At 48.9% G+C, this 57671-nt stretch carries 55 protein-coding genes and 1 riboswitch (1 of these 56 running past the window's edge); of the genes, 37 read left to right on the plus strand and 18 right to left on the minus strand.

Going from position 1 to position 57671, the window contains the following annotated elements; genetic code table 11:
* The 8 genes from B5D35_RS05280 to thiH form a co-directional block, all read left to right on the plus strand.
* Positions 1-190, plus strand: a 190-nt coding sequence (locus B5D35_RS05280; protein WP_157828478.1) for a tyrosine-type recombinase/integrase, incomplete at its 5' end; no start/stop codon positions are given.
* 366 nt (positions 191-556) lie between these two features.
* Positions 557-940 carry a fluoride efflux transporter CrcB gene (gene crcB, locus B5D35_RS05285; protein WP_078751549.1) on the plus strand — a complete coding sequence of 128 codons (384 nt, stop codon included), beginning with the start codon at positions 557-559 and terminating at the stop codon, positions 938-940.
* Between the two features lie 50 nt (positions 941-990).
* Positions 991-1089: riboswitch (TPP riboswitch) on the plus strand.
* A gap of 95 nt (positions 1090-1184) precedes the next feature.
* Positions 1185-3113 (plus strand): phosphomethylpyrimidine synthase ThiC, encoded by a 1929-nt coding sequence (gene thiC, locus B5D35_RS05290; RefSeq protein WP_078751550.1) that lies wholly within the window; start codon positions 1185-1187, stop codon positions 3111-3113.
* A gap of 9 nt (positions 3114-3122) precedes the next feature.
* A complete protein-coding gene (thiE, locus tag B5D35_RS05295) occupies positions 3123-3803 on the plus strand; it encodes a thiamine phosphate synthase (protein ID WP_078751551.1) in 681 nt (226 codons plus the stop codon).
* Positions 3781-4572 (plus strand): HesA/MoeB/ThiF family protein, encoded by a 792-nt coding sequence (locus tag B5D35_RS05300; protein ID WP_078751552.1) that lies wholly within the window; start codon positions 3781-3783, stop codon positions 4570-4572. Before thiE ends, B5D35_RS05300 begins: the two co-directional genes overlap by 23 nt.
* Positions 4556-4756 (plus strand): sulfur carrier protein ThiS, encoded by a 201-nt coding sequence (gene thiS, locus B5D35_RS05305; protein WP_078751553.1) that lies wholly within the window; start codon positions 4556-4558, stop codon positions 4754-4756. The genes B5D35_RS05300 and thiS overlap by 17 nt, the downstream gene beginning before the upstream one ends.
* Before the next feature lie 2 nt (positions 4757-4758).
* Positions 4759-5529, plus strand: a complete 771-nt coding sequence (locus tag B5D35_RS05310; RefSeq protein ID WP_078751554.1) for a thiazole synthase — start codon at positions 4759-4761, stop codon at positions 5527-5529.
* A 14-nt stretch (positions 5530-5543) separates the two neighbouring features.
* On the plus strand, positions 5544-6656 hold the full coding sequence (gene thiH / locus B5D35_RS05315; protein ID WP_078751555.1) for a 2-iminoacetate synthase ThiH: 1113 nt from the start codon (positions 5544-5546) through the stop codon (positions 6654-6656).
* A 65-nt stretch (positions 6657-6721) separates the two neighbouring features.
* Here thiH and B5D35_RS05320 read toward each other — a convergent pair whose 3' ends face one another.
* Together B5D35_RS05320 and B5D35_RS05325 are read right to left on the minus strand one after the other, a co-directional pair.
* Positions 6722-8509, minus strand: a complete 1788-nt coding sequence (locus B5D35_RS05320; protein WP_078751556.1) for an aminopeptidase P family protein — start codon at positions 8507-8509, stop codon at positions 6722-6724.
* Positions 8510-8614: 105 nt separating this feature from the next.
* Positions 8615-9583, minus strand: a complete 969-nt coding sequence (locus B5D35_RS05325; RefSeq protein WP_078751557.1) for a LysR substrate-binding domain-containing protein — start codon at positions 9581-9583, stop codon at positions 8615-8617.
* 100 nt (positions 9584-9683) lie between these two features.
* Between B5D35_RS05325 and B5D35_RS05330 the strand changes: the two genes are divergently transcribed.
* Both B5D35_RS05330 and tsrA read left to right on the plus strand, forming a co-directional pair.
* Entirely contained in the window at positions 9684-10880 is a 1197-nt protein-coding gene (locus B5D35_RS05330) for a multidrug effflux MFS transporter (RefSeq protein WP_078751558.1), read from the plus strand.
* A gap of 186 nt (positions 10881-11066) precedes the next feature.
* Positions 11067-11357 carry an H-NS-like global regulator TsrA gene (gene tsrA / locus B5D35_RS05335; RefSeq protein WP_078751559.1) on the plus strand — a complete coding sequence of 97 codons (291 nt, stop codon included), beginning with the start codon at positions 11067-11069 and terminating at the stop codon, positions 11355-11357.
* Positions 11358-11368: 11 nt separating this feature from the next.
* On the opposite strand, the gene B5D35_RS05340 is transcribed toward tsrA, so the two are convergent.
* Positions 11369-12247, minus strand: a complete 879-nt coding sequence (locus B5D35_RS05340) for a DMT family transporter (protein WP_078751560.1) — start codon at positions 12245-12247, stop codon at positions 11369-11371.
* A gap of 137 nt (positions 12248-12384) precedes the next feature.
* On the opposite strand from B5D35_RS05340, the gene rmuC reads away from it, so the two are divergent.
* The 9 genes from rmuC (at position 12385) to hemB (ending at position 20569) form a co-directional block, all read left to right on the plus strand.
* Positions 12385-13905 carry a DNA recombination protein RmuC gene (gene rmuC / locus B5D35_RS05345; protein ID WP_078751561.1) on the plus strand — a complete coding sequence of 507 codons (1521 nt, stop codon included), beginning with the start codon at positions 12385-12387 and terminating at the stop codon, positions 13903-13905.
* A 183-nt stretch (positions 13906-14088) separates the two neighbouring features.
* Positions 14089-14868 (plus strand): bifunctional demethylmenaquinone methyltransferase/2-methoxy-6-polyprenyl-1,4-benzoquinol methylase UbiE, encoded by a 780-nt coding sequence (gene ubiE / locus B5D35_RS05350; protein ID WP_078751562.1) that lies wholly within the window; start codon positions 14089-14091, stop codon positions 14866-14868.
* Positions 14869-14877: 9 nt separating this feature from the next.
* Positions 14878-15522, plus strand: coding sequence for a ubiquinone biosynthesis accessory factor UbiJ (locus B5D35_RS05355; protein WP_078751563.1), 645 nt, complete (start codon positions 14878-14880; stop codon positions 15520-15522).
* Positions 15519-17153: a ubiquinone biosynthesis regulatory protein kinase UbiB gene (gene ubiB / locus B5D35_RS05360; protein ID WP_078751564.1), complete on the plus strand. Its 1635-nt coding sequence runs from the start codon at positions 15519-15521 to the stop codon at positions 17151-17153. The genes B5D35_RS05355 and ubiB overlap by 4 nt, the downstream gene beginning before the upstream one ends.
* Positions 17154-17236: 83 nt before the next feature.
* Positions 17237-17467, plus strand: a complete 231-nt coding sequence (gene tatA, locus B5D35_RS05365; protein ID WP_078751565.1) for a Sec-independent protein translocase subunit TatA — start codon at positions 17237-17239, stop codon at positions 17465-17467.
* 3 nt (positions 17468-17470) lie between these two features.
* Positions 17471-17824, plus strand: coding sequence for a Sec-independent protein translocase protein TatB (tatB, locus tag B5D35_RS05370; protein WP_078751566.1), 354 nt, complete (start codon positions 17471-17473; stop codon positions 17822-17824).
* Between the two features lie 39 nt (positions 17825-17863).
* Positions 17864-18622: a Sec-independent protein translocase subunit TatC gene (tatC, locus tag B5D35_RS05375; protein ID WP_078751567.1), complete on the plus strand. Its 759-nt coding sequence runs from the start codon at positions 17864-17866 to the stop codon at positions 18620-18622.
* Between the two features lie 69 nt (positions 18623-18691).
* Positions 18692-19471, plus strand: coding sequence for a 3'-5' ssDNA/RNA exonuclease TatD (tatD, locus tag B5D35_RS05380; protein WP_078751568.1), 780 nt, complete (start codon positions 18692-18694; stop codon positions 19469-19471).
* A gap of 42 nt (positions 19472-19513) precedes the next feature.
* Complete coding sequence (hemB, locus tag B5D35_RS05385) at positions 19514-20569, plus strand: porphobilinogen synthase (protein WP_078751569.1); 1056 nt, start codon at positions 19514-19516, stop codon at positions 20567-20569.
* 66 nt (positions 20570-20635) lie between these two features.
* On the opposite strand, the gene asnC is transcribed toward hemB, so the two are convergent.
* Positions 20636-21097: a transcriptional regulator AsnC gene (asnC, locus tag B5D35_RS05390; RefSeq protein WP_078751570.1), complete on the minus strand. Its 462-nt coding sequence runs from the start codon at positions 21095-21097 to the stop codon at positions 20636-20638.
* 119 nt (positions 21098-21216) lie between these two features.
* Here asnC and B5D35_RS05395 point away from each other — a divergent pair, with 119 nt between their 5' ends.
* Positions 21217-24381, plus strand: a complete 3165-nt coding sequence (locus tag B5D35_RS05395; RefSeq protein WP_078751571.1) for an ABC transporter substrate binding protein — start codon at positions 21217-21219, stop codon at positions 24379-24381.
* A 108-nt stretch (positions 24382-24489) separates the two neighbouring features.
* Positions 24490-25260 carry a class I SAM-dependent methyltransferase gene (locus B5D35_RS05400; protein WP_078751572.1) on the plus strand — a complete coding sequence of 257 codons (771 nt, stop codon included), beginning with the start codon at positions 24490-24492 and terminating at the stop codon, positions 25258-25260.
* Between the two features lie 539 nt (positions 25261-25799).
* Here the strand turns inward: B5D35_RS05400 and B5D35_RS05405 are convergent.
* Genes B5D35_RS05405 through hemC form a run of 4 tightly spaced genes read right to left on the minus strand, consistent with a single transcriptional unit; the run spans position 25800 to position 29908 of the window.
* On the minus strand, positions 25800-26987 hold the full coding sequence (locus B5D35_RS05405; protein WP_078751573.1) for a heme biosynthesis protein HemY: 1188 nt from the start codon (positions 26985-26987) through the stop codon (positions 25800-25802).
* Positions 26984-28219: a uroporphyrinogen-III C-methyltransferase gene (locus tag B5D35_RS05410; protein ID WP_078751574.1), complete on the minus strand. Its 1236-nt coding sequence runs from the start codon at positions 28217-28219 to the stop codon at positions 26984-26986. Before B5D35_RS05410 ends, B5D35_RS05405 begins: the two co-directional genes overlap by 4 nt.
* A gap of 4 nt (positions 28220-28223) precedes the next feature.
* A complete protein-coding gene (locus B5D35_RS05415) occupies positions 28224-28976 on the minus strand; it encodes a uroporphyrinogen-III synthase (RefSeq protein ID WP_078751575.1) in 753 nt (250 codons plus the stop codon).
* A complete protein-coding gene (gene hemC, locus B5D35_RS05420) occupies positions 28973-29908 on the minus strand; it encodes a hydroxymethylbilane synthase (protein ID WP_078751638.1) in 936 nt (311 codons plus the stop codon). Before hemC ends, B5D35_RS05415 begins: the two co-directional genes overlap by 4 nt.
* Positions 29909-30295: 387 nt before the next feature.
* Between hemC and B5D35_RS05425 the strand changes: the two genes are divergently transcribed.
* Positions 30296-32851, plus strand: coding sequence for a class I adenylate cyclase (locus tag B5D35_RS05425; RefSeq protein WP_483189023.1), 2556 nt, complete (start codon positions 30296-30298; stop codon positions 32849-32851).
* 35 nt (positions 32852-32886) lie between these two features.
* On the opposite strand, the gene cyaY is transcribed toward B5D35_RS05425, so the two are convergent.
* Positions 32887-33198: an iron donor protein CyaY gene (gene cyaY, locus B5D35_RS05430; RefSeq protein ID WP_078751577.1), complete on the minus strand. Its 312-nt coding sequence runs from the start codon at positions 33196-33198 to the stop codon at positions 32887-32889.
* A 169-nt stretch (positions 33199-33367) separates the two neighbouring features.
* On the opposite strand from cyaY, the gene lptM reads away from it, so the two are divergent.
* Genes lptM through B5D35_RS05460 form a run of 6 tightly spaced genes read left to right on the plus strand, consistent with a single transcriptional unit; the run spans position 33368 to position 37970 of the window.
* Complete coding sequence (gene lptM / locus B5D35_RS05435; RefSeq protein ID WP_078751578.1) at positions 33368-33535, plus strand: LPS translocon maturation chaperone LptM; 168 nt, start codon at positions 33368-33370, stop codon at positions 33533-33535.
* A gap of 24 nt (positions 33536-33559) precedes the next feature.
* Positions 33560-34813 carry a diaminopimelate decarboxylase gene (lysA, locus tag B5D35_RS05440; RefSeq protein ID WP_078751579.1) on the plus strand — a complete coding sequence of 418 codons (1254 nt, stop codon included), beginning with the start codon at positions 33560-33562 and terminating at the stop codon, positions 34811-34813.
* Positions 34814-34822: 9 nt separating this feature from the next.
* On the plus strand, positions 34823-35653 hold the full coding sequence (gene dapF / locus B5D35_RS05445) for a diaminopimelate epimerase (RefSeq protein WP_078751580.1): 831 nt from the start codon (positions 34823-34825) through the stop codon (positions 35651-35653).
* Positions 35650-36321, plus strand: coding sequence for a DUF484 family protein (locus B5D35_RS05450; protein WP_078751581.1), 672 nt, complete (start codon positions 35650-35652; stop codon positions 36319-36321). The genes dapF and B5D35_RS05450 overlap by 4 nt, the downstream gene beginning before the upstream one ends.
* Positions 36321-37235 carry a tyrosine recombinase XerC gene (xerC, locus tag B5D35_RS05455; RefSeq protein WP_078751582.1) on the plus strand — a complete coding sequence of 305 codons (915 nt, stop codon included), beginning with the start codon at positions 36321-36323 and terminating at the stop codon, positions 37233-37235. The genes B5D35_RS05450 and xerC overlap by 1 nt, the downstream gene beginning before the upstream one ends.
* A 9-nt stretch (positions 37236-37244) precedes the next feature.
* Entirely contained in the window at positions 37245-37970 is a 726-nt protein-coding gene (locus tag B5D35_RS05460; RefSeq protein WP_078751583.1) for an HAD-IA family hydrolase, read from the plus strand.
* Here B5D35_RS05460 and B5D35_RS05465 read toward each other — a convergent pair.
* The 4 genes from B5D35_RS05465 to B5D35_RS05480 are packed head-to-tail and all read right to left on the minus strand — an operon-like array spanning position 37954 to position 40303.
* Complete coding sequence (locus B5D35_RS05465) at positions 37954-38391, minus strand: DoxX family protein (RefSeq protein WP_078751584.1); 438 nt, start codon at positions 38389-38391, stop codon at positions 37954-37956. The genes B5D35_RS05460 and B5D35_RS05465 overlap by 17 nt on opposite strands.
* 17 nt (positions 38392-38408) lie before the next feature.
* The gene (locus B5D35_RS05470) at positions 38409-39164 is read right to left on the minus strand and encodes an HvfC/BufC N-terminal domain-containing protein (RefSeq protein WP_078751585.1); all 756 of its coding nucleotides are present in this window, start codon (positions 39162-39164) and stop codon (positions 38409-38411) included.
* The gene (gene bufB / locus B5D35_RS05475) at positions 39161-40018 is read right to left on the minus strand and encodes an MNIO family bufferin maturase (RefSeq protein WP_078751586.1); all 858 of its coding nucleotides are present in this window, start codon (positions 40016-40018) and stop codon (positions 39161-39163) included. The genes B5D35_RS05470 and bufB overlap by 4 nt, the downstream gene beginning before the upstream one ends.
* A gap of 24 nt (positions 40019-40042) precedes the next feature.
* Entirely contained in the window at positions 40043-40303 is a 261-nt protein-coding gene (locus B5D35_RS05480) for a BufA1 family periplasmic bufferin-type metallophore (protein ID WP_078751587.1), read from the minus strand.
* 388 nt (positions 40304-40691) lie between these two features.
* Here B5D35_RS05480 and uvrD point away from each other — a divergent pair, with 388 nt between their 5' ends.
* A complete protein-coding gene (gene uvrD, locus B5D35_RS05485) occupies positions 40692-42872 on the plus strand; it encodes a DNA helicase II (RefSeq protein ID WP_170915125.1) in 2181 nt (726 codons plus the stop codon).
* Positions 42873-42944: 72 nt separating this feature from the next.
* Here the strand turns inward: uvrD and B5D35_RS05490 are convergent, their stop codons facing one another.
* From B5D35_RS05490 to rarD, 3 genes are all read right to left on the minus strand, one after another.
* Positions 42945-43451: a DUF2780 domain-containing protein gene (locus B5D35_RS05490; protein WP_078751589.1), complete on the minus strand. Its 507-nt coding sequence runs from the start codon at positions 43449-43451 to the stop codon at positions 42945-42947.
* A gap of 42 nt (positions 43452-43493) precedes the next feature.
* Positions 43494-45233, minus strand: coding sequence for a gamma-glutamyltransferase (ggt, locus tag B5D35_RS05495; protein WP_425291231.1), 1740 nt, complete (start codon positions 45231-45233; stop codon positions 43494-43496).
* A gap of 202 nt (positions 45234-45435) precedes the next feature.
* Positions 45436-46341, minus strand: a complete 906-nt coding sequence (gene rarD / locus B5D35_RS05500) for an EamA family transporter RarD (RefSeq protein WP_078751591.1) — start codon at positions 46339-46341, stop codon at positions 45436-45438.
* A 281-nt stretch (positions 46342-46622) separates the two neighbouring features.
* Here rarD and recQ point away from each other — a divergent pair, with 281 nt between their 5' ends.
* From recQ to B5D35_RS05520, 4 genes are all read left to right on the plus strand, one after another.
* Positions 46623-48464, plus strand: a complete 1842-nt coding sequence (gene recQ, locus B5D35_RS05505; RefSeq protein WP_139367725.1) for an ATP-dependent DNA helicase RecQ — start codon at positions 46623-46625, stop codon at positions 48462-48464.
* The gene (locus tag B5D35_RS05510) at positions 48457-48768 is read left to right on the plus strand and encodes a DUF3630 family protein (RefSeq protein ID WP_078751592.1); all 312 of its coding nucleotides are present in this window, start codon (positions 48457-48459) and stop codon (positions 48766-48768) included. Before recQ ends, B5D35_RS05510 begins: the two co-directional genes overlap by 8 nt.
* A gap of 128 nt (positions 48769-48896) precedes the next feature.
* A complete protein-coding gene (locus B5D35_RS05515) occupies positions 48897-49562 on the plus strand; it encodes a 7-cyano-7-deazaguanine/7-aminomethyl-7-deazaguanine transporter (protein WP_078751593.1) in 666 nt (221 codons plus the stop codon).
* Between the two features lie 152 nt (positions 49563-49714).
* The gene (locus B5D35_RS05520; protein ID WP_078751594.1) at positions 49715-50155 is read left to right on the plus strand and encodes a GNAT family N-acetyltransferase; all 441 of its coding nucleotides are present in this window, start codon (positions 49715-49717) and stop codon (positions 50153-50155) included.
* Positions 50156-50370: 215 nt separating this feature from the next.
* Here B5D35_RS05520 and elbB read toward each other — a convergent pair whose 3' ends face one another.
* Positions 50371-51021, minus strand: coding sequence for an isoprenoid biosynthesis glyoxalase ElbB (gene elbB, locus B5D35_RS05525; protein ID WP_078751595.1), 651 nt, complete (start codon positions 51019-51021; stop codon positions 50371-50373).
* A gap of 525 nt (positions 51022-51546) precedes the next feature.
* Between elbB and polA the strand changes: the two genes are divergently transcribed.
* Positions 51547-54339, plus strand: coding sequence for a DNA polymerase I (gene polA, locus B5D35_RS05530; RefSeq protein WP_078751596.1), 2793 nt, complete (start codon positions 51547-51549; stop codon positions 54337-54339).
* 200 nt (positions 54340-54539) lie between these two features.
* On the plus strand, positions 54540-54587 hold the full coding sequence (spfP, locus tag B5D35_RS25600) for a small protein SpfP (RefSeq protein ID WP_438356882.1): 48 nt from the start codon (positions 54540-54542) through the stop codon (positions 54585-54587).
* A 620-nt stretch (positions 54588-55207) separates the two neighbouring features.
* Here the strand turns inward: spfP and yihA are convergent.
* The gene (yihA, locus tag B5D35_RS05535; protein WP_078751597.1) at positions 55208-55873 is read right to left on the minus strand and encodes a ribosome biogenesis GTP-binding protein YihA/YsxC; all 666 of its coding nucleotides are present in this window, start codon (positions 55871-55873) and stop codon (positions 55208-55210) included.
* A gap of 149 nt (positions 55874-56022) precedes the next feature.
* On the opposite strand from yihA, the gene B5D35_RS05540 reads away from it, so the two are divergent.
* Positions 56023-56640, plus strand: a complete 618-nt coding sequence (locus tag B5D35_RS05540; protein ID WP_078751598.1) for a c-type cytochrome — start codon at positions 56023-56025, stop codon at positions 56638-56640.
* Positions 56641-57299: 659 nt separating this feature from the next.
* Positions 57300-57671: the 5' portion of a class I SAM-dependent methyltransferase gene (locus B5D35_RS05545; protein WP_078751599.1), read on the plus strand. Its footprint extends 276 nt past the window's final position; only the first 372 of its 648 coding nucleotides appear in the window; its start codon is at positions 57300-57302; the stop codon falls past the right edge of the window.

A 57671-nucleotide genomic window follows, 5' to 3' on the forward strand; every position in this document is an offset into this window, starting at 1 on the left:
TAAAGGGCAAATGACGCATGTTTTGCGCCATACCTTTGCAAGTCACTATGTCATGAATGGCGGTAACATTGTCAAGCTACGGGACGTGTTAGGCCATAGCGAAATCACGACAACGATGCGCTATGCCCATCTTGCCCCCGACCATCTTGAAGACACGCTTAGACTCAATCCACTTAATCAGCATATGTGAATATATATCAACCAAACAAAAGCCCTTACGATACCGTGAGGGCTTTATTTTTCGGTTCTTATCCGCTTGATTTTAATGAAAAGAAATAAAATACAATGAAAAACGTTTTTAGCCATTTTTAAGTGGTTGTTTAATCTAGTGGTAATGTAGAATTCCAAATCCGCGTGTTGGGAGTTCGAATCTCTCCACCCCTGCCACATTTAAGGCCTCAGCAGAAATGCTGGGGCTTTTTCATATCTGTCATATACTACGTCAACCGCTCTTCTCATTTCTGCGCAAAACTTATTATTCCATTTATCGATTTAGCACTCGTTGTTTTAAGGGCGTATGATATGCCTAATTAAAAATCCATCACGGTTACCGCTAATGAATCAAGCCATATTGCTTCTCTATATTGGACTTGGCGGCGCATTCGGCGCTTGCTCTCGCTATTTGATCTCCGAACTCTGCGTTATGTTGTTGGGCCGAGGATTCCCATATGGAACATTGACAGTGAATGTGGTTGGCTCATTTATCATGGGACTCCTCGTTGCGGGCTTGGAGCAGGAGACGTTTGGGCCTGGGCCTTGGAGGCACCTGATCGGGTTAGGCTTCCTTGGTGCGCTGACGACTTTCTCTACGTTCTCTATGGATAACGTTTTGCTTTTGCAGCAAGGTGAGTGGTTCAAGATGGGATTAAACATCGTGCTCAATGTATTCGTATGTATCTTTGCTGCATGGGCCGGCTTTCAGCTACTTATGCGCGGTTAGTCACGTTTACAGATGTTGAGATGAGATAGCGCATTTCTTATACTGGATTTTGATACTTGTCGGAGTGCCATTTGGCTGAGACTGCGAAAGCGGGATCCGTTGAACCTGATCAGGCTAATACCTGCGAAGGGAACAAGAGAAAATAGATAGTGAACGCGTAGCCAAAATCTATCTATTTATCGTTCTACCTCTTGCTCAGCAAATCCGGCAAGCATTTATTCCCAATAAATACTGGAGTAATGCTATGTCGAATCGTAAACAAGCCCGTACTGAAGCAAAAGCTTTCATTGATAACCTCTCAGTACAACCTTTCCCGAATTCTCAAAAAATCCATGTAGAAGGCTCTCGCCCTGATATTCGTGTAGGAATGCGAGAGATTTCTTTGTCTCCTAGCTTAGTTGGCGGCACCAAATATAATCCTCAGTTAGAGCCTAACGAACCGATCCGAGTGTATGACACATCGGGTATTTATACTGACCCGAGCTATGAAATTGATATCTATTCAGGTCTGCCAAAGCTTCGTGAACGTTGGATTGAAGAGCGCAGTGACACTGAATTTCTTGATACTGTGTCTTCTGAGTTCGCTCAACTGAGACTGGATGACGAAACGTTAGATGAATTGCGCTTTGGAAACTTGCCGACCATACGTCGCGCAAAAAAAGGCAGTTGCGTGACGCAGTTGCATTATGCGCGTCAAGGCATCATAACTCCTGAAATGGAATACATCGCCATTCGTGAAAATATGGGCCGCCAGAAGTATGCGGATGAGCAACTAAATCACCAACATCCGGGTCAGAGCTTTGGGGCGAATCTGCCAAAAGAAATCACACCAGAATTTGTGCGTAAAGAAGTCGCAGAAGGCCGCGCGATTATTCCATCGAACATCAACCACCCTGAGTCTGAGCCGATGATCATTGGCCGTAACTTCTTGGTAAAAGTGAATGCGAACATCGGTAACTCTTCGGTGACCTCATCAATTGAAGAAGAAACCGAAAAACTGGTGTGGTCGACCCGCTGGGGCGCAGATACCGTGATGGACTTGTCTACGGGGCGAAACATTCACGAAACTCGTGAATGGATCCTGCGAAACAGCCCTGTGCCAATCGGTACGGTGCCGATGTATCAGGCGCTTGAGAAGGTAAATGGCATTGCGGAAAACCTGACTTGGGAAGTGATGCGTGACACCTTGATTGAGCAGGCTGAGCAAGGCGTGGATTACTTCACTATTCACGCAGGCGTGCTGCTGCGATATGTGCCCATGACCGCAAAACGCGTGACTGGCATTGTGTCTCGTGGTGGCTCAATTATCGCGAAGTGGTGTTTAGCGCATCATACCGAGAGCTTCCTTTACACCAACTTCCGTGAAATTTGTGAAATCTGTGCGAAGTACGACGTTGCCCTGTCATTGGGTGATGGCCTGCGTCCTGGATCTGTGGCGGATGCCAATGACGAAGCGCAATTTGCAGAGCTTCGAACCTTGGGCGAACTGACCAAAATCGCATGGGAATACGATGTGCAGGTGATCATTGAAGGTCCTGGACACGTGCCGATGCACCTTATCAAAGAAAACATGGAAGAGCAGCTTGAGCACTGCCATGAAGCCCCTTTTTATACGCTTGGCCCACTGACAACCGATATTGCACCAGGTTACGACCACATCACCTCCGGTATTGGTGCGGCGCTGATTGGATGGTATGGCTGTGCGATGCTTTGCTACGTAACGCCAAAAGAACACTTGGGTCTACCAAATAAGGACGACGTAAAAACGGGCCTTATCACTTATAAACTTTGCGCGCATGCTGCAGATTTGGCAAAAGGTCACCCCGGCTCGCAGGTGCGCGATAACGCCTTGTCTAAAGCACGCTTTGAATTTCGCTGGGAAGATCAGTTCAATCTGGCTCTGGACCCTGATACTGCTCGCGCTTACCACGATGAAACCCTACCGCAGGAATCAGGTAAAGTGGCACATTTTTGTTCGATGTGTGGACCGAAGTTCTGTTCGATGAAGATCAGCCAGGAAGTTCGTGAGTATGCGAAAGAATTGGAATCGAACAACCTAGAGCTGGGCGAAACGATAGAAGTTCAGATGCTAGAAGACCCGCTTGAAGGAATGAAACAAAAATCGGCAGAGTTTCTCGCTAAAGGTAGCGAGCTTTACCACACCAAAGCATAAGGAGGAGGCATGAACCCTTCTCTTTGTATTGAGCGTTCGGTTTTTCCTCGTATGGAAGGGGGCATAGGCCCTTTGTATCCGGTCGTCGATGATGTTGCCTTGTTAAAGCGTCTTTTGGCATTGGGTGTTAGAACAGTGCAACTTAGGGTGAAAGATCCTGAGCGTCCGGATCTTGATGCCATGATCCAAGAAGTGGTGAGGTGTGGACGGCTTTGCAGTGCACAGGTATTTATTAACGATCATTGGCAAAAAGCGCTAGCGGCAGGTGCGTATGGCATTCACTTGGGGCAGGACGATCTGAAAACCGCAGATCTTGATGCTATCGCTAATGCAGGGATTCGTCTTGGTGTTTCAACGCGTACTGCGGACGAGTTGGATTTAGCACTGTCTATCCATCCAAGCTATGTCGCCATTGGCCATATTTTCCCAACTCCGACCAAGCAGATGCCAACGCCGCCGCAAGGTGTGCTGCAGCTCAGCAAGCACCTGAAAACGGTTAATGGTCGTGTACCGACAGTGGCCATTGGCGGTATTGATTTATCCGTGGCGTCAGAGGTGTGGAAAAGCGGTGTCAATGCAATCGCTGTCGTGCGTGCCGTCACACAGTCTTGCGACTTGGCGGCAACACTGCAATCATTCTCTGAAATCTTGAATGAGGAAGCGCGCCATGGCGAAGCAACCACTCTCTGATTTGGCGTTTCAGCGTTACAGTCGACAAATCATGCTGTCCGAATGGGGGGAAGATAATCAAAATGCCTTGGCTAACGCCAAGGTGTTGATTGTTGGTTGTGGCGGTCTCGGTACGGCAGCTGGCTTGTACCTGTCTGGTGCGGGTGTGGGTCAGCTTGTATTGGCGGATGATGACAGTTTAGAACTATCGAACTTTTCTCGGCAGGTGGCTTATCGCGAAAGTGACTTAGGCTGCAACAAGGCGTCAGCACTCGCTGGGCAGTTAACTGCACTGAATAGCGAGAGTCTTTGCCGTGTTGTGAAAAGACGCTTAGATGGCATGTCACTGTCTTTGGAAGTGTCGCTAGCCGATGTGGTACTCGATTGCAGTGATAACATGGAGACGCGGCAAGCCGTAAACCTAGCGTGTGCTGAGAACGATACGCCGCTCGTTGCTGGAGCGGCCATTGGTTGGCAAGGTCAGCTAATGGTGTTTGATTTTTCACGTCAGCCTTCACCGTGTTATCACTGTCTGTTTCCCATCGATGAAGAGGCCACACCACGAAACTGTCAAAGTGCGGGTGTAGTAGGCCCTATCGTCGGTGCCATTGGTACCTTTCAGGCATTGGAAGCTGTGAAGTTGTTGATGAACCAAAGCCAGTCACCGTCTTCTTTTTATCAGTTAGATGGCAAAACGCTAAGTTTGCGCTCGATGAAGGTACCTTGCGATCCAACTTGCAGCGTCTGTCAGCGTGTTAACACGGAGGTACCAAATGCAGATTTGGCTTAATGAAAAGGCATATTCGCCGTCTGCTGCCAGCAACATTTTGGCTCTGGTGGCGGAGCTAGAATTACCAGAAAAGGCCGTTGCCATTGCGATAGATGGTGACATTATTCCCCGTAGCCAGTGGCAGGAAACCACACTGACCGACGGAATTCAGGTTGCAGTGTTCCAGGCGATTGCCGGAGGTTAGTCATGTTAAAGATTGCCGATAAAACCTTTTCTTCTCGCTTGTTTACGGGAACGGGAAAATTCTCAGGCACCCAGATGATGGCAGACAGCCTGATCGCGAGTGGCTCTGAATTGGTGACCATGGCACTAAAGCGCGTGGATATCCAAAATCGTGACGATGATATTCTCGCACCACTGATTGCTTCTGGGGTAAATCTACTGCCAAACACCTCTGGCGCGAAAACTGCCAAGGAAGCAATTTTTGCCGCGCGTTTGGCACGCGAAGCTCTTGGAACAAACTGGCTGAAGTTGGAAATTCACCCCGATCCGAAATATTTGATGCCCGATCCGATTGAAACCCTCAAAGCCGCGGAGGCTTTGGTAAAAGAAGGTTTTGTGGTACTGCCTTATTGCCATGCCGATCCCGTGTTGTGCAAGCATCTTGAGGAAGTGGGGTGTGCCGCTGTTATGCCGCTTGGTGCACCGATAGGGAGCAATAAAGGCCTTGTCTCACGCGACTTTCTCGACATCATTATTGATCAGGCGAAGGTGCCTGTGGTGGTGGATGCGGGGATTGGAGCACCTTCCCATGCGGCCGAAGCGATGGAGAAAGGGGCGGATGCGGTCTTGGTTAATACAGCTATCGCCGCCGCCGCCAACCCAGTTGCCATGGCACAGGCGTTTAAGATAGCGGTAGAAGCGGGTCGTATGGCGTATGAAGCAGGACTTGCAGGTCAAGTCAGGCATGCGGTAGCGTCCAGCCCATTGACCTCTTTCCTTGATAAATTGGCGTAAAGGTGGAAACAAGGATGAGTTTTTCAACTTATTGGGAAACGCAGGATTGGGATGATATCCGTCTGTCCATTGGCGCAAAGACAGAGGCAGATGTGCTTCGCGCGCTTGCTAAACCGAAGCGCGATTTGGAGGACTTCAAAGCTTTGATTTCTCCGGCGGCAGACGCTCACTTAGAAAACATGGCACAGCAAGCGGCGGCACTGACCCGTCGACGCTTTGGCTATACGGTGAACTTCTATGTACCACTGTATCTGTCGAACCTGTGTGCAAACGCCTGTACGTATTGTGGCTTTTCGATGGAAAACCGCATCAAGCGCCGTACTCTGTCGGCTGATGAGATCGAGCGTGAATGCCATGCCATCAAAGGCATGAATTTTGACAGCATTTTGCTGGTGACCGGCGAACACCAAACCAAAGTTGGGATGGCGTATTTTCGTGAGGCATTACCTGCGATTAAACGTCATTTCAGCTATTTGGCGATGGAAGTGCAGCCGCTTGAAGAAGCGGAATATGCGGAGCTTAAAGGCCTAGGTTTGGATGCGGTCATGGTGTATCAGGAAACCTATAACCGAGCGACTTACGGTGAGCATCACCTTCGGGGAAACAAGACCGACTTTGCTTATCGACTCGATACAGCGGACAGGTTAGCTCGTGCGGGTATCGACAAGATAGGCATCGGTGCTCTGATAGGTCTTGATGATTGGCGTACGGACAGTTTTTTTGTTGCCAGCCACCTAGATTATTTGGAGCGGACCTATTGGCGTAGTCGCTATTCGATTTCGTTCCCACGTCTTCGTCCTTGTGAAGGCGCTGTTCAACCGAAATCCGTGATGAATGACAGGCAACTGGTGCAACTTATCTGTGCGTACCGTCTGTTAAATCAGGAAGTTGAACTTTCGTTGTCTACTCGCGAATCCCCCGCGTTTCGCGACAAAGTGCTACCTCTTGGGATCACGACCATGTCGGCAGCATCCAAGACCCAACCGGGCGGCTATGCTGACGATGAGCCAGAGCTTGAGCAGTTTGCCGTGTCGGATGAGCGCAGTGCGGCAGCGGTTGCACAGGCGGTGAAAGCGGCAGGATTTGACGTGGTCTGGAAAGATTGGGACCCGTCGTATTCTGGCTAGCCATCGGAAAGGACAAAGAAAATAAAAAGAGCACCCTGCGGTGCTCTTTTCTTTTGAAGCAGTGCTTATCGAGACAGCGTCGCCGTTGCCTGCTCAAGCCATGCCAGATCCGTACCGACCAGAGACGGACTGACGTCCAGCCACACTTTTTGGTGATAATCATTCCACCAAGCGATTTCACTGTCAGTTAGAAGCGATACGTCCACTAATCGGCGATCGATAGGCGCGCGGGTTAGCGATTCGAAGCCAAGAACTGTCATGTCGCCTGATGTTGGTACTTCCACGACCAATTCGAGGTTCTCGATACGGATACCGAACGCATCCGCGCGATAGTAACCTGGCTCGTTCGACAGCACCATGCCCGGCAGCAATGCCACGGTATTTGGTGCTTTGGCAATACGCTGAGGGCCTTCGTGAACACTCAGGAAGTGACCGACGCCATGGCCTGTACCGTGGTCATAATCAAAGCCGTGAGCCCACAAGTGTTGGCGTGCCAATGCATCCAGTTGGCTGCCAGCGGTGCCTTTCGGGAAGCGTGCGGTTGCCAGCGCAATGTGGCCTTTTAGCACCAAGGTGAATGCGGTTTTTACATCGTTGTCGCATTCGCCAATCGCTATAGTGCGGGTAATATCAGTGGTGCCGTCTGGGTACTGGCCGCCTGAGTCCACCAGATACACATTGTTCAGCTCAAGGTTGCTTGGGGCTGGTTGGTTCAGGTGGTTGTAGTGACACATGGCCGCGTTGCCGCCCGCTGCTGAAATGGTGTCAAAGCTTAAATCGGCTAAGGTTTGATCCTGCTCACGGAAGCTGTACAGCTTGTCAGAAAGCTCGGCTTCGTCCGCTAGATTGCCTGCAGCAACGTCGCTATCCAACCAAGCTAGAAAGCGGCTTACTGCTACACCATCGCGGATATGACTGGCTTTCATACCGGCTATTTCCGTCGCATTCTTCGCCGCTTTGGGCAGCATGCACGGGTCTGTGGCGTGTTTGATGTTTGCGCCATGTTGGCTCAGTACTTGGCTTGCCCACGCATTGCTGGTCATCGGATCAACCAGAACGGTTTGACCGCCAAATGCTGCGAGTGCAGATTCCATCGCGTCTGGAGAGGCTACAGTCACCCCTTCGCCAACATGTTCGTCAAAGTCATCAGGAAGACGACTTGGATCGATAAACAGGGTGACATCGCCATTGGATGAGACGATAGCACTGGATAACAACACGGGCAGTCGAGATACATCGCCACCGCGAATGTTTAGTAGCCAGCAAACGCTGTCCAATTGACTCAAAAGTGCGGCGTTTGCGCCGGCTATCGCTATAACTTCGCCAATTTGTGCGCGTTTATCTGCACTGCCTTGGCCAACGAAATCATTGCTCATCAGGCGAGCTTGCGTCAGCAGAGGTTTTGGACGGTCATGCCAAAGCGTATCGATGGGGTTGTTATCGATGTGTGCCAGTGTCAGTTTGCCAGCCACGGCCTGCTCGGCATTCATAAGCCAGTTGGCACTGTGAAGGCGGGTATCTACAGCCACTTTGCTTCCTGGTGCCAGATTGTCTTGCAGCCATTGTAGGGCGGGCTCTTCTATCAGGTGGCGGTATTCAAAAATTTCTCCCGGCACTTGTTTGCGAACCTGAACCGTATAACGACCATCAACAAAGACAGCCGCGCTTTCACGGGTGATCACCGCTGCACCCGCAGAGCCGGTAAAACCGGTAATCCAATGGAGGCGTTCGTTGTGCGCGGGAATATACTCTCCAAGAAATTCGTCTTCGTGCGGAATAATCAGAGCGTCCAGTGCCTGATCGTTCAACCAGCGTCGTAATGCATCGACGCGTTCAGCAATAATGGCGTGCATTTTGTCGTCCTATTGGTAATACCGACTTCCCGTTACGCCAATGATATGACCATTGTCGTGGGCATGGGGGCTAACTAAAAATACGTACGTTCTTGATAGCATAAGCTATCTGTTTTCCTCTGCCGCTGCAATTTCCGTCATCTGCCGACAACGAGAAATAATCAACTGCCGTAGCCATTGATGGCCAGGGTCATTTTGCTGGCTTTGGTGCCAGAACAAGGTATAGGCCATCGGGGGGAGTGGCGTTGGCAACGGAAGTACTTGCAAATCTAATTGTTTAGCAACGGCATTCGCAAAGTGAGACGGGGAGGTAAACACCAAATCGGTGTGGGTACAAAGACTGGCAGCACTGTTAAAGTCTGGTACGTACATCGCAATATCCCGGTCTAAACCTTTTTCTGCGAGCTTATAATCGAGCAACCAACGATCGCTACCATCGCAGCGAACCTGAACGTGTCGTTGTCTGAGATATAATTCCAGATTCCATGGGTGTGCTAATACGAGGTGCCCTTTGCGTACGATGACACGCTGGTGGTCCTGATATAACTCTTCATAAACAATGCCTTTTGGCGGCATCATTGTCAGCATAGCATCCGCCGGATTCAGGTCTTTTCCTGTAATACCAAAATCCACCTCGCCGCGTGCCATGGCATCAAAGGTATGCCTTCCCCACGCTTCGGTATAGAGCGTGATAGAAGGCGCCGCATCAAGGATCTCTCCCAAAAAGCGAGGCATGAGCAGAGGGTACGCACTTTCTACCAAGGAGAGATGAAAACGTCGATCGCTGGTGGCCGAGTCGAATTCGTCCGAAATCGTTAGCCCTTCTACATGTTGTAGCAGGTTTTTGAGCCCAGGCTTGAGCGAGAGAGCTTTTGGCGTTGGGTGAAGACCACGCGATGTGCGATTAAAGAGCGGGTCATCAAACTGCTCACGTAATTTGCTTAGGCTCTTGCTGACCGCAGATTGGCTTAAGTGCAGTCGCTGAGAAGCTCGTGTCACGTTGCATTCTTCCAGCAGCACATGCAAACAAATGAGGAGGCTGAGATCGTAACGCAGGAGTTGGTTCAGGTTCATGAAGTGTTATTCCTATTTGGAATGTCAGACCTGAATATATACCATTTTTATTCATATCAAAATCTCACTACACTGCACGGCAAATTATCAGGAGTACAGTATGTCTACCCCTTCTTCAAAACCTGATAGCCGCCTAGTTGCGTTAATGGTGTTGCTGGTTCTATTCAGCCCACTGGCTATTGATATTTACCTTCCTGCGATGCCGTTGATGGCTCAGGAACTAGGGGTTTCCGCAACCCGCATGCAGGACACCATTTCCTGGTTTCTGGTGACAATGGGTTTGGGACAACTGTTGGCTGGCCCACTAGCTGACCGTTTTGGTCGTCGTCCTGTTGCCATGACGGGTATCGTGATTTATGCAGCGAGTGCTGGATTAGCATGGATTGCGTCGTCGATGGATGCCTTATTGGTAGCGCGTTTGCTACAAGGCGCGGGCGCGTGTGCAACTGCTGTCTGTGCATTTGCAGCTGTTCGCGATACGTTCAGCGGTAAGCGTTGCGGGCAGATGATCAGCTATTTGAACGGGGCGATCTGTTTTATCCCTGCGTTGGCTCCGCTTCTTGGCAGTTGGTTAACCGCACAGTTTGGCTGGCGTTCAAACTTCTCTTTTATGATGGGGTTTGCATTGGTGGCGTTTGTACTAGTGTTTACTCTATTTCGAGAAACCCGCCCGGCAGATACTGACACCAGTGGCCCGCTGTTGAGCCCGTCCCGTTATTGGTCAGTACTGAAAGAACCCGTGTTTATTTATCATGCGGTGCTTTGCTTGTTGGCAATGTCAGTGATCTTGTCGTATGTCACGTCCGCTCCCGTGCGATTGATCAACATCTTGGGGTTGAGCATGGATGAGTTCACGGTTTGGTTTGGTATTAATGCGGTGTTCAATATTTTCGCATCAATGACTGCGCCCAAAGTGATGGATAAGATTGGCAGTCGCAAGACATTGAATGGTGGTCTTATCATCTTGGTTGTTGGTGGCGTGCTCATGCTGTTGCTTAGCCATATTCACGAGCCTTGGGCCTTTATGGTACCCGTATTTATTTCATCATTTGGTTTTGCGTGGGTGCTGGGTTCCGCAGCGGGCAAAGCGTTGGAACCTTTTGGTCAGCGTGCAGGCACGGCAGCGGCGCTGCTGGGCTTGTTCCAAATGAGTGGTTCTGGTGTTTTGGTTAGCCTAAGTCAACGTGTTGGGTTTTCAGAGCCTGAGCTGCTGGCTTTTCATATGTTCTTGATGATCCCGGCTTTATTGCTGCTGTGGTCTGCAAAAGGTAAACGCTGGCACGTAGCTGAATGCTAATTTTGATGAATTAATTTTAAAATAAGACGCGGAAAGCGCACGGTCTCGACAACCGACATACCCATTGATTTGCCCGCCAATTAAAATTGTGCGGGTTTTTTTTGTTGTTTAATCACGAAAGGGAGTATATTTAATGTGCGAAAACTCCAAATCTTTTTAAATTCAAATTACAGGCAGTAAATAAATATGTCGATGTCGATGCTTGAATTAGCTCGTCATCTGGAGATGCTTGATGAATCTCCAGAGAAAATGATGTTTGGTAAATTGCTTACTGAATTAAGTGGTATGAGTGAAGAGCGTGTGCAACGCGCTGCGCGTCAGGTACCTATCAGTAGCTTGCGCGAATTGGTACATCAATTTAATAAAGTGATTCACGATCGCCGTGGCGAGCGTGTGCAAGAATTGGCACAGGAAATGGCCAATGAAGGGATCTCCGCAGAAGAACTGCGCGAGTATCTCGCGCAGCGTAATGGGTAATCGCGTTTAATTTACGCTCTGCTTTTTCGCTGCTGAATTACCAATCCAATTACTATCATCACCAACCCGATCAAGGTCGTTGGATGGATTTGTTCGCCTATTATAGTGGCGAGCAATATCAGTGAAATAAACGGCGAAATAAAGATAAGGTTGCTGACTTTAGCTGCGTTGCTTGCAAGTTTGACGGCATTTAACCAAAGGACAAAGGTGATGCCCATTTCAAACAAACCAACGTAGCTGACGGCGAGCCAACCCTGCCAAGGAATGCCATGCCAATCAGTGGCATAAAGGCTAAGCCCGATGGAAAATGGGAGCGAAAGCAAAAAGCCAAGTAAGAGCCCAATCACAGGGTCTGCTTGGTTTTTGGCGTTTAAAATCCAATACCCTGCCCAAAGTAGGGTTGATAGCAGTGCCAGCCCTACCCCTAGCGGGCTATCAAACTGAAGACTGAAAATATCCCCTTTGGTGGCGATGACCACCACGCCAGCGTAACCCAACGCTGCGGCTATCCAATCTTGTTTACGAATCTTTTGCCCCAGAAATATGGCTGCCATTAATGTCAGGGTGATTGCCCATGAATAATTTAAAGGTTGTGCTAACGAGGCTGGTAGCAAGTCATAGGCCTTGAATAAAACAAGGTAATAAATAAACGGATTAATCAACCCGAGCATCAAGTAATACAGTGGGCGCTTGGCAAAAGTGGAGGAGAGCTGATTGAGTTTCCCCTGCCAGCCCGCAACGGCAAATAAAGAAAGGGTGGACACCACGCTGGCGGCAGCGAGCATCTGGATGGGGTCCATATAAGTCAGGGTGATTTTAAAAGCCGTCGCAACGGTAGACCAAAGCAATACGGCTGCCAGTCCGTAGCTGATCGCAAGGCGGTCGTTCATGTCATGCACTTATTTCTGAGTAAGATGAGAATCCCGCAGTCTAGTGCAAATAACCATCACTGGAAAAGCTGGACATTTATCCAGTGTCTGATTAGCCTTCATGACGGGATATCACGTGAAATGAAAAGGTTATCAGCATGCAGATCGCAACTCTGTTTTCCGACGGTGCAGTGTGGATAGCGGCAGGTTTGAGCGCTGTCGCCGTGGCGACGCTTGGCGGTGTTTATCATCGACTAGCGATGCGTAACTTACGCGCACTGATTGAGCAGCAACAGTTGGCGGATGAAAAAATCAGCCAAGCGGCACTGGCGCACCTTACCGCTGAGAATCAATCCTTAAAAGATGAACTGGATGGGCTCGACTTAGAGCGAGATCGATTAACCGCAGAGCTGCGCATCCAATACGCAAAGCTTGCCGCTGCGGCGGAGAAATTGCGTCAAATGGAGCTGTTGCGCGCGGAGAAAGCGCAGCTAACGGATACGCTTGATAACCTGCGCGATAATAAATCGGCACTTGAATTAACCCTTCGTGAGCAGCAGACCCGCACGGAAGAGCAGCTAGAAGCCGCCGAAGCAAAAATTCGATTGCTAGAAAGTGCAGAAGAACGCCTTCGCGTACAATTTGAAAGCCTTGCAAATAAAGTTTTCGATCACAAAACGCGAACTGTTGATGAGCAGAATCGCCAAAGTCTTGAGTCTCTGCTCGGGCCTTTAAAATCCCAACTTGAAGGGTTTAGAAAGCAAGTGACGGACAGCTTTGGTGAGCAAGCCAAAGAGCGTCACACTCTGGTTCATGAAATTAAAAACCTGCAACAACTCCATGAAGATATGACCCGTGAAGCAGTAGCTTTAACGCAGGCACTGAAAGGGGATAACAAGCAGCAGGGCAACTGGGGAGAAGTGGTTCTTGCACGTGTGTTAGAGGAGTCTGGACTTCGTGAAGGCTATGAATATCAAACGCAGGTAAGTCTCGAAAACGAAGACGGCAAACGCTATCAACCCGACGTGATTGTCCGGTTGCCGCAGGAGAAAGATGTGGTGGTTGATGCCAAGATGGCGTTGGTGGCATATGAGCGTTATTTCCACGCAGAAACCTTAGCGGAGAAAGATGCCGCGTTGCGTGAACACGTGGCGTCGATTCGCGGACATATCCGAGGGCTTGGGCGTAAAGATTATCATCAGCTTCACGGCATTCAGAGTCTTGACTATGTGCTGATGTTTATTCCAATCGAGCCCGCTTTCCAAATTGCCATTGAGGCAGAGCCGTCCTTGATCCGAGAGGCTCTCGATCACAACATCATGTTGGTCAGCCCAACAACATTGCTGGTGGCCTTGCGCACGATTAACAACCTTTGGCGCTACGAACATCAAAATCAGAATGCGCGCCTCATTGCAGACAAAGCCGCAAAGCTTTACGACAAACTCCGTTTATTTGTCACAGATATAGAGGTAATGGGGGCGGCACTTGATAAAGCCACAGACAGTTACCAGCAAGCGGTGAGCAAACTTTCCAGTGGCCGTGGCAATATTCTCCGTCAGGCGGAAAGCTTTAAAGCGTTGGGTGTTGAGGTGAAGCGAGACATCAGCCCTGCGATGCTGAAACGAGATACGTCAGACGACAGTGACGAAATAGCGACACTTGGTGTTTCACCGGAATGAGCTGACAACGCGTTGGCGCGCTTGGCTCTTTGAACAGACACTGCGCGCATGCTCAAATAACCTCAAGTTGCCAGTGTCAGTCTGAATCGCTCTTCTTGTGATTGATTGAGTATGTAAAGTACACTAAGCGGCAAAAATATCGGGTATCTCTGTTTCCAGCCCGGTGTTACTCAGGGGTTTACAATGACAGATACAACACAGGGCGTGAAGCAAGACGCGGATCAGAATACCACTCACTTTGGTTTTCAGACCGTCGCCACAGAAGACAAGGTTGGCATGGTTGCTAACGTCTTTCATAACGTAGCCGCAAAGTACGACATCATGAACGACGTGATGTCCATGGGTATCCACCGAATTTGGAAGCGTTTTACCATTGATTGCAGTGGTGTTCGCCCTGGACACCGAGTACTGGATCTTGCTGGTGGTACTGGCGATCTGACAGCAAAGTTTTCTCGCATTGTCGGAGATAAAGGTCAGGTGGTGCTGGCAGATATCAACAATTCGATGTTGAACGTTGGCCGTGACAAGCTGCGAGATTTGGGCATTATTGGTAACGTGAATTACGTACAAGCCAATGCCGAAGAGTTACCGTTCCCTGATGATTACTTTGATTGCATCACCATTGGCTTTGGTTTGCGTAACGTGACTGACAAAGATAAAGCGTTGCGTTCTATGTACCGCGTATTGAAGCCGGGCGGTCGTCTGTTGGTGCTGGAATTCTCCAAACCCGTCGTTGAGCCACTGTCGAAAGTTTACGATGCGTATTCGTTCCATCTACTTCCGAAAATGGGTGAGCTTATTGCGAACGACGCGGAAAGCTATCGCTATCTAGCGGAGTCTATTCGCATGCATCCAGATCAAGAGACCTTGAAGGGCATGATGGAAGAGGCCGGCTTCGAGCAAGCCAAATATTTCAATCTGACCGGTGGTATTGTCGCATTGCACCGCGGTTATAAGTTCTAAGGGATTATTATGCCTCTAGACCCATTGGTAACTGCCGCTCTTGAAACTGGTTTAAATACCCTCATTCGTCAAGATGGGGAAAGCCAGCGTCGCCTTGCCAAACTTAAAGGCAAAGTGCTACGCGTGCGACTCACCGACATAAACAAGCAGCTTATTTTCGTATTTAGCCAGCAGGTAGATGTACTGGGCGCATTTGAAGGTGATGCTGATTGTGAGTTGGCTTTAGCCATTTCAGTTGCGCCACAACTGAAAGAAAAGGCCAATCTGACCAAACTTATTAAGCAGGACAAGCTGCATTTAGATGGCGACATTGATGTTGCCCAGCAATTTTCCAACCTACTCAATGGCATTAATCCTGACATCGCAGAGTGGCTGTCGCACTACACGGGCGATGTCGTTGCGCACACTCTGGTGCGTGGGGCACAGCAGGGTCTTGCCTTCCTAAAGCAAATGACTGAACGTAATCAGCGTTATGTGGGAGAGTTGGTCGTCGAAGAGTGGCGTTTGGCTCCTGGCGCTCTGGAGGTCGCTTATTTTGCAGATCAAGTGGATGACGTGCAAAGCCATGCATCTCGTTTAGCCGCACGTGTTGATGCGTTGGAAAAACGCTTGGTCTCTTCTACACTCGCTTCTTCAAAGACGGAGCGCGCATGACACCCAGTGAAATCCGTCGTCTCTACAAAATCACCAAGGTTCAGCTCAGTTATGGGCTGGATGAGCTTTTGCCAAAACAGCCCATCACAAGGGGTCCGCACTTGATGCGAAAAATGCTGTTTTGGATGAAGAATACTCATCAAGATAAACAGCTTGGCCAACGTTTACGTCTGGCATTGCAAGAACTGGGACCAGTGTGGATCAAGTTTGGTCAGATGATGTCGACCCGTCGCGATCTTTTCCCGCCAGCTATCGCTGATCAGCTGGCGATGTTGCAAGATCAGGTTGAACCGTTTGACGGTAAGCTGGCCAAAGCGCAGATGGAAGAGGCGCTTGGCGGTCCATTGGAAAACTGGTTTGATGATTTTAATGAAGCGCCACTCGCATCTGCGTCCATCGCTCAAGTACATACCGCGACACTGAAGGAAAATGGCCGTGAAGTGGTACTCAAGGTGATTCGCCCTGACATCCTTCCTGTGATACAGGCCGACATCAAACTGATGTACCGAATGGCCCGCATTGTCGCCCGCTTTTTGCCTGAAGCGCGTCGTTTAAAGCCGGTTGAAGTGGTGAGAGAGTACGAGAAAACGCTGCTGGCCGAGCTTGATTTAATGCGAGAAGCCGCGAACGCCATTCAGCTTCGTCGTAACTTTGAAAATGACCATATTCTCTACGTACCAGAAGTGTTTAGCGATTATTGCCGAACCTCACTGATGGTGTCTGAGCGTATTTATGGCATTCAGGTGTCTGATATTGAAGGTCTCAAAGCCAACGGTACCGATCTTAAACTGCTGGCAGAACGTGGCGTTCAGGTGTTTTTCACGCAGGTGTTTCGCGACAGCTTTTTTCACGCGGATATGCACCCTGGCAATGTGTTTGTTTCCTATGACCATCCCGAAGACCCGCAATGGATTGGGCTTGATTGTGGTATTGTCGGCACACTAAATCGCGAAGACAAGCGTTATCTGGCGGAAAACTTCCTGGCGTTTTTTAATCGAGATTACCGCAAAGTTGCCGAGCTGCATGTCGATTCTGGCTGGGTGCCACACGATACCAATGTCGATGAGTTCGAATTTGCGATTCGGACAGTGTGTGAACCCATTTTTGAAAAGCCACTGTGTGAAATTTCTTTTGGGCATGTACTGTTAAATTTGTTTAACACTGCCCGTCGCTTCAACATGGAAGTACAACCACAATTGGTGCTGCTGCAAAAGACCCTTTTGTATGTTGAAGGTCTGGGGCGACAGCTCTATCCGCAATTGGATTTGTGGGACACCGCCAAACCCTTTTTAGAAGATTGGATGGGACGTCAGGTAGGGCCGCAAGCGGTGTGGAACGCGATTAAAGAAAAAGCGCCTTTTTGGGCAGAAAAACTGCCTGAATTACCGGAGCTTGTTTACGATAGCCTACGACAAGGCCGACAGGTTAATCAGCGTATGGATGTCATGTATCAAGAGTTTATGGCGGCAAGAAAACGCCAAAATAAGGCGAAATTCTTGTTAGGTGTCGGGGCAACGATGTTGGTGACATCTGCCATACTCTATAGTAATCAGATCGAAATACTTCCCCAAGTGGCTGGGGGAGTTGCACTCTTCAGTTGGACGCTTGCGTGGCGGGCGTTCAATAAATGAGATTTATCAATTAAGTTGTAACAGTATCCGAGTAGACTCCGGTTACTTTTTTATTCACCACATAACGTAGAGGTAGCACTAGCATGGGTGGTATTAGTATTTGGCAACTGTTGATCGTTGCCGTTATCGTTATCCTTCTTTTCGGCACCAAGAAGCTGCGCAACATCGGTGGCGACTTGGGCTCAGCGGTCAAGGGGTTTAAGAAAGCGATGTCAGATGACGAGAAAAAGGACGCTGATTTCGGCCAGGAAAAACTGGAAGAGAAAAACAGCACAGCCCAAAAAAGCGAAGCGAAAGACAAAGAGCAGGTTTAATCCGTGTTTGATATCGGTTTTTGGGAGCTGATCCTAATCGCTGTTGTTGGCTTGGTGGTTCTCGGTCCTGAGCGGTTGCCGGTAGCTATTCGTAACGTGTCGCGCTGGATTGGAGCGGCTCGTCGAATGGCGGGTTCTGTGAGGGATGAGCTTGAACAAGAGCTCAAAATTCAAGAGCTGCAGGATAACCTGAAAAAAGCCGAGCAGATGGGCATGAAAAACCTGTCACCGGAATTACAGCAATCAGTTGATGAGCTCAAAAAAGCAGCCGAAGACGTGCAACGCCCTTACTCACCTAAGAGCGATAGCCCGGACGCTGCTAGCGCATCTAGCCCTACAAAGGACAAGACCGAATAACGGTTGTCTGAGTAGGGCCCAGTTTTTTGTCGAGAATCTATGTCATCTGTTGAAGATACCCAACCGCTCATCAGTCATCTGGTAGAGCTAAGAGATCGCCTATTGCGCGCCTTGCTGGCGGTGCTGGTGGTGTTTCTTTGTTTGGTTTATTTTGCCAACGATATCTATACCTTTGTTTCTGCGCCTTTAGTTGATCGTCTTCCGGAAGGAACAAGCATGATCGCGACTGACGTCGCGTCGCCATTTTTCACCCCTATCAAGTTAACCTTGGTCGTGTCAGTGTTCTTGGCGGTACCTATGATCTTGTACCAGATGTGGGCATTTGTGGCGCCGGGCTTGTATAAACACGAAAAACGCTTGGTGATGCCGCTTCTGGCATCCAGTTCACTGCTGTTCTATTGTGGTGTGGCATTTGCGTATTTCGTTGTGTTTCCGCTGGTTTTTGGCTTTTTTACCTCCATAGCCCCGGAAAATATTGAGATAGCGACGGACATTGCGAGTTATCTGGATTTTATTCTCGCACTGTTTATGGCATTCGGTATTGCGTTTGAAATTCCGGTTGCCATCATTTTGTTGGTATGGACGGGCGCAGTCGATCCTGATGACCTTCGCCAAAAACGTCCTTACATTATCGTGGCAGCGTTCGTCGTGGGTATGTTGCTAACGCCGCCAGACATCATTTCGCAGACATTGCTTGCGATACCTATGTGTTTGCTGTTTGAAGTGGGCTTATTCTTCTCGCGCTTTTACAAGCCGCGTGACGCAAACAATGAAAACGAAGAACAAAGCGAAGGCTAAAGCCTGTCAAACTTCGAAAAGCCAGTGTTACACTGGCTTTTTTTATGCCTTCAAATTGGTGGGAATCGAGTGATAGATATAGGTGTTAATCTTACTAGCAGCCGGTTTGACAAAGATCGCGACGATGTTGTGGCACGCGCGAAGGAAGCTGGGATCAGTGCCATGGTTCTGACAGGCACTGACTTGGTGTCTAGCCCTGCAGCAGCGGCGTTAGCATCCCAATACTCAGGCTTTTGCTATTCAACCGCTGGGGTGCATCCCCACGACGCGAAAATGGTGGAAGATTTATCCTTGCCGTCTATTCGTACTTTGGCCGAGCTTCCACAGGTGGTGGCAATCGGAGAGTGCGGTCTGGATTTCAACCGAGACTTCTCACCAAGGCCACAACAAGAAGCTGTGTTTGAAGCGCAACTTAAACTGGCTGCTGCGTTGAACATGCCCGTGTTTTTGCATTGTCGTGACGCCCATGCTCGTTTTATGGCAATACTGACGCCTTGGCTCGACAAAATTCCCGCTGCAGTTTTGCATTGTTTTACAGGCTCAGAAGACGAGCTGAAAGAATGTTTGGATGCCGGATTGTATATCGGCATCACGGGGTGGGTGTGCGATGAACGTCGTGGAGAGGCGCTCCGCGAGATAGTGCCATTAATCCCTGATGACAAAATCCTCATTGAAACCGATGCGCCGTATTTGTTGCCTCGTGATTTGAAGCCGAAGCCTAAATCCAGCCGAAACGAGCCACGTTATTTACCTCATATTGCTAAAGAGATCGCGTTGTTACGTCAACAGGATGCTGAGCAGTTGATCACACACAGCATCAACAACAGCCGTCGATTCTTTGGTTTGTAAGCGCTATGATGCATTCAAAGTACTTGGATTAAGGAGGATACCGTGACCGTATCTATTCAGGGCACGTTTCCTGCCCGCCGTATGCGTCGTCTACGCAAGCATGACTTTAGCCGTCGATTGATGACTGAGAGTCAACTTTCAGCAAGCGATCTGATTTACCCAATGTTTGTTTTAATGGGTAAAAACCGCCGTGAAAGTATCGACTCCATGCCGGGCATCGAGCGTCTGTCCATTGATTTAATGCTGTACGAAGCAGAGTATCTGGCAAAGCTAGGTGTTCCAGCAATCGCACTTTTCCCTGTCGTGCCGCAAGAGTTTAAGTCTGCTACGGCAGATGAAGCACATAACCCCGAGGGCTTGGTTCAGCGCGCGGTTCGTTTGTTGAAAGAACACGTGCCACAAATGGGCGTGATCACAGATGTGGCGCTTGACCCATACACCTTGTCGGGTCAGGACGGCTTGACCGATGAAGAAGGGTACGTACTGAACGACGAGACCACGGATGTGTTGATCAAGCAGGCGTTATCTCATGCTGAAGCGGGTGCGGATATTGTGGCACCGTCTGACATGATGGATGGCCGTATCGGGGCAATTCGCGAAGCGCTGGAAGACGCTGGTTTTATCCATACTCAAATTCTGGCGTATTCAGCAAAGTATGCGTCTGCATACTACGGTCCGTTTCGCGATGCGGTAGGTTCGTCGGCGAACTTGAAAGGTGGCGATAAGAAGACCTATCAAATGGATCCTGCCAACAGCGATGAAGCCCTGCATGAAGTGGCCATGGACATCAATGAAGGTGCAGATATGGTCATGGTGAAGCCGGGTATGCCGTACCTGGATGTGGTTCGCCGTGTGAAAACGGAACTGAAAGTACCGACCTTTGCTTATCAGGTATCAGGTGAATATGCGATGCACAAAGCAGCGGCCTTGAATGGCTGGCTGGATGAGCGTAAGACCGTGATGGAATCGCTGCTTTGCTTTAAGCGTGCCGGCGCTGATGGCATTCTCACCTACTTTGCCAAAGACGTAGCGCGTTGGTTGGCAGAAGAGCAGCAAATGGAGTTACCTGAACTGCCAAATCAAGTCAGCGCGGAATAGCGCGTTCGCATATTAAAAAGCCAGTGAAAACTGGCTTTTTTCGTTTTGGCGCTGTCGCAAAAATGTTTACGGCGAAACGTTGCGTTTAATGGGGTTTTGTAAGGAAATCAGCGTTTCGGTGGACTGTACTTCGTCAATGGCTTGAAGTTTGTCTATCAGAACATACTGTAGCTCTTCAATCGAGCGACACATTAGTTTGACGAAAATATTGTAGGCACCGGTCGTGTAATAAGCTTCAACCACCTCATCGAGCTGTTGCAGCTTTTCGATTGCGGAGTGGTAATCACGTGCTGCGTAGAGGTTAATGCCGATAAAGCAACACACGTCATAACCGAGCGCTTTGGTGTTCACCAGTACCTCAGTACCAGTGATAATACCCGCCGTTTTCATTTTTTCGACCCGTACATGCACTGTGGCGGGACTGACGGAAAAACGTTTTCCCATTTCTGCGTACGGGACCTTAGCGTCGGCCATTAAGGTGTGCAGGATTTGGCGGTCCAGATCATCTAATTTTGCAATTTCATTCATTTAATTTCACTAAACTCCATGTTAACCGCATTTTCCGTGCATGAAACTTGACCAAATTACGACTTAGACAATACGGTGTGACGTATTCTGTTTGAAAAGACCTCTAAAATTAGATTCTTATGCGTCAGGTCACTAAGTGGTTAGTCTTTCTTTTTATAACACTGAAATGCGGCGCAGTTATAGCGTCGAGTCAGGTTCTTGCTATTCACTCCTACCATCCTGATTTTTTTTGGACCCAATCTCTTGTTCAGGGCATCGAGTCTGGTACACAAGGGTATGACATTAACGTTGAACATACCTATCTGGATACAAAGCGTGTTCAATCAGACGGTTATCTTGACGGTCTCAAAGCTCTATATCAAACGCGCCTGGCTAATCATCAATATGATGCCATTTTAACAACCGATAACGCGGCGATGTGGCTTGTGAGCCAATTGGCGCATGATATTGGCAACACGCCTGTTATTTTCTCTGGCTTGAATACTTCTACCTCCGCCCTTTCATACTCGATACCTAATGTAACGGGGGTGAATGAGGCCATTGATATCTCAGACAACATTGCTTTGATTAAAAATGTACATCCTGACGTGAAGCGAGTTTGGATAGTATTGGATGACAGCTTTTCCAGTCGGCAGTACTGGACGTCTATTCAAACCCAACTGGCGGATGGAAAAGATGAACATGTAGAGGTAAAACGGCTTCATGGTTTGATGTTTGACGAACTGATTGATCAGGTTTCGAAACGGGAGCCGGGAGACGTCATCCTGTTTGTCTCTTATTTCAAAGATGCCAGTGGCACATTTATGGATCACGGCAAGCTTCTGACGGCGTTAACCAGCCGAGCCACGGTACCCATATACGGTGCCAGCAGCTTTATGCTGCCTTATGGCGTTGTGGGCGGCGTTATGGTCGATGGTGAACATAACGGCAGTGTACAAGCGAGATTGCTGAGAGATGCCCTCACAGCCGAGATGCCGCCGGTGGTCATGAATGCCAATCGCACGATGTTCGGCTATGATGCGGCCAAAAAGTGGGGCGTTAATCTTGCCTCCTATCCCAATGCCGTTATCACGGATATGCCACCGTCTTTTTGGTTGGCGAACCGAACCGCTGTAAACAGCAGCTTGGCTATTTTAGTGGTCAGTGTGTTTATTATCGCGGTGTTGGCCAAGCACCTGACTAAGCAAAAACAAAGTGAACGTGCATTGGCGCAAAGTCGAGCGCTGTTTAAAGGCGTATTTGATCAAAGCCATCAATATATTGCTCTGTTGGATTACCACGGCCGGGTTGTGTCGGCAAACGGGGCTTTTCAGCGGCTATTCCCCGATGCAATGGCGAAATCCGCTTTGCCGCTATGGCGATGGTCTGACTGGCTCAGCGCGGACAGAATAAAATTACATGTTGAATCTTTGATTGAAGGGCAAACGAGCCGCTTTGAAGCCTGCTTACTGTCAGAGCAACAAAGAGAAGTCATTCTGGATGTGGCGATCAAAGCCTTACCAGAACACAGCCATGCAGACGCACAAATACTGTTTGAAGCGCGCGATATTAGTCAGCGTAAAGTGGCTGAACAGAAGCTGCAGCGTAGCGAAGTGGAATACCGCATGCTCTACGAACAGCAGCCCGTTATGCTGCTAACCATCGATCAGCAGTCGCGTATTCAGTCTGTTAACCAATGTGCCTCCGAACTTCTTGGGTTTTCTAAACGGCATATTCTGGGGCACAAGGTGACAGACTTTTATGCCGATAACAGCCCGCCACCAAGAAGCTTGCTTGCCAGTAAGAAAAAAGACAGTACCAACATCTTACGCCGAGAAATTCGCTATCGTACCAGCGATGGACAAGAGCGTTGGATTCGCGAAAGCGTGCGTTCTACGCAGGTGCAATCCCAATTGCTCTTGGTGGGCGAAGACATCACGGAAAACCGCCGAATGGAGCAACAGCTGCGCTACCAGGCTCAGCATGACTTCTTAACAGGGCTTCGTAACCGAAACTACTTCGAAATGTGCTTGGCGGATGCATTGCGTGAAACCAAAGAGATGGGGCTGGTGCACGCCATGTTCTATATCGATTTGGATCAGTTCCGTGTCATCAATGATACCGTGGGGCACGAGGCTGGTGATGAGGCGTTAAAACAAACGGCACAGGTACTAAAAACCTTGTTGCCGAAAGGTGCGTCATTGGCGCGTCTAGGTGGTGACGAATTTGCGGTCATTTGCTACAACTGCAATGAACAAGCGGCATTGAAACAAGGCTACCAAATCCTTGAGGCATTGAGCGGTTTGGACTTTTACTGGGAAAATGCGCGACTGGCTTTGGGGTGCTCTGTTGGGGTACGCATGCTTGACCATACCGCAGGCTCACCACAGCAAGTCCATGCTCAGGCCGATACTGCCTGCTTTGCGGCCAAACATGATGGTCGAAGCCGCGTGCATTTCTATCGTCCTGAAGATCAGGAGTTGCGACGCCATGAGCGCGAGATGGCATTCGTAAACAAAATTCATCAGGCGCTCGCGGAAGATAGAATCGAAGTCTATGCACAGTCGATTGTAAAAGTCTCGCCGACGCGCAATGAAAAGTTGTATTTCGAAGTGTTGGTAAGAATGCGTGAGCGGACCGGCGAGTATGTTGCACCGGGACAATTTATCTCTGCGGCTGAACGTTACAACATGGCGCACCTGATTGATAAACGTGTCATTGAAAAAACGTTAGGCTGGTTCGCCGCCAACCCGAAATACGTGGACGATATCGCCATGGTTTCGGTAAACCTATCTGGCCGTTCAATGAGTGATCAGGGATTTATTCAGTTCCTGATTGACGCATTACGCTTAAGCATTGTTCCGAGCGATCGCATCTGCCTAGAAATCACTGAAACGGCCGCGATCGGTAACCTGACCGATGCCATTGACCTCTTTACCCAGCTGAAAAAACTCGGTTGCACCATTGCCTTGGATGACTTTGGTTCTGGCCTGTCCTCATTTGGTTATCTCAAACGTTTGCCTGTCGACATTATCAAAATTGATGGGCAATTTGTGCGTGACATAGCCGAGGATGAAACTGACTTTGTGATGGTGCGGGCTATCCATGAATTAGCCACTCAAATGGGTAAAAAGACAGTGGCGGAGTTTGTGGAAAATGATGCCATTCTCCAAAGGTTAAAAACCCTAGGTGTGGATTATGCGCAAGGGTACCACTTCAGTATGCCAAAACCGATGGATCAGTTAATCATCGAAACCTCCATTCACACTGTTTCTGAACCGTCAGGGACTGCACGCTCGTTGTAGTGCTGTCATAACGGGAAGCGTTTTTTAGTTCGGTTGGTCTTGCCGAAATCTGCACCTTCAGCGTATTTGGAGGTATACTCGGCGAGATTATCGTTCTGGAGAACTCAGGTGCAGATTGCTTTAACCTGCGAAGCGCCGTCGCGCGCTGACACCCTTACTGACATAGCCGCCCGCTGGGGTATTACCCATGATGACAATGCAAACTTTGCATTGGTACTGACGGACACTCGCCTTGAGTTGCGTAAACGTGATGAGCCTAAGCTTGGTGCAGTTTATGTGGATCTCGTTGGGGGAACCGTGGGCCATCGCCGCAAGTTTGGTGGTGGTAAAGGCCAATCTATCGCGAAAGCCGTCGGGCTAAATAAAGGTGCGACGCCGACAGTGTTAGACGCAACCGCTGGCCTTGGACGAGACGCCTTTGTACTGGCATCGTTGGGGTGTTATGTGCAAATGGTGGAGCGTAATCCTGTGGTTGCCGCGTTACTGGATGACGGTTTGGAAAGAGCAAAAGCTGATCCTGAAATAGGTCACTGGGTCAGTGAGCGGATGTCAATGGTGCATGCTTCAAGCCATGATGCGTTGGCAAAACTTGTCGAAGACGGTGAGGTGACGCGCCCTGATGTGGTGTATCTGGACCCCATGTACCCACACAAAAAAAAATCGGCTTTGGTTAAAAAAGAAATGCGGGTGTTCCAGTCGCTCGTGGGTGCTGACCATGACGCGGATGGCTTGTTTGAACCTGCGTATGCGCTTGCCAGTAAACGCGTAGTCGTGAAGCGTCCAGATTATGCGGAGTTCCTAGCGAACAAAACGCCATCTACTCAAATCGAAACCAAGAAAAATCGTTTTGATGTGTATGTCAAAGCGGCTATGCGTTAAACGGTTTAACGGCGGAGGTGTTTCTGTTTGGCTAAGACGCTGTGTGATTGGAAAAGCAAAGAGATAGAAAGCAGGCTTGATGACCTATTCAAGCTGGTGAAAAAGCCTGAATTCGTGTGCCGAAAGTGCGCACGCGTTGCAAATACTTCGAAGGTATTGTGCAAGCCCATCCTTTTAAAAGACTAACGCTTTGAATCAAAAACGCCTCCATACGGAGGCGTAAGGGTAAGGTGTTGGATTACTCCATACCTTTAACCAGCAGAACTGTCAGTAGACCGGTAACTACCGATACCAACAGACCTGACACGATGATCCAAGGTAACATATCCATGATAGAGCGGGCTCACTTATAAAAGGTGCTAAAAATTATTTTTTGTTACGTGCCTATTTGATAACAGCTACTTTGTCTTAACAACCACCTGTAAATAGCAGTTAATCATTATTAACAGGTTGAAACATATTGCTTTGTATATGGACACTCTGTCTGTGAACGCGTACAAAAAAACGCCCAGAAGGGCGTTTTATGATCAAGGAATGTTTTAGTCTTTGTGAGGCAGTGCAAGCTTCAATGCTTCGCGTGAAAGGCTGTTCGCTGTTCCTGAATCGTTAAGTTTTTCCAGTGTATCGACTAGCCATGCATAGTCGGTAACATCGGCCCTCACATCCAGTGCCTTTTCAAAGTGTTGGCGGGCTTCATCCCACTTACCTTCGCGGAAATAAAGCTGCCCTAATGCGCTGTGCGTCACCGGGTTATTTTCATTGTATCGCAGTAAATCCTGCAACTTTACAATCGCTGGGTGGTAATCCGGTAGGTTGAGCTCGGGAAGTAAGGCAATGAGGTGCTCGTCAGGGTTCTTTTTTAGATTCTCACGCAAAATGACGTAAGCCTCAGAATCGGCTTGCCTAGAAATCAGCTGTTTAACCAAACAGGCTATCAATGGCGTTTGCTGACGCGCGGCGCGCGACAAACTGTTCCAGTGCGCTAAAAGGCCATCGCTACCTTTTTGAGACGCAATGTGTGCCATTAGGCCACATTCCGCTTTTTGTTCTAATTTAGCCGCTTCTACGTCGCTGATTGCCTTGACGCGCTTCAGTGATGGCAACAGGCGGAGTAATGCTTGCCAGTCTTGAAGTTGTAGAAAGGTATCTTTCAGCAAAATGAGCAGAACGGCATTTCGTGGGTTGGCGTCAACCAATCCCTGTAGGCTTGCCAGAGCTTCTTCATATTGCCCTTGGCGATATTGCAACTTCGCACGGGTCAATGCGGTTGCTAGGCTGTCGGCGCCAATGTCGTTCGCGTGTTGCAAATATTTGTCGCGGCTGTCGACATCGCCACGGCTTTGCGCGGCTTCAGCTGCTGCTAAGTAATTTAGCAGCGGTGAATCACTGTTTGATGCACCTTTGACGACCAGTTTCTCGGCTTGTTTCCAGTCACCTTCCAGCAGTTTCAACATGCCGTCATTCGTGAGCGCGCGTGCCTTTTTGTTCTTTCTGCTGGAAAACCAGCCTCGGGTTGAACTTGAAAGCGAAAACAGCTTACGAATAATGGCTTCCAGCAAGAAAAATGCACCGAATGCAACCACGACCAAAATGATCAGTGTCGTCAGGCTCATCTCAATGGTTTGATTTGCCGCTGAGATAAGTACGTATCCTTGGTTGCCCGCCAATTCCGGCCCTACGACGATACCCGCGATCAGCGCAAGAACCAGTAGAAGAATCTTGATCATTGGCTCGCCCCCTCTGTTGGTAGCGGAGCCAGATCACGACGTAACCTTTCTGCCAGCATATCGCTGACCAATTGCTGGCTGTTCAGCGCATCTGGGTAGCTGACATCAATCGTCTGTTGGCTCAAGTAGTTCAGCGTATCAATGAAGCTTTCCGTAATTTTGGCATCTTGATTATAAAAACGCTCTGCCCACGCGGTCGCTGTTTTCAGTGATTCTGCGTAAAGGCGTCCGTTATCGCGGTAAACCGCAGTCATTGCCTGATCCAGCTTTGCTTTCAGGTTTTCTTGCAAATAGAAGGTTTGGGCTGGAGTCAGCAAAGGGATCACATTGCCATCACGCTTACGATAAGTAATGAACTGGCCGACAAAGTCATTCAAGGACGCTTTCAGATTTTGTTGCCAATCATCCACATTGGTTGACACGGTTTCAGGCGTGAATTCCTGTGCGTCAGGCATGATGGCGTTTGCCAGAGGAAGCTTATCAACTTCTTGTTGCAAGCTGGTCAGACGCAGGACAATGCCATCGACATCAATACGTTTGATGGCTTTAAGCTGTTGGATATCTTTGGCCATGGCCTGACGAATTGGCGTTAAAGACGGGTCATTCAATTCAGCAATACGCTGATCTGCCGTTTCCATTAAGGTTGTCGCGGTCAGCACGTCACGCTCAAGCCATAATTGGCGGCCTGCCTGATTGACCAGATATTCTGCTTCTGCGAGCAGCCAATCGTTAGGACGACGCCCTTTCATGTCAGCCAGGGCTTTTTGCAAGCTGTTAATGGTTTTGTCTTGCTGAGCAATCAGCACATGGGTGTCTTGCGTGGCCTTTTTAACTGCCGCTTCCGCGTTGTCTGCACTGCTTGCGAGCGCTTGCTTCAAATCGGAAATCTGACTGTTCATGGCAGCAAGCTGTGCATGCGTTTGCAAGGCTTGTTGGTGGCCGTGATAGTAGAGGCCAGCACCGAGCGCAATCACCAAGACAATCGCGACGGTCGCCAGTTTATTCCCGCCTTTTTTCTTTTCGGCAGGTTTAGCGTCCGTGGTTGGTGCTTGCTTTGTATTTTCGGCGGACGCAGCGGCATTTGCCGAGGCTGTCTTGTCAGTGGATGCGTTTGCATTGTTTGTAGGGGAATTGCTGGCTTTTTTGGCAGAAGCTGGCTTTTCCTTGCCGGTAGAGGATGCTGGCACTGAAGCGTTTTTGTCTGTGCCCGAAGTCTTATTGTTGTCTGTCATCCGATTATCCCGAGTTGTTCATCTCGCATAACGCGTGAAGCAGCGTCGTATTTGACGGGCTGCTTACGCAACTAATGGCGTTGAAACCAAGCTCAATTGCTTGATTGTAAATCCGTTTGCTAGGCACCAGTATATGGCATTCTCGCAACCATTGCTGGTCATGGGATGAGAATGATTGATACATCAGTGCAAGCTGTTCGCCGCTGGTGAATACGACGGTATCGACGCTTGCCTTGTGCCATTGCTCTATTTGGGATGATAAGTGCTTGTCATCCCAGTGTCGTTGATAGGCCTCAAAATAGCGTACTTGCGCACCATTTTTTGCTAAGGTATTACCGAGTAGCGCGCGTCCGCCATTTCCTCTTAGGATCAAGACACTCAGCCCTTTGGCATTACCGAATAAAGGCAGCGTCAACATGCCTTCACTGTCCTCTGTGGGGGGCTGTATCGCTTCTATATTCGTGAGTGACTTCCAGACGGAGGCAGTTTTTGCGCCGACAGCGACATAATGCAGATCGTCTCGCCATGACTGGTTATTCGTCGCCAATGCGCCCGCAGCGTATTCGATAGATCTTGGGCTTATCGCAATGACCACGCTGCCTGAGGGTAAGTCACACAAGGTTTGGCTTAGAGAAGGAAGATCGTCACCGGGATTGAAGGACAGTAAAGGCGCGGGAAGCGCCTTTACTCCTAAGAGGTTTAACTGTGCAACCAGCTCTTCACACGCGGGTGAAGGGCGAACGACCAGGACGGTCATATTTCGTCCTGATACAGGGTTTCCAAAATGATACGTGCGCCGTCATCCAGCAATTGCTCTGCCAAACCTGTACCCAACTCTTCCGCTTTTTCCAACGGGCCGGTTACTTCACCACTGATGATTTTGCTACCATCGGGTTCGCCAACGAGGGCACGCAGATGGATTTGGTCACCATGTATTTCAGAGTAACTGCCGATGGGTACCTGGCAACCACCCATAAGGCGATTGTTCATGGCACGTTCGCATAACACGCGGTAAGTGGTATTTGCATCAGACAGTGGCTCAAGCAGCGCGCGAACTCGGGTATCGTCCAATCGACATTCAATACCGACAGCACCTTGGCCCACCGCTGGCAGAATTTCTTCAGGTTCGATTTCGTTGCGAATACGGTCGTGAAGTCCCAGACGCTTCAAGCCCGCAGCGGCAAGAATGATGGCGTCGTATTCGCCGTTATCCAGTTTCCCAAGACGGGTACCGACGTTGCCACGAAGATCTTTCACCACCAAGTCTGGGCGCATAGCACGAACTTGACATTGACGGCGCAGGCTAGATGTACCTACAACTGCGCCTTGCGGCAATGCACTGAGGCTTTCGTGATGGTTGGAAACAAACGCATCGCGTGGGTCGTCTCGCTCACAGATAGTTACCAGACCTAGACCTTCTGGAAACTCCACCGGCACGTCTTTCATTGAATGCACAGCAATATCAGCGCGGCCTTCCATCATGGCTTGTTCAAGCTCTTTCACGAACAGGCCTTTACCGCCCACTTTTGCCAGTGGGGTATCTAAAATAATGTCGCCTTTGGTGACCATAGGTACCAATTCTACAACCAGTCCTGGATGCGTCGTTTCAAGGGCGTGTTTTACGTATTCTGCCTGCCACAATGCCAGTGGGCTTTTGCGTGTCGCGATGCGAACGGGAGTTGAATTCATAATAGCGTCCATATAATTTTCTTGGGCAAATCTTATCACCGCTTGTTATTGCTTGATAATAGAAGCGAATAACTTGGTTAAATCGTGCGAAGTTAAACGACTTAGTCTAGGCTGATGTGATGGAGATCAAATATTTTGGGTCTTGTCAGGGAATATAACCTTGCTTGGTTCACTGTTTTTTGAATCAAATTTGAGATAAAGCGTTGTGTATCTCACAGTTTTGGTCATATAGTGAGCAAAGTGAAGCGAGAATATAGAGACGTTGGTCGCTTTACGCTCCGAAGAAAAACTGTTAGATTGATCACGTTTTTATCCATGGGCTCCGTGGTCATATTATAACCGGACCCGTTACGTTGACTAGGATGTCGGCAACTTTGGATGTTTATCTTGCAAAACTATGTTGATCAGCAATTAGAGCGTCTTAATGACTTCAACCGCGTACGGTTGGAGCGCGCGAGAAGCGCAATGCACTCCCAGGCCGTTAATATTTTTAACGTATTGCCTGTATTACTGCACTTTAATCATCCCGCTGTCCCTGGTTATCTTGAGCGTAGTGTCGTTCATGGTATTTCCGATTTTTCCCTTTCTGATATTCAACAAGACTTCGTTAACGATTGTGCTTTAGCGCTGAATACTGTTGCGCCCGAAAAACCGACTTCTCAAAATTTCCCCATTAAAGGGATGTTTTCCATGGGCAGTACTGCGTCCATGGGGCAAAGCCTGACCAGCGACCTTGATATTTGGGTGTGTGTACAGCAGTGGGTGAGTGAAGAAGAGCGCACCATGTTGGACGCGAAATGCTCACTGATCTCCGATTGGGCCATGACACAAGGCGTGGAAGTGAACTTCTTTGTCATGTGTGAACAGCGTTTCCGCCAGAATTTGGCGCAAGAGATGACGTCTGATAACTGCGGCTCCACTCAGCACTACTTGTTGCTGGATGAATTTTATCGTTCTGCGGTGCATCTGGCGGGTCAGCAATTGCTTTGGTACCTCGTGCCGCCAGAAATGGAAGGGTGTTACGAAGATTACGTTGGCGAGATGATTGCCAGCGGTGCTATCAACCGCGACGACTATGTGGATTTTGGCGGCTTGCCATCTATCCCCGCGGAAGAGTACTTCGGCTCCAGCTTGTGGCAGCTATATAAAAGTATCGACTCCCCGTATAAGTCCGTACTGAAAGCTGTGTTGTTGGAGGCGTATTCTTGGGAATATCCGGGCACGCAACTACTGAGTGTTGATGGCAAACGCCGTTTCTACTCAGGTATGCTTGATGTGTACCAATCTGACGCTTATTACCTGATGCTGGAGAAGGTGACTCGATACTTAGAACGTATCGATGACCATCGCCGTCTAGATCTTGTGCGTCGCTGCTTTTACCTGAAAACACACGAGAAACTCACGCGTGAACCGGGTCCAGGCTCTGTGCCTTGGCGTCGTGAAGTGCTTTGTGTGTTGACCCGTGAGTGGGGTTGGACGCAGGACGATATCGCTCGTCTGGATAACCGACGCAATTGGAAAGTAGAAGAAGTAAAGGAAGCGCATAACGAGCTCCTAGAAGCTTTGATGCTGAGCTACCGCAACCTTATTCGCTTTGCACGCCGCAACGACATCACATCAGCGATCAGCCCAGAGGAAATTAGTATTCTGGCGCGTAAGCTATATGCGGCGTTTGAGGTACTGCCGGGTAAAGTGACCCTGCTGAATCCGCAACTTTCGCCGGATTTGCACGAGCCTAACTTGAGCTTTATTCAGGTGCAAGAAGGCCGCAGTAATCCACCGGGTTGGTACCTTTACAAACAATCTTTAAAACCTGTCGATATCATTGGTCGTGCACCATTAGAGCATAACCGCTACCTGTCAAAGCTGGTTGCGTGGGCTTACTTTAATGGCATGTTGACTGAATCGACGTGTATGAACTCAGTGGCGAAAGCCAGTAACGTGGATATCGACAAGCTGTATCAGATGGTGAGTGATATGCGAAACACCTTCTCGGTGCGTCGTCCACAGCCATCACTGCAAGCGCTGTCTAGCCCGTGTGAAATTCGTAAGCTGGCACTGTTCATCAACCTTGAGCATGATCCTACCACCGAGCTGAAACAGCCTGCGGTACGCTTCGATTTCAAAAATACTGACATCTTCAGCTATGGGCCCGAGCAGCAATGTTTGGTCGGCAGCGTGGATTTGGTATATCGCAACAGCTGGAACGAAGTACGCACCCTGAACTTCAAGGGTGAAAATGCCATGTTGGATGTGTTGAAAACCTTACTGGGTAAGATGCACCAAGATGCGATACCGCCAGAATCCGTTGACGTTTTCTGTTATGCAGGAAAAATGCGAGGATTGATCCGTAATCTGGTTTATCAACTGGTTGCTGAATGCATTGACATGCGTCTGAAGCCGATTGATCAGGAGAAACGTCGTCGGTTTAAGGCGATTCGCGTAGCAGATCAAACCTTTGGCCTTTTCTTCGAACGCCGCGGCGTGTCAGTACAGAAGCTGGAAAACTCAGTAGACTTTTACCGCTCTATTTCCACCAACAAGATCAACGGATCGCCGATTGTGGTGCTGGACAAAGACGGTGAAGTACATCCGCCGGAAGTGGTTGATGCATACGCCAGTGAAGGTTTGATCCAGTTTTTCTTCGAAGACTGTGAGCAAGGCTTTAACATCTATGTGCTTGATGAAAACAACCGTGTGGAAGTGTATCGTCAGTGCAGTGGTGACAAAGAAGAGATGGTGCAGGGCGTCAACCGCTTTTATACCGCACCCCAAGATAAGACCAGCTTCAGTGGTCAGGCGATGAACTTCAACCTGCCGCAATTCTATGACATCGTTTATCAAGGCGATGGTCGCGCTCAGGTTATACCGTATAAAAGTGACCGTCAATGGCAGCGCAACTCAGAATCGCGTTCAGACGCTGCGCAACTCGCTTCTCGCTGACAAGTACCCTTGTCAGCGAGCTAACTAACCGTTTTTTACCAGTCGACAGCTTCGCCAGCGTGCTTGCTGCATTCTTCTTTCACCATCACCTTGAATTCCACGCCAGTTTTGCTGCACAGCCACTGGCCATCTTTATAAGCAAAATGGAAGCCACCTGATTTAGAGGCCAACCAGATCTCAGACATGGGTTCTTGACGGTTGATAATGATTTGGCTGCGATTTTCGAATTCCAGCGTTAATACATTGCCATTGGTTTCGTAGTCGATATCCGCACCGCTTTCGTCAATGCCTTCTTCGATGGCCATCCACTCCGCGTCCACCAGATCATGGTATTGGCTTGTGTTCATTGCATTCCGTCCTATTGCTTTTCAGTGTGTTGATGCGATTATATACCCAAGATACCTGAATTCGAGCATATTCGGGTCACGGGGTATACCCCAAAACACGCTTTATAAATCGCCTTAGGATATAGGTAGGTTGTAAAGCGTATTCACTCTTGATAATCGGGCACTGAAGATGCGAATGACCCTAAAACTTGCTGTGTTGTCAGCAGCCATACTGCTGTCAGCTTGTGGCCAACAAGGCCCACTCTATTTTCCGGAAGATGCACCTGCCCAAAATACGGCACCCGCTCAAACGGAAACGGCACACGACACGCAAGCTCAGGATCCTGCTCAGCAGTAGAGTTACGGACAGGGAAGGACAACGTTGGACTATTTTAACTATCAGAATGACGGGCAGTTGTGGGCAGAGGATATACCGCTGGCACAATTGGCAGAGACTTATGGCACACCACTTTACGTGTATTCGCGTGCCACACTAGAACGCCATTGGCATGCATTTGATAACGCGGTTGGTGTGCATCCACACTTGATTTGCTATGCCGTGAAGGCAAACAGCAACTTGGGCGTTCTGAATGTACTTGCACGTCTGGGTTCAGGCTTTGATATTGTCTCTCTAGGTGAGTTGGAACGCGTGCTGGCCGCAGGCGGCGACCCCGCGAAGGTGGTGTTTTCTGGTGTCGGTAAAACCGCGCCTGAGATGGCACGCGCTTTGGCGTTGAACATTAAATGTTTCAACGTGGAATCTGAAGCAGAGCTCGATAGATTGAATCAGGTTGCTGGTGAGCTAGGCAAAGTGGCCCCTGTCAGCCTGCGCATTAATCCGGATGTGGATGCGAAAACGCACCCGTATATCTCAACCGGTTTAAAAGAAAACAAGTTTGGTATTGCGTTTGACCGTGCTCGCGATGTTTATCGTTATGCTGATAGCCTGCCTAACCTTGATATTCAAGGTATCGACTGCCACATCGGCTCTCAGCTAACTGACATTACGCCATTTATTGAATCGACCGATCGCCTGTTGGCCTTGATTGATGCGCTACGTGATGACGGCATCAATATCACGCATTTAGATGTGGGTGGTGGCTTGGGAGTGACCTATCATGAAGAGAAGCCGCCACAGCCGTCTGAATACGCAAAAGCGTTGCTTGACCGCTTAGAGAACCATGCTGAGATTGAACTGGTGTTTGAGCCAGGGCGAGCAATTGCGGCGAATGCTGGGGTGCTGCTGACTACTGTCGAATACCTCAAGCACAATGAAGAGAAAAACTTCGCGATCATCGATGCTGCAATGAATGATCTGTTGCGCCCGTCGCTTTATCAAGCGTGGCAGGAAATTGTTCCTGTCGTGCCTCGCGATGGCGAGCCAAAAACCTATGATTTAGTCGGGCCTGTGTGCGAAACAGGTGACTATCTGGGTAAGGATCGTGCTTTGACACTAGAGGCCGGTGACGTTTTGGCTGTGCGTTCTTCTGGTGCATACGGTTTTGTGATGTCGTCAAACTACAATACACGTTGCCGTGCAGCAGAAGTGATGGTGGATGGTAGCCAAGCGCATATTGTGCGCCAGCGAGAGCCACTGACTTCACTGTGGCAGTTAGAACAGGTTTTGCCTGAATAAAGGATCCGGATGCAGATACAGTTTTCCAAAATGCATGGGCTTGGCAATGACTTCATGGTCGTTGACTGTGTGACTCAGAATGCGTATTTCTCTCCGGAAATGATCCGCCGATTGGCGGATCGAAACACCGGCGTAGGGTTCGACCAGCTTTTGGTGGTTGAGCCACCTTACGACCCCGAAAGTGATTTTCATTACCGTATTTTTAATGCAGACAGCAGCGAAGTAGAGCAGTGTGGCAATGGCGCCCGCTGTTTTGCGCGTTTTGTACGTATGAAAGGACTGACCAATAAGCATTCAATTCAAGTCAGTACCAAAGCGGGCAAAATGGTCTTGAAAGTGGAAAGCGAGGACTTGGTTACGGTCAATATGGGCGAACCGAACTGGGCCCCATCGAAGATCCCTTTCCGCGCAAACACCGAAGAAAAAACCTATATTTTACGGGTGGATGATCGCACTTTGTTTGTCGGTGCCGTGAGCATGGGCAACCCACACTGTGTGACAGTCGTGGACAATGTCGATACGGCAGATGTTGACACATTAGGGCCACTTGTGGAGTCGCATGAGCGCTTCCCTGAGCGCGTGAATGCGGGTTTTATGCAGATTGTATCTCGCAATGAAATTCGTCTGCGCGTGTATGAGCGCGGCGCGGGCGAGACGCAAGCCTGTGGCAGCGGCGCATGTGCAGCTGTTGCGGTAGGCATTGCACAAGGGTTACTTGATGAGTCAGTCAAAGTGAACTTATTGGGCGGTACGCTAAACATTCGATGGCGCGGGCAAGGACATCCACTTTATATGTCTGGGCCAACGTCGCACGTTTACGATGGGCAAATTACAGTATGACGGAGCTTTCTAAGCTCGATAGGCCACTGATTCAGGCGCTTTCTGATGACGCGGTGGTGAGTTACCTTAAAGACAACCCTGATTTTTTCATTCGCCAACCTGAGATGGCGGAGCAATTGCGTATCCCTCATGCGGAACGTGGTGTGATCTCCTTGGTGGAAATTCAGCTTGGTCGACTGCGTGAGCGCGTCGCCAATCTGGAAGAAGATATCACGCAGCTGATGAGCATTGCCGCCGGTAACGAAAAATTGTTTCGTGCCTTTGCTGAAGCGCATCGCGCGTTGTTTGCTGCCAATCGTGAGGAAGACATTCACAAAGCCTTGCGAGAGTTGGCTGCGTCGCTCAACCTCAATGTTAGTTTGAGGCTTTTTGAAACGGGTCATCATGCGTTGAATCGAAAAAGTGTGGATGCAGTCAAAGCGGCGCATTTTTGCGGTCAGCGCATCTACCTTGGTCGACTTAGAAAAACCGATGGCGAGCACTTTATCAGTCAGGCACCCGAGCTAGGCTCTTACGCACTGGTGCCTGTTAGTCAGCATAAGGATTTGGGTTTTCTGGCGTTTGCCAGCCGTGATGGCGGGCATTTTCAGCCAAGTATGGACACCCTTTTCGTTGAACAAGTTGCCGAGCATATTGGCATTTTGCTGACCAAATGGCAGGCGGAGTAATGAGCCTGCCTTCCTCCATGGAAAAACCGCTTTCTCGTTTTTATGATTACATGATTCGTGAAAGAGGGCTTAGCCGGCACACCGAACTGAATTATCGTCACCAACTCACGGCCAGTGCTGACTACCTCGTCAAGCTGGGTGTGACCAAGTGGCAAGATGTTGATGCGGCTTGGGTGCGTCAAATTGCGGCGCAAGCCAAGCGCGACAAACTCAAACCTGGCAGCATTGCCCTTCGCCTATCCGCATTGCGCAGTTTTTTCGACTTTATGGTGGCAGACGGTGCCTTAGGTGCGAACCCTGCCAAAGGCGTTGCAGCGCCAAAGCAAGGTCGTACCTTACCGAAAAACCTCGACGTGGATGAAATCAACCAATTGCTTTCTGTTGATGCGGATGATCCTTTGTCCGTGCGTGATCGCGCCATGATGGAATTAATGTATGGCGCAGGCTTACGCTTGTCTGAGCTCATTGGTTTGAACATACGTGATGTGGCTGTACGAAAGGGTGATTTGCGCGTTATTGGTAAGGGCGACAAAGAGCGCATTGTACCGTTCACAGGCATGGCAAAAGAGTGGCTAGTCAATTGGATGAAGGTGCGTAGTCAGCTTCTGAAAGGCCCTGAAGATGCGTTATTTATTTCCAAATTGGGAAGCCGTATTTCGCCAAGAAGCGTACAAAAACGCATGGCGGAATGGGGACAAAAACAGGCGGTTAACAGCCATATCAACCCGCACAAACTGCGACACAGTTTTGCGACGCACATGCTGGAATCATCAGGCGATTTGCGTGCGGTTCAAGAACTGTTAGGTCATGCAGATTTGTCGACCACCCAAGTGTATACCCACCTCGACTTTCAACATTTAGCCAAAGTTTACGACGCCGCACACCCAAAAGCGCGTAAACGAAAATCTGATTAAGAGACGCGCATGAAGTTTTACCGCCGCTGGCAACCGGTACAGGCGATGACCTTTGATCTGGATGATACCTTGTACGACAACCGTTCCGTGATCGTGCGGGCGGAACAACGGTTGTTAGATTGGTTGGAAGTGCGCTATGCGCCTTTGGCGGCATTCGATTGGTCGCAGTGGCAACAGATGCGTCAGCAAGTAGTAAAAGACAACACGAACCTGGTGGGTTTTGTCACCGAAATTCGACGAGCACAAATTCAACTGGCTGCCTGTCGTTGTGGTCTGAGTAAGCTTGAAAGTAAACACATTGCCGACGATGGCGTGGCGTTTTTTCTTCATGAACGCAGCAACTTTACCGTGCCTGATGTGGCATTTGAAACGCTCGACGTACTCTCTTCGCACTACCCGCTAGTTGCCATAACCAACGGCAATGTCGACAGTGATCGATTGGGGCTATCTCCCTATTTTAAACAGGTGCTTGCGGCCGGGCCGGATGGTGCGGCAAAACCCGATGGGGCATTGTTTATCAAAGCGCAGCAAACATTGGGGCTTCCTGCCGATCAAATATTGCACGTTGGCGATCACTTAAAATTTGATGTGCGTGGCGCAAAGCTCGCAGGCTTTAAAGCATGTTGGTTTAACGACACGAAAAAGCCGCTGACGAAGCAGCGGCACGCGTCTCTTTTGCCGGATGTGGAAATTGAACACATCCGGCAGTTGCTATCACTTACCCGCGCTTCTTAAGCCAGTTGTCGACCGCCAGTAAGCCTGGGCCGAATAGCACGGTAATCAATAACATAACTCCCCACATTTGGTGGTCAAAAAAGCCTTTCTCCCAAAGGGCAGGGTAAGACACCACCGCAATGATATTGAAGAAAAATAGCACAAATGCTGCGGGGCGAGTTAATAGGCCCAGTACAAGAAACACGGGCACAATCAACTCTGTCGCTGTCCCTAAGTAGGCAGCAAGCTCCCAAGGTAAGACGGGTACCTGATATTCGTATTCAAACAGAAAGAGGGTGCTGTCCCAGCTTGCAATTTTGGTTTGTCCGGCATTAAAAAACACCCACGCAACCCAAAGACGACATACCAGCAGTAAGACAGGCGTAAGAGGCTTCAGTGCAGCTTCAAAAAGTTCGTCCAGTTTGTTAATCACAGCAATCATAAGCCTATTCCTTTTTCTTATAGACGGTGAACGAGCGTAAAGTCGATAAAGGCACCTCGCTGCATCGCGGCAGTCAGATGCGTTAATTGGGTGGGCTCAATCAGCCCCAACTCTTGTTGTTTGCAGGCATCGATTAGACGTGCTTCATTGGCGTCAATGGTGTCTACCAATACGCCGAGCGGAGTGTGTTGAACCCATACCGCTTCTGCACGTGTTATATCAACGGCTTCCAGTGTATTCGTGTCGTTGTTTGATACGGCATGCCAGACAGTGCTGATGGGAAAAGCGCTGGTCATGACGGCTGTTGCTGGAGAAACCGAAAGCCGAATTTGTTCAAATTCCTCGGGCCGAATTTGCTGTAGCATCTCTATCGGGAAAGTGGCCTTTGGTATCGGCACCTGATTGACGCATTGACGCAGCCATTCGAGCTTAGCGATATCAGCCAGATAAGGAACGGCTTCGACAATGTTGGGGATGGACGCAATAGTTGCGTTAAATCCCTCACCGTATTGGTCAGCACTGGCTGATGTCATTGGCGTCGATAAGACGTGATGCCTTGCGAGCGCTTCAAAGCATTCGCAACCCACCAATGCTTTTACAACGGGATAAACCGTGTCCAAGCACTCACTCAGTGTCACCACAAAATTATTGCGGTAGATTTGCAGTAAGGCATCCGGTTCGGCAAGGCCTGTTGCGATTGGGAGATCGTACGCCTGATAATGTAAAGCATGGCTGAATTGAGTTTGTAAATCACACAGCGAAGGGGCACTCATAACGCCGACTCCTTCAATGAAGGTTGCAACGCTTTAGTTAGAATGCGATTGGCTTTTTCCGCTTCGGCTAATAAGACCTCGGGTGCAGGAATGTCCCTGTCCCATTCGATAAGCGTATGGCGTGGTCCATGTTGTGTAATCCACTTTTCATACAGCGTCCACACTGGGTCAGATACGGGCTGACTGTGAGTATCTATCCAAATTTCGCCTTCCGGCAGCGTGTTAATGGTGAAACCTGCCAGATGAATTTCCTGTACCCAAGCAGGATCAATGGCAGCCAGATATTCGTTGGTGTTGAAGCCATGGTTGAAGGCACTTACATGAACATTGTTTAAATCCAGCAATAGCCCGCATCCAGTGCGCTTAGCGACTTCAGCTAAAAACTCCCATTCGGTAATGGTCGAATGATCGAAGCGTAAGTAGCTTGAAGGGTTTTCAATCAAAATCTGCCGGCTGAGAGTGTCTTGAGTGATGTCTACATTTCGACAGAAAACGTTTAGTGCTTCTTCTGTGTAAGGCAGAGGCAGAAGATCGTTGAAGTAATTGCCATCCACAGAGCTCCAACTTAGGTGGTCAGAAACAAACAGCGGGTTTATTGCATCCACCAAGGCTTTGAGTTTAGCAAGGTGCGAGACATTGACCGGGTCTACAGAACCTAATGACAAGCCAACACCGTGGCAACTGATGGCGTAACGGCGCTGCAAGGTGTGCAACGCCTGAAACGCCTCAGATTCAGGCAGAAAAAAGTTCTCGCTGTGTACTTCTAACCATCCGATATCTGGGGAGTGATTAATGAAATGAGCGTGATGGGGTTGACGAAGGCCCACACCAATCCAGGGAGAAACTTTTTCCATACCGAGTCCTCTTCGTCAATCACATTAAGATGAAGACGTTGAACCACCAGCCAGGCGATCACACAGACCTTTTGGCACGACAACGAAAGCGTCTTTCTGACCATCTTTGGTGGATGTACCTGCGCATGAGCTGGTGGAAGTAGCACAGTCATTTTTACCGGCCTTTACGACGCCATAGCATTTTTCCTTTTCTGCGGCTTGGGCAGGAGTGGCAGTCAAGGTGGTGGCACCTACAGCGAGCAGACTAGTAACGGCAGCAGCGACAGCAAAATTTGTCTTTTTCATGTTCAATCCTCTCTCGTCGGACGGATGTCCTTATGATTATCAATCGGTTGTACTCAGACGCAGCCTTCAATAACCGCGCTCCCTTAAAAGGATAGGATGCAAGGCTAAAAACTTTCGGTGTCACGCTTAATTTTTAGACAATAAAAAGTCAATTTTTGAAGTGACGATGGTTAATGCGTTGATTTGGATAAATATAAGCAACGTCAGTGGTTGTTTGTATACAGCGGTGTTCATTCACTTTTGGGATTTGATGATTGTGTCACTTGAGCGAAAAAAGCGAGAAATTGGGAGGGAGTGTTAGCCGTGCTCACTTAATGCGCGGAAACCTGCATCTTGCGTTAGTTTCGGTATATAATCCTCAACCAGTGTATAAATAACCAGTGAATGAATGATGGACGTATCCCACCTGATTGACGGTCTTAACGACAAACAACGCGAAGCCGTGGCTGCTGAGCTAGGCAATTATCTTGTCCTTGCTGGCGCGGGAAGTGGTAAAACACGGGTATTGGTTCATCGCATTGCCTGGTTGATGCAAGTCGAACACGCGTCACCGTTTTCCATTCTGGCAGTAACCTTTACCAATAAAGCCGCTGCTGAAATGCGAGGTCGTATTGAACAATTGATGCATGGCACAGCATCGGGTCTTTGGTGCGGTACTTTCCACGGTCTTTGCCACCGCATTCTTCGGGCGCACCATTTGGATGCTAACCTGCCACAAGACTTCCAAATCCTTGATTCAGATGATCAGCAGCGTCTGCTTCGCCGTTTGATCAAAGCGCAGAATCTGGATGAGAAACATTGGCCTGCACGTCAGGCATCTTGGTATATCAACGGCAAGAAAGACGAAGGTTTGCGCCCGCATCACATTGATGCCCAGTTTGATCCGGTAGAGAAGACGTGGCTAAGGGTCTATGCCGCCTATCAAGAAGCCTGTGATCGTGCAGGTTTAGTCGATTTTGCTGAGCTTCTTTTGCGATGCCACGAGTTGCTGCGTGATAAAGCCCATATTCGTGAGCACTATCAGGCGCGTTTCCAACATATTCTCGTGGACGAGTTTCAGGACACCAACAACATCCAATACGCATGGCTGCGTATGATGGCTGGCACACAAGCGAACGTGATGATTGTCGGTGATGATGATCAGTCCATCTACGGCTGGCGCGGCGCAAAGATTGAAAACATCTCCCGCTTTTTGGAAGATTTTACAGGTGCACAAACCATTCGCTTGGAGCAGAACTACCGCTCAACTGGCAACATATTGAAAGCGTCGAACCACCTGATTGAAAATAACGCCGAGCGTATGGGGAAAAGCCTTTGGACTGATGGCCATGAGGGAGAGCTGATTTCCGTTTACAGCGCGTTCAATGAATTGGACGAAGCCCGTTTTGTGGTGGGCAAAATTAAAGCCTGGCATGACGACGGTGGCGCACTGAATGACACCGCCATGCTGTACCGAAATAACGCCCAATCACGTGTGTTGGAAGAAGCCCTTATTCAGGCGGGCTTACCCTACCGTATTTATGGCGGCATGCGATTCTTCGAACGTCAGGAAATCAAAGATGCGCTGGCATACTTGCGTTTGATGGCGAATCGTTTTGACGATGCGGCGTTTGAGCGCGTGGTGAATACACCAACGCGTGGCCTTGGTGACCGCACTTTAGAAACCCTTCGATTGGCGGCACGCGATCGTGGTGCGACCATGTGGGAAGCGAGTAACCAGCTTCTCGAAGAGCAAGTGCTGGCAGGTCGCGCGGCAAATTCCTTGCGCCGTTTTATCGAATTGGTTAATGCGCTGGAAGATGACACCCGCGAAATGGCGCTGTTCCAACAGACCGATTACGTTATTCAGAATTCTGGCCTTCGTGCGATGTACGAAGCGGAGAAAGGCGAGAAAGCACAGGCGCGTATTGATAACTTAGAAGAGCTCGTGACAGCGACCCGCCAGTATGAAGTGCCGGAAGAGGTGCAAGAGGATATGTCTCCGCTCTCCGCATTCCTTTCGCATGCCGCATTGGAGGCGGGTGAAGGGCAGGCCGATGAATTTGATGATGCAGTGCAGCTGATGACATTGCACAGTGCTAAAGGTCTGGAATTCCCGATGGTGTTCATGGTTGGCGTGGAAGAAGGTATGTTCCCAAGCCAGATGTCGTCAGAAGAGGCCGGTCGCCTCGAAGAAGAGCGTCGTCTTTGCTATGTGGGCATCACGCGAGCGATGACGAAACTGTATATCACGCATGCCGAAATGCGCCGTGTTTACGGTAAAGATATGTTCCACAAAGCGTCGAGATTTATCCGTGAGTTGCCAGAAGAGTGCTTAGAAGAAGTGCGTATGCGTGCCAAGGTTTCTCGCCCTGCCGCCGCAACCGGACGATTCTCGCAAACCCAGACCCAGCAGAATTTTAATCAGACGGGATTCAGTTTGGGGCAGCGAGTACAGCACCCTAAATTTGGTGAAGGTACCATCATTAACTTCGAAGGAAGTGGCCAGCAAAGCCGAGTGCAGGTGGCGTTTAATGGTGAGGGTATTAAGTGGCTGGTGACCCAGTATGCCAAGCTGGAAGCGATGTGATTTCTGATTAAATTGAACAGATAAAAAAGAGGTGGCTAAGGCCACCTCTTTTCGTTTCTATGAATGACGCGTTTATTCGCCCGGTGTTTTCGGAGCCCACAGGCTAGTTAGAGCACCGGTCAGTCCTTCGCTGGCACCTTCGCCAGTAAGGTAATTGATGATCACTGGGGCAAATTTTTGCACCATTTCTGGATCCAGTCCCAGCATATTAAATACTTTCTGTACCGACGCGATATCAGACAAATTGCTGCCAAGACCTGCAAGGATCATTTTGGTCAGTGAGTCCATGCCGGGCACTTTTTCCAGCAATTCATTGCCTTGTGAATCACCAAGTGCCTGATACGCCATAGCAAGCATTGCGCCTGCGCCACCCGCTGCCTGGGTATCATTAACATCGAGGTCTTTTGACAGCAATTCAGTCAGTGGGTTATCCGCCACTTGCGTGCTTACACCTGAGAGTAGGTTACTGGCATCTTTGTTCGCTTCACTGAGCAAGTCGCCAAAGCCCGTTGCTTTTGTGGGTGCGGCGACCAGTATTAACAGGGTCGATAACATCGCCAAAATTACATTTTTTCTCATTCTCAAGTCCTCATATGTTCTGTAACTACGTCAGTTCGGTAACTACTTTGCGATCACTAAGCCTTCCCGCCTTGGGTCGGCACCACCTTCCAATGAACCGCTGTCTATCACAATACCGTGTAAGCCTGAGGTTAAGTCACGTACGTTCACTTTAAAGCCCATATTTTCGAGCGCTGGCTTAAAACTCTCCGCGTCTGTACCTGCTTCAAGATCGTAGGTGCCAAAACGGTTAACCAAGTGTGGCAAATCTATCGCCGACTGTATGTCTAGCCCCCAATCCAGATGCGCAATTAGGGTCTTGGCAACATAGCCGATGATGCGGCTGCCACCGGGTGACCCAACGGCCATATAGGGTTTACCGTCACGCATTACAATCGTGGGCGCCATGGATGAACGGGGACGCTTACCCGGCTCAACGCGATTAGCGATAGGGTAGCCGTCTTTGTGCGTCTTAAATGAAAAGTCGGTCAGTTCATTGTTGAGTAGAAAACCGCGCGTCATTATGCGTGAGCCAAATCCGTTCTCGATAGTGGTGGTGATGGAAACTATGTTGCCGTTTTTATCCACAATGGAAAAATGGCTGGTGGATGGAAGCTCGATTGATGCGTCATCGGCCCATTCTGGCACCGTGTTGGCGTGGCTGAATTGAGGCTGACCCGCAGCGACTTCTCCCAGTGCGTTTTCATCAGGAATAAGCGTTGCTCGACGTTGTAGGTATTCAGGCGCTAACAGGCCATCAACGGGAACGGGCACATAGTCACTGTCAGCGATATATCGACCTCGATCGGCATAGGCAAGGCGCGAGGCATCGCCAAACAGACGCCAGCTTTCAGGATTGTCTTTCCCCTGCTCTTTGAGAGGAAAGTGGCTGAGGATTCCAAGAATTTGTCCCACAGTGATCCCGCCAGAAGTGGGCGGTCCCATGCCGCAGATTCGGTATTGATGGTAAGGCGAACAAACGGGGGCTCGTTCCACGATGCGGTAATCCGCCAAGTCCTTTTTGCTCAGAATACCCGGGTTTCCTGCGGCTTGCTGCACCGTCGCTACAATGTCATCGGCAATCTCACCTTCATAGAAATGATCGATGTCTTGCGCGACCAGTTTTAAAGTGTCTGCGTAAGGTTGATTAACCAGACGATCGCCAATGCTGAGTGGGTTGCCCGTATCGTCAAAGAAGTATTGATAGGTGGTAGGATATCGACGAAGTCTATCAGCGTCTCCGTCAATCAGCCCCGCCAGACGTGGCGAGACCTCAAAGCCTTGTTCAGCTAGTTCAATCGCGGGGGTCAGTACTGCGCGCCATGACAGCGCCCCAAAACGGGCGTGAGTATCATGCATCAGACGCAAGGTGCCCGGAGTCCCGACTGAACGTCCTCCCACCACCGCATCATAGAATTTGAGTGGCTCACCGTCGTCATTCAAAAATAACGTTGGTGTAGCGGCCATCGGGGCGGTCTCGCGACCATCAAAGGTGGTGAGGGTGTTTGCCTTGTTGTCCCAATACACCAGAAAAGCCCCTCCACCAATGCCAGAACTTTGTGGTTCGACCAAGCCCAGGACGGTTTGGACCGCAACCATTGCATCAATGGCATTGCCGCCAGCTTCTAACATGGCGGCGCCCGCTTTGCTGGCATGTGGATTGGCGGCCGCAACCATCCATTGCTCTCCCTTGACGCTCTTGCGCATCACACTGCCAGTCGCGAGTTCAGGTGCAACGCTGTCAGCAACATCGGCTTCGACGGCGGCGAATGCGAAATGAGGGAATAAGGTTGCAGATATCATGGCCAAGAGAAGTTGGAAGGAGGGGAGAGTTCTCATTGTTCGTCCTTTTCACGCCCGTCAACTGGACTTTGAGTATAGTTCCCGATCGTACAGGTTGTGTCGGATTAATGAGGCAATGTGAGCGAATTTTGTTTTTATGGCAGAGAGATAGTGAAAATTGCGAAGTCATAAAAAAGCGGCACAGGGTGTGCCGCTTGATACTTTATGCTTTGTGTTCCTGTCGAGCTTTTTGACGCTGTCTGATCGCATCTATTGTAAAAATCACCAGTGCTGTCCAGATAAAGGCAAAGGTGGTGGCTTTATCTGCTGAGAGCGGCTCGTTGTATAGACCAACAGCCAGCATGAACATCAAACTCGGGCCGATGTATTGAAAAAAGCCTAGCGTGGAAAGGCGAAGCTTGGTCGCTGCACCGTTAAAGCAAAGCAGCGGCAAAGTGGTTACCACGCCCGCAGCCATGAGCAACAGGTTCAGAGGCATGCTGTTTTCCATCATGTTGGATGTCGTGCTGTCAGCGATAAACAACAGATAAATAACCGCGGCGGGTAACAGCACAGCCGTTTCGATGAAAAGCCCAGTAGCAGCATCAACATTGATTTTCTTTCGCAGCAAGCCGTAGCAGCCAAAGCTGGTGGCGAGCACGAGAGCAACCCAAGGCAAAGAGCCGAATGTGATCACTTGTACTGCCACCCCTAAAAATGCCAGTGAAACAGCAAGCCATTGGAGTTTTCTAAAGCGCTCACCTAAGAACACCATGCCGAGCACAACGTTAAAGAGTGGGTTGATGTAGTAGCCAAGACTGGCATCCAACATATGTCCGCTGTTCACCGCCCAGATGAATATTAGCCAGTTGGCGGCTATCACCACCGCGGTGATGGTAAGCAACCCCAGACGTTTTTTGTCTTTTAGCAGCAACCTGACACGCGACAGACCACCGCTCATTCGAAGGATCAAAGCCAGAAAGAAAAAAGACCAAAGAATACGGTGAACCAACACTTCCAGTGGTGGCACGTCAGTTAAGGCTTTGAAATAGATGGGAGCTACGCCCCACATGGTATACGCGCCAAGGGCGAGTAGAACGCCTCGGCGAGTTTGTTGCGCATCATTCACTGCGAAGCCTCGTTGTCATCAGTAGTCTAAAGAGCAAAAAACGCCATTTGGCGTCATGTGCAGCGAAAAATTGTGACGAGTCGAAATCCTGCTAGTAAGAAAGTAGGAAAATCGCTCTTAACGTAAATGTATTGGCTGCATTGGCCAGTATATGGAGGTTATCTCGCCAAGCACACCCCCTTACTGACAAATAGATGAGAAAATGGACATCTCTTTGCTTTGGCTTTCAACCTGAGCACGCTGCGTTTAGAATGAGCGGCTACCACACCATGAGAGGCACCATGACCGTCACTGATTCATCACAAGAACAAACACAAGATCAGACTGTATTGCAGACGGTGTTTGGCTATCACAGCTACAGGGACGGTCAGAAAGAAATCATTGATACCGCGATTGCGGGTAAAGATTGCCTCGTGATCATGCCGACAGGTGGGGGGAAGAGTCTTTGTTATCAAATCCCCGCATTGGTACTTGAAGGTGTGACGGTAGTGATCTCGCCATTGATCTCGTTAATGAAAGATCAGGTCGACCAGCTCCTTGCCAATGGTGTACCGGCGGCGTGTATCAACTCATCAATGACAGCCGAAGAGCAGGGGAAAACCTGGCAATCTCTGCGAGACGGGAGCCTGAAGCTGCTTTACGTTTCCCCAGAACGGGTATTGATGCGCGAGTTTATAGAGCGCTTACAGTCAGTCCCTCTGGCTTTGATTGCAGTTGATGAAGCGCATTGTATTTCCCAGTGGGGGCACGATTTCCGTCCCGAGTATGCTCAGCTGGGGAGCCTCAAGCAGCATTTCCTCAATGTGCCTGTGATGGCACTGACGGCAACGGCTGATGACACCACGCGTCAAGATATCTGCCAGCGCTTGTCACTGACATCTCCTCATGTCTATTTGGGCAGTTTTGACCGCCCAAATATTCGGTATACCTTGATTGAAAAACACAAGCCGCAAGCACAGCTCACTCAGTTTCTGACATCGCAAACCGGTCAGAGCGGGATCATTTACTGCAACAGCCGTAAACGTGTGGAGCAGGTCGCCGAGAAGCTTTGTGATCAGAATATTCGTGCGGCCGCGTATCATGCGGGCATGACGAATGAACAACGTGCATGGGTACAAGAAGCCTTTCAGCGCGATGACGTTCAGATTGTTGTGGCGACGGTGGCGTTTGGTATGGGCATTAACAAGCCCAATGTCCGCTTTGTGGTGCATTACGATATCCCGCGTAATATCGAGTCTTACTATCAGGAAACCGGTCGCGCAGGACGTGATGGCTTGCCAGCAGAAGCGGTGATGTTTTACGACCCGTCAGATATTGGTTGGCTACATCGCTGTCTGGAGGAAAAACCAGATGGGCCACAAAAACAGGTAGAGAGCCACAAGCTCAATGCGATGGGCGCATTCGCAGAAGCCATCACTTGCCGTCGTTTGGTGCTGCTGAATTACTTTGGTGAATACCGCGAGCAACCCTGTGGTAACTGTGATATCTGTTTAGATCCGCCGACCATGTTCGATGGTACCGAAGTGTCGCAAAAAGCCTTGTCTAACGTGTATCGCGTAAATCAGAGTTTTGGTGTCGGTTATACCGTTGAAGTGCTGCGTGGCATGCAAAACCAAAGAGTGAAAGATCACGGTCATGACAAAATCAGTACCTATGGTATCGGCAAAGATTTTAGTCATGGGTACTGGGTCAGTATTTATCGTCAACTTATTCACCGCGGTTACTTGGTGCAAAACATTGCCCGCAGCTCAGTCTTACAACTGACCGAAGAAGCGCGTCCTGTGTTGCGGGGAGAAATTGCGTTGGAGTTGGCGGTACCGCGCCTTGGCTTGTCGCCACGCACGAAAGCGGACAAGCTGGGTAAACGCAATTACGATAAGAAGCTCTTTGCCAAACTGCGTAAGTTGCGCAAAGCCATTGCTGATGAGGAAGACATTCCACCGTACGTGGTATTTAACGATGCGACCTTGATTGAAATGGCTGAGATGATCCCGACCTCGCAAGGCGAAATGTTAGCGGTAAATGGCGTGGGTCAGCGTAAATTTGAAAAATACGGTGATGTCTTCCTGGATGTCATTGAAGATCACATTACTTTAGGATCAGACCGCGCGAGTTATGGATAACGCACTCTTTTCTCTTTCTTCCTTTGATGCGCAAGAAGGGCGTCTTGTACTGGCTGCCGATGGGCTGGACTTTGATAATACAGACGCCTATCTCGATGCGCTTTGCCAGATGATTGATGCGCGCGTTTTCGACAAGCAAATCGATGCAGATCTTCATTCTTGGCTTGTTGATTTTGAAGGTGTGCGCTTTATGCTCCGGGGTGAGCATTATAGTGCCAGTATCTGGCTGGAAATGCTGGATGCAGAAGGGAAAGAAGAGTTAGCTTTTCTGCATGGTTGGCTAAGAAAACGCCTTTCGCGATGAACCGTTGAATCTCAGTTGTCTGCCTTTAAAATTGCTGTATAATTCGCCACCTTCTTAGGTGTCAGACCACTAAATCTGGCAATTTGGTAATTTGGGTTCCCTCGCCCCCAATGACAAAAAGGTTCACAATGAGCACTTTTACGCCTGCGCAACAGCGCAAAGCCCTCTCTTTTTTGGTGGTTTTCCACCTCGTTATCATTGCGTCTAGCAACTATCTGGTACAACTGCCTTTCACCATTTTTGGTTTTCACACCACATGGGGCGCGTTTACCTTTCCGTTTATTTTCCTCGCGACCGATCTGACAGTCCGTATTTACGGTGCTGGCATGGCACGTAAGATCATTTTCAGTGTGATGGTGCCATCGCTACTGATTTCTTATGTGCTCTCTGTGTTGTTCTTCCAGGGACAATATCAGGGCTTGGGCCACCTCATGGAATTTAACCTGTTTGTTGCCCGTATCGCAGCGGCGAGCTTTATGGCTTATCTGCTCGGTCAAATCCTCGACATTCACGTGTTTAATCGCCTGCGCCAAACCAAGCAATGGTGGGTTGCACCAAGCTGCTCAACGCTGTTCGGTAATGCGATTGATACGGCCGCGTTTTTTGCTATCGCGTTTTACAACAGCCCAGATGCTTTCATGGCGGCGAACTGGACGGAAATCGCGTTGGTGGACTATGCGTTCAAACTGGTGATCAGCCTTGGCTTATTTGTGCCAATGTATGGTGTGTTGCTGAACTATTTGGTCAGCCGCATCACTCAGGTGAATCAAGCGGCGGAAACTAAGTTGGTCTAGCGCCAATAAGACAAAAATTGAGGGAAGAAAAGCCGATCGTATGATCGGCTTTTTTTATGCTTATGAGTGAATATATCTACCGTCCTTTCGCGACGAGAACCGCTATAATCGAGTTACAGGCGTGCAGGCGCTTAGGTACAAGGAATCCCCTAATGATTATTCGAGAAGGCACGCTGCAAGAAGCGATCAACGTGCTCGGTCAGATAGATGAATTTGCCCGTCAGGAAACGCTTGAAACACTCAAAAAGCGAATTTGTGACAAACCCTTTCTCGTACTGGTTGCCGATCAGGATGGTGAACTGTGCGGAGTGAAAATTGGTTATCAGTTGGATGACGATTGCTTTTACAGTTGGTTGGGTGGCGTCACTAAACAGGGTCGTCGTCGCGGAATCGCGCAAGGTTTGTTGCACGCGCAGGAGCGATGGGTCGCCCTACATGGTTATCGAACACTTCGCGTTAAATCGAGGAATTGTTTTGCTGGCATGCTCTGCTTGCTGTTGAACAATCATTACCAAGTTGAGCACCTTGAGAAGAAAGACTCAGTGGATCAATATCGACTCCATTTCGTGAAGAAGATCACGCCAGACGCATAAAATAGAGAAAAGGCAGAAAATTTACTTGCGGATGATAATGAGAATGATTATTGTTTAATTGTTCCGCAGCGATACGCACTTTCTTCGCTACAGAACACACGACATTGCTCACATTGCTTCCAGTATATGTTTTTGCATGAAACGCTAACGCAAGTTACGTTTTCAACTGATGCAGGCGACGCCCCCCAAAAGGCGTCGCTTTTTTCTTTTCTGCCCTACGCCAATTCAACCAATTTTTTGACCAGCTTGTTTATCCCAGACGCCGCTTCACTAACGGTCGAGGCCAACATGTAGGCAGGCGTTGACAGCACGCGTCGGCTTTGGTCAAAGACAAAGTCATCCACCGGACAGTCAATATGTTCACCGCCCATGGCATTAAACGCGGCGGCGGTTTCCGGATCAGAACCAATGGTGCCTTTTGCTCCCGGACCATAAACGGCAGGGATCAAAATCGGCGAAATACAGACATAGCCTGCGGGTTTATCGGCTTTCGCGAATGCCTTACAGGCGCTGAGAACCTGCTCCTCCACCGCCATCTTCGGGCCACTTACGGCAAAATCGCTCAAGTTTTTTGCTACGCCAAAACCTCCGGGTAACAACAGAGCATCAAAGTCAGCCGGATTTAAATTTGCAAGTGGTTGAATATTGCCGCGCGCGATACGCGCAGCTTCATCAAGCACATTGCGTGTCTCGGTTGATTCTTCGCCTGCACGGTGATTAATCACGTGATGCTGCGCCACATCGGGTGCAAAGCAATGCCAGGTTGCGCCAGATTGTTCTATCGCAAGAAGAGATAACACGGATTCATGAATTTCCGCGCCATCATAAACACCACATCCTGAAAGAATTACAGCCACTTTTTTCATCATCTTGTCCTCGGTGCGTCGGTTTCTAAGTACGAGCAGATTTCACATTGTCGCTGGGCGAGTAGACAGAGTATGCATAAAGAGTCGCCAAGTTACCGGAAATTTATGCCTTGTGAGATCGCATGCAAAAAAAAGTAGTTAGGGATATTTATTGAATAACGCGTACGGGGGAGGGAATTTCTTTTTCCACAGCCAATGATCTATAAACGATCCTGATCATGATCAAAGTGGTATGTTTAAGTGTTTAAAAATAAACGATTAAATTTTTAAATTTTTAATGCAAACAGCGTGGATCTGAAAGCCTAAAAATAAATACCAACAAACTTATCCACAGACGGTATTGGTTTAAACTGTGGTGATGAATGATATTCACAGAGGAAATTGTTCTTTTTCACCGCTTTACCACCGTCATGTGCAAAGTAGGCAGCTTTATATCGTACACAGATATCACAATCGTGGGTTAACAGTTCTCGCGAGTCATGGCATTCTTAGCCATCAATCATTTTCTGGTTAGCTAAAAACGTTATGGTGACGACATCTGACAACCCGTTGATCCTTGTCGACGGCTCTTCTTACCTTTACCGCGCGTATCACGCATCTCCAAACTTGACCAGCCCAAAGGGTGAACCGACAGGTGCTGTTTATGGCGTAGTTAACATGCTGCGCAGCCTTGTAAAGCAGTACCCACAATCCAATGTGGCTGTGATTTTCGATGCGAAAGGCAAAACATTTCGTGATGACATGTACGCGGAGTACAAGGCAAATCGTCCACCGATGCCTGAAGATTTACGATGCCAGATCGCCCCATTGCATCAGATCATTGAAGCGATGGGCTTTCCCATGTTGGTGATCGAAGGCGTTGAGGCTGATGATGTTATTGGAACATTAGCGACGCAAGGCTCACAAGCCGGCATGCCAATCCTTATCAGTACTGGCGATAAAGACATGGCTCAGCTGGTGGATGAGAACGTCACACTCATTAACACCATGACGAATGTCATCATGACGCCACAAGGCGTGCACGATAAATACGGCTTTGGCCCAGAGCATATCATCGACTATTTGGCGCTGATGGGCGACAAAGTGGATAACATCCCTGGCGTGCCGGGCGTAGGTGAGAAAACGGCTACTGCGCTGATCGCCGGCATTGGCGGTTTGAGTACGCTGTTTGAGAACCTAGATAAAATTGCGGATTTGGGTTTCCGTGGTTCTAAAACCATGGCGAAAAAGCTGGAAGACAACAGAGAGAATGCGTACCTCTCTTATGAATTGGCAACCATTAAATTAGATTGTGAACTGCCTTATACCCCGGAAGAGTTAATCAACCGTAGTGCAGATAACGACAAATTAGTCGCGCTGTTTACTGAACTGAATTTCAAACGCTGGCTGGCCGAAGCACAAAGTGGCAGCGCGGGTGTTGATGCCGTTGCGGAGCGCGCAGTGACAGGCTCCTCATCCACTGCGACAACCAACGCGCCTATGACTTTTGATGCGGCATCGATTGATTGCAGCCTTTACGACACGATTCTGACGGAAGAGAGTTTCCGTGCGTGGATGGATAAGCTGGATAAGGCGGATGTGGTTGCGTTTGATACAGAAACCGACAGCCTCGACTACATGGAAGCAAACCTCGTCGGGATTTCCTTCGCAGTGGCTGAGGGCGAAGCAGCATATCTCCCTCTAACACACGATTATCTTGATGCACCTAAGCAGCTGGATCGTGATTGGGTGCTGGCTGAAATGAAGCCTTGGCTGGAAAGTGCGGGCGCACTGAAAGTGGGCCAAAACCTGAAATATGATGCAAGTGTGTTGGCACGCTATGACATTGCGATGAAAGGCATTGCTTATGACACCATGCTGGAATCGTATGTATTTAACAGCGTGGCTGGCAAGCATGATATGGACAGCTTGGCGATGCGTTACCTTCAACATAAATGCATCAGCTTTGAAGAAATCGCGGGTAAAGGCAAGAAACAGCTGACTTTCAATCAAATCGAAATGGATCAGGCCTCGCCATACGCTGCAGAAGACGCAGATGTGACCTTGCGACTGCACAATGTGCTGATGGCGCACTTGAATGCTGATGAGAAGCTGAAAGTCATCTTTGAACAGTATGAAATGCCACTGGTTCCCGTGCTGTCACGCATGGAACGTCATGGGGTACTGATCAGTGCCGATATGTTGGCTAAACAGTCCAAAGAAATTGCAGTGCGTTTGGATGAACTGGAGAAAGAAACGTTTGAATTGGCGGGTGAAGAATTTAACCTGAGCTCTCCTAAACAGCTTCAAGCTATCTTGTTCGAAAAGATGGGCTTGCCAGTCATCAAAAAAACGCCATCAGGCGCGCCGTCGACGAATGAAGAAGTGCTGCAAGAGTTGGCTCTAGACTACCCGTTACCTAAACGCATTCTGGAATATCGTGGACTGGCGAAACTGAAATCGACCTATACCGACAAATTGCCAAAGATGGTGAAAGCAGCGACAGGTCGAGTTCATACTTCTTATCACCAAGCGGTTACGGCAACAGGGCGTTTGTCATCTACCGATCCAAACTTGCAGAACATTCCTATTCGTAATGAAGAAGGTCGCCGCATCCGCAAGGCATTTATCGCTCCTGCGGGTAAAGCCATTCTGGCGGTCGACTACTCGCAAATTGAATTGCGTATCATGGCGCATTTGTCAGGTGATGAAGCGTTAATTGATGCATTCCGTCATGGTAAAGACATCCACAGTGCGACTGCTGCAGAAGTGATGAATATTGATATTACAGATGTCACGTCTGAAATGCGTCGTCGTGCGAAAGCCATTAACTTTGGCCTTATCTATGGCATGAGTGCATTTGGTTTGGCCAAGCAATTGGGTATTCCTCGTGGCGAAGCACAGCAATACATGGAGCGTTATTTCGAACGTTATCCGGGTGTTCGACAATATATGGAATCAACGCGGCTTCAGGCATCAGAGCAAGGTTATGTCGAAACCATCTTTGGACGTCGCCTGCAGTTGCCAGAAATAAAGTCCAGTAATGGAATGCGTCGAAAAGCCGCTGAGCGTGCAGCGATTAACGCCCCAATGCAGGGGACGGCTGCGGATATTATTAAGCGTGCAATGATTCTCGTTGATGCATGGATACAGCAACAGCCAGTAGGCCGTGTCGCGTTGATCATGCAGGTACACGATGAGTTGGTGTTGGAAGTAGATACCGAACACCTGACGGATGTTGAGCAACAGGTTTGTAAGCTGATGGAGTCAGCTGCTTTACTTGAAGTTCCTCTGGTTGCCGACTCCGGGAGTGGCGAAAATTGGGACCAAGCGCATTAATCCGCACTATTGAGCGGGATGTAAATCACATAAGCACTTAAATTTTATAGCGAAAAAAAGCCTGTGAAAACAGGCTTTTTTATTGTCTGCTGCTAACCAAAAGAATACAGAATGGATAATTATGTGAAAAAAAATTACGTAAAGGGTTTTCTTAATCGGCCATTTGATATACAGTAAATGACGTAGGGTACAGAGGTAAGATGTTCTATCTTTCAGACCTTTTGTTTCACGTTATTGGATTTAGCTGATTCAGCAGCCCCGGTCGACGAATGTCGACCGGGGCATTTTTTATGCGCCAAATTCAATCCTGAAGTCCTTCTCCAATATTAAGTTAATTTCCGTAAATACATATACTTATATTCATATCATGACCTTCAGTTGTATTTTGTTATCTTTTATTAGAGTAATTACTTTAAATTGAATTCAGTGACGTTATAATGACCACTGCTTCTTGTTCTTGATGTGTTTCGGTGGCCTGTTACTGACTTTAAACAGGTGACCACACGTTGTTTCAAACCGATTTGAATCTTCAAATCGGTTTTTTTTATCCATTCTTTTCTGTAACTCAATTCCAGCTCTTTCGTCATGAAAGAACATGTAGCAAACTTGATATTTATCGATAAAAAATAAGTTTGTGTTTTTTTTGAAAAAACACAAAAGATCAGTGTGTTAATTCAATGGATTGAAAAAGGATAAAGAGAAGCGTAGACAGATTAGGCGTGTAGCCACGGGGCAAACTTGCAGGGTTGGGAAAGATCACTGACACTCAGAGTATAACGACTAAAACAAACCTCCTATTTCTCTCCCGTTACCCCACCCATGAGGTGGGGTTTTTATTTCTCAGGAGAAACCCTAGGCGTGAGACAATTTACGCGTCTGATTCAGCGTTATCATCATTGTCCTGTACTGACTCTTCAATTAGGCCTTCGAGAGGGGGAAAATACCAGCCATCCAACTTCTTGCGAAGCTTGTCGACACCAATGCCTTTTAGCGATGAATAAAGCTCTACTTCAACATCGCCGCCAAAATCTTTGGCTGCTTCACGCACTTTCTGTAGTTCCGCTTTACGCGCACCGCTTTTTAGTTTGTCACATTTGGTGAGTAGCGCCAGGACAGGCAGATTGCTATCCACGGCCCAGAAGATTAAGTCTTGATCCAGCTCTTTCAATGGGTGACGGATATCCATCAATACCACCAACCCTTTCAATTGTTGGCGTTTTTGTAGATATTCCCCTAAAGACTTCTGCCACTTTTTCTTCAATTCCAGCGGCACTTGTGCAAAGCCATACCCTGGCAGGTCAACAATGTGGCATCCCTCATCCACTTTGAACAGGTTGATCAATTGCGTACGACCAGGGGTTTTACTGGTTTTAACTAGACTTTTGTGGTCGCACAATCTATTGATTGAACTAGACTTACCTGCATTAGAGCGACCCGCAAAGGCAACTTCTATGCCTGTGTCCGCCGGAAGCGCACGGATGTCGGGTGCACTGGTGATAAAGTGGGTTTTGCGATAGTTGAGTGAAGGATTCACTGTTAACTCCGTCTCGACTTTATGTAGTCGACTGATTACTTTTATGTGAAATTGTGTAAAATGACCGTGCTCGGTTTTTGCTCAACGATTGTATCACGATGTCGTTAGCACCGTGGTATTGGAAGCTTGATAATTATAAACGGAATGTCATGAAGAAATTAGCGCTACTACTCAGCTTATTCGCTAGTTTTACCGCCTTTGCGCAAGGAGATGCAGAAGCCGGTAAAGCAAAATCAGCCACTTGCGCCGCATGCCACAGTGCTGACGGCAACAGTTTAATCGCTGCAAATCCCGTGTTAGCTGGTCAGCACGAAAATTATTTATTTAAGCAGTTAACAGAATTCAAACTCGGCATGGAGACTGGCGGTGAGCAGGGTCGTTACAATGCCGTGATGGCGGGTATGGTTGCCCCTCTTTCTGAACAGGATATGGCTGACTTAGCGGCGTTCTATTCTTCTCAAACGGCCAAACCGGGCACGACACCTGAATCGTCGATTGACGTGGGCGAAGAACTTTACCTCGCCGGTAATAAAGAGCGTGGCATCGCAGCATGCATCGCCTGTCATGGTCCGCGTGGTAACGGGACCGCGCTTTCTGGTTTTCCTAAAATTTCTGGTCAACATGCAGAGTACGTGCAAACCCAGCTTGTGATGTTCCGTGATGGTGTACGGAATAATGATCTCAATGGCATGATGCAAATTGTGGCATCAAAGCTGACAGATAAAGAAATCGAAGCGATTTCTCAATATGTTGGTGGCTTACACTAAGCTACGTCGTTATAGATAAAACCAGATAAAAAGGCAGCTAAGCTGCCTTTTTTCGTTTCAATTGCCTATTTTTCCATGCTGTTTGTGAGCGAACCGCTATTCTTTCGCAAGAAATTTGCTTGAATACTTGTCGTTTTTATTTTTTGTTCTATCTTTCAGTTAGATAAAAAACACACGCATTATCGCCATGTCTAAATTGTGATGCATCGCCTGTTTTATGTTTATTAGATGCGTAAACTTACTCAAGTCGGCAAGGACATCGACAGGGAAAAGGACAATCAGGACGATATCGCAGGGCGGCGGTAAGGATACAAACGGATTTTGGCGTGGAACGCCTCAGTGATCAGGGCAGATTGTTGTCGGGATGACACAATGTGCGAAGGATTCGCGCATATGGATACCTTCTCGGACGAAGGAAAGGACACACACCAGGATGGTGACGAAGACAGGGTGTCGTGAGTAGATAACTCAAATAAAAATGGCAGGACGCCTTATTACAAAAGGAAATTTGTTCACCGGGATGTGGTGTTACTGTTAGGGATGAAAACGGTAAATTGCCGTTCTTAGGAACGCTATAGAGCGACAGGCTTTGCCTGTCGCTTTTTTCTTATTCAGCTTTCTGTTACATTTCCGCCATTCAATTTGGTGTAGAACCCCCCATGATCCTTGAATGCCCGCTTTGTCAGTCTGCACACATTGCTGATTTTGAGCAGGACAGGCGCCGTCGCTACTTCCGTTGTCAGACATGCCTTTTGGTCTTTGCCGACCCAGAGTGCTTGTTACCGCCAGAAGAAGAAAAAGCCGTTTACGATCAACATGAAAATATTGTTGAAGATGAAGGCTATCGCGCTTTTCTTGGGCGTTTGGCAACCCCGCTGATGCACAAGCTCGGTAATGGTGCTTATCAAGGATTGGACTTTGGGTGTGGCCCAGGCCCTGCGTTAGCAGCAATACTGACGGAGGCGGGTCACAACATGATGGTGTATGATCCCTATTTCGCGCCCAATGCAATCGCATTGGAAAGGACATAC

The sequence above is a fragment of the Enterovibrio nigricans DSM 22720 genome (assembly GCF_900167155.1).
Lineage (GTDB): Bacteria > Pseudomonadota > Gammaproteobacteria > Enterobacterales > Vibrionaceae > Enterovibrio > Enterovibrio nigricans.

Bases quoted from the DNA above. Each gene is read 5' to 3' on its own strand.
- crcB (WP_078751549.1), top strand. From the start codon at position 557: ATGAATCAAGCCATATTGCTTCTCTATATTGGACTTGGCGGCGCATTC.
- thiC (WP_078751550.1), top strand. From the start codon at position 1,185: ATGTCGAATCGTAAACAAGCCCGTACTGAAGCAAAAGCTTTCATTGAT.
- thiE (WP_078751551.1), top strand. From the start codon at position 3,123: ATGAACCCTTCTCTTTGTATTGAGCGTTCGGTTTTTCCTCGTATGGAA.
- B5D35_RS05300 (WP_078751552.1), top strand. From the start codon at position 3,781: ATGGCGAAGCAACCACTCTCTGATTTGGCGTTTCAGCGTTACAGTCGA.
- thiS (WP_078751553.1), top strand. From the start codon at position 4,556: ATGCAGATTTGGCTTAATGAAAAGGCATATTCGCCGTCTGCTGCCAGC.
- B5D35_RS05310 (WP_078751554.1), top strand. From the start codon at position 4,759: ATGTTAAAGATTGCCGATAAAACCTTTTCTTCTCGCTTGTTTACGGGA.
- thiH (WP_078751555.1), top strand. From the start codon at position 5,544: ATGAGTTTTTCAACTTATTGGGAAACGCAGGATTGGGATGATATCCGT.
- B5D35_RS05320 (WP_078751556.1), bottom strand. From the start codon at position 8,509: ATGCACGCCATTATTGCTGAACGCGTCGATGCATTACGACGCTGGTTG.
- B5D35_RS05325 (WP_078751557.1), bottom strand. From the start codon at position 9,583: ATGAACCTGAACCAACTCCTGCGTTACGATCTCAGCCTCCTCATTTGT.
- B5D35_RS05330 (WP_078751558.1), top strand. From the start codon at position 9,684: ATGTCTACCCCTTCTTCAAAACCTGATAGCCGCCTAGTTGCGTTAATG.
- tsrA (WP_078751559.1), top strand. From the start codon at position 11,067: ATGTCGATGTCGATGCTTGAATTAGCTCGTCATCTGGAGATGCTTGAT.
- B5D35_RS05340 (WP_078751560.1), bottom strand. From the start codon at position 12,247: ATGAACGACCGCCTTGCGATCAGCTACGGACTGGCAGCCGTATTGCTT.
- rmuC (WP_078751561.1), top strand. From the start codon at position 12,385: ATGCAGATCGCAACTCTGTTTTCCGACGGTGCAGTGTGGATAGCGGCA.
- ubiE (WP_078751562.1), top strand. From the start codon at position 14,089: ATGACAGATACAACACAGGGCGTGAAGCAAGACGCGGATCAGAATACC.
- B5D35_RS05355 (WP_078751563.1), top strand. From the start codon at position 14,878: ATGCCTCTAGACCCATTGGTAACTGCCGCTCTTGAAACTGGTTTAAAT.
- ubiB (WP_078751564.1), top strand. From the start codon at position 15,519: ATGACACCCAGTGAAATCCGTCGTCTCTACAAAATCACCAAGGTTCAG.
- tatA (WP_078751565.1), top strand. From the start codon at position 17,237: ATGGGTGGTATTAGTATTTGGCAACTGTTGATCGTTGCCGTTATCGTT.
- tatC (WP_078751567.1), top strand. From the start codon at position 17,864: ATGTCATCTGTTGAAGATACCCAACCGCTCATCAGTCATCTGGTAGAG.
- asnC (WP_078751570.1), bottom strand. From the start codon at position 21,097: ATGAATGAAATTGCAAAATTAGATGATCTGGACCGCCAAATCCTGCAC.
- B5D35_RS05395 (WP_078751571.1), top strand. From the start codon at position 21,217: ATGCGTCAGGTCACTAAGTGGTTAGTCTTTCTTTTTATAACACTGAAA.
- B5D35_RS05405 (WP_078751573.1), bottom strand. From the start codon at position 26,987: ATGATCAAGATTCTTCTACTGGTTCTTGCGCTGATCGCGGGTATCGTC.
- B5D35_RS05410 (WP_078751574.1), bottom strand. From the start codon at position 28,219: ATGACAGACAACAATAAGACTTCGGGCACAGACAAAAACGCTTCAGTG.
- B5D35_RS05415 (WP_078751575.1), bottom strand. From the start codon at position 28,976: ATGACCGTCCTGGTCGTTCGCCCTTCACCCGCGTGTGAAGAGCTGGTT.
- hemC (WP_078751638.1), bottom strand. From the start codon at position 29,908: ATGAATTCAACTCCCGTTCGCATCGCGACACGCAAAAGCCCACTGGCA.
- cyaY (WP_078751577.1), bottom strand. From the start codon at position 33,198: ATGAACACAAGCCAATACCATGATCTGGTGGACGCGGAGTGGATGGCC.
- lptM (WP_078751578.1), top strand. From the start codon at position 33,368: ATGCGAATGACCCTAAAACTTGCTGTGTTGTCAGCAGCCATACTGCTG.
- dapF (WP_078751580.1), top strand. From the start codon at position 34,823: ATGCAGATACAGTTTTCCAAAATGCATGGGCTTGGCAATGACTTCATG.
- B5D35_RS05450 (WP_078751581.1), top strand. From the start codon at position 35,650: ATGACGGAGCTTTCTAAGCTCGATAGGCCACTGATTCAGGCGCTTTCT.
- xerC (WP_078751582.1), top strand. From the start codon at position 36,321: ATGAGCCTGCCTTCCTCCATGGAAAAACCGCTTTCTCGTTTTTATGAT.
- B5D35_RS05460 (WP_078751583.1), top strand. From the start codon at position 37,245: ATGAAGTTTTACCGCCGCTGGCAACCGGTACAGGCGATGACCTTTGAT.
- B5D35_RS05465 (WP_078751584.1), bottom strand. From the start codon at position 38,391: ATGATTGCTGTGATTAACAAACTGGACGAACTTTTTGAAGCTGCACTG.
- B5D35_RS05470 (WP_078751585.1), bottom strand. From the start codon at position 39,164: ATGAGTGCCCCTTCGCTGTGTGATTTACAAACTCAATTCAGCCATGCT.
- bufB (WP_078751586.1), bottom strand. From the start codon at position 40,018: ATGGAAAAAGTTTCTCCCTGGATTGGTGTGGGCCTTCGTCAACCCCAT.
- B5D35_RS05480 (WP_078751587.1), bottom strand. From the start codon at position 40,303: ATGAAAAAGACAAATTTTGCTGTCGCTGCTGCCGTTACTAGTCTGCTC.
- uvrD (WP_170915125.1), top strand. From the start codon at position 40,692: ATGATGGACGTATCCCACCTGATTGACGGTCTTAACGACAAACAACGC.
- B5D35_RS05490 (WP_078751589.1), bottom strand. From the start codon at position 43,451: ATGAGAAAAAATGTAATTTTGGCGATGTTATCGACCCTGTTAATACTG.
- ggt (WP_425291231.1), bottom strand. From the start codon at position 45,233: ATGATATCTGCAACCTTATTCCCTCATTTCGCATTCGCCGCCGTCGAA.
- recQ (WP_139367725.1), top strand. From the start codon at position 46,623: ATGACCGTCACTGATTCATCACAAGAACAAACACAAGATCAGACTGTA.
- B5D35_RS05510 (WP_078751592.1), top strand. From the start codon at position 48,457: ATGGATAACGCACTCTTTTCTCTTTCTTCCTTTGATGCGCAAGAAGGG.
- B5D35_RS05515 (WP_078751593.1), top strand. From the start codon at position 48,897: ATGAGCACTTTTACGCCTGCGCAACAGCGCAAAGCCCTCTCTTTTTTG.
- B5D35_RS05520 (WP_078751594.1), top strand. From the start codon at position 49,715: ATGATTATTCGAGAAGGCACGCTGCAAGAAGCGATCAACGTGCTCGGT.
- elbB (WP_078751595.1), bottom strand. From the start codon at position 51,021: ATGAAAAAAGTGGCTGTAATTCTTTCAGGATGTGGTGTTTATGATGGC.
- polA (WP_078751596.1), top strand. From the start codon at position 51,547: ATGGTGACGACATCTGACAACCCGTTGATCCTTGTCGACGGCTCTTCT.
- B5D35_RS05540 (WP_078751598.1), top strand. From the start codon at position 56,023: ATGAAGAAATTAGCGCTACTACTCAGCTTATTCGCTAGTTTTACCGCC.